The sequence below is a fragment of the Pseudomonadota bacterium genome (genome assembly GCA_023229365.1).
Lineage (GTDB): Bacteria > Myxococcota_A > Polyangia > JAAYKL01 > JAAYKL01 > JALNZK01.
On record JALNZK010000029.1, the window covers coordinates 1 to 48,240 of the forward strand.

General features: G+C 70.1%; 43 protein-coding genes and 1 pseudogene. 23 read left to right on the forward strand and 21 right to left on the reverse strand.

Translation table 11 applies throughout. From position 1 onward, the window contains the following. The 5 genes from M0R80_14105 to M0R80_14125 all read left to right on the forward strand — a co-directional run. A partial coding sequence (locus M0R80_14105; GenBank protein ID MCK9460768.1) for a HAMP domain-containing histidine kinase occupies positions 1-1,102 on the forward strand: 1,102 nt, incomplete at its 5' end. After that, a complete protein-coding gene (locus M0R80_14110; GenBank protein ID MCK9460769.1) occupies positions 1,099-1,809 on the forward strand; it encodes a response regulator transcription factor in 711 nt (236 codons plus the stop codon). The genes M0R80_14105 and M0R80_14110, both read left to right, overlap by 4 nt. A 66-nt stretch (positions 1,810-1,875) precedes the next feature. Continuing rightward, the gene (locus M0R80_14115; protein MCK9460770.1) at positions 1,876-2,811 is read left to right on the forward strand and encodes a decaprenyl-phosphate phosphoribosyltransferase; all 936 of its coding nucleotides are present in this window, start codon (positions 1,876-1,878) and stop codon (positions 2,809-2,811) included. Positions 2,812-2,836: 25 nt separating this feature from the next. Then, complete coding sequence (locus M0R80_14120; GenBank protein ID MCK9460771.1) at positions 2,837-3,193, forward strand: EamA family transporter; 357 nt, start codon at positions 2,837-2,839, stop codon at positions 3,191-3,193. Further along, the gene (locus M0R80_14125; protein ID MCK9460772.1) at positions 3,178-4,143 is read left to right on the forward strand and encodes a HEAT repeat domain-containing protein; all 966 of its coding nucleotides are present in this window, start codon (positions 3,178-3,180) and stop codon (positions 4,141-4,143) included. The genes M0R80_14120 and M0R80_14125 overlap by 16 nt, the downstream gene beginning before the upstream one ends. Here M0R80_14125 and M0R80_14130 read toward each other — a convergent pair. Genes M0R80_14130 through pyrB form a run of 3 tightly spaced genes read right to left on the reverse strand, consistent with a single transcriptional unit; the run spans position 4,140 to position 8,130 of the window. Further along, positions 4,140-5,489 (reverse strand): hypothetical protein, encoded by a 1,350-nt coding sequence (locus M0R80_14130; GenBank protein MCK9460773.1) that lies wholly within the window; start codon positions 5,487-5,489, stop codon positions 4,140-4,142. The two genes, M0R80_14125 and M0R80_14130, sit on opposite strands and share 4 nt — an antisense overlap. Beyond that, complete coding sequence (locus M0R80_14135) at positions 5,486-6,634, reverse strand: DUF362 domain-containing protein (protein MCK9460774.1); 1,149 nt, start codon at positions 6,632-6,634, stop codon at positions 5,486-5,488. Before M0R80_14135 ends, M0R80_14130 begins: the two co-directional genes overlap by 4 nt. Then, positions 6,634-8,130 carry an aspartate carbamoyltransferase gene (pyrB, locus tag M0R80_14140; protein MCK9460775.1) on the reverse strand — a complete coding sequence of 499 codons (1,497 nt, stop codon included), beginning with the start codon at positions 8,128-8,130 and terminating at the stop codon, positions 6,634-6,636. The genes M0R80_14135 and pyrB overlap by 1 nt, the downstream gene beginning before the upstream one ends. Positions 8,131-8,287: 157 nt before the next feature. Between pyrB and M0R80_14145 the strand changes: the two genes are divergently transcribed. The 4 genes from M0R80_14145 (at position 8,288) to M0R80_14160 (ending at position 11,470) form a co-directional block, all read left to right on the forward strand. Then, positions 8,288-9,376 carry a hypothetical protein gene (locus M0R80_14145; protein ID MCK9460776.1) on the forward strand — a complete coding sequence of 363 codons (1,089 nt, stop codon included), beginning with the start codon at positions 8,288-8,290 and terminating at the stop codon, positions 9,374-9,376. An 88-nt stretch (positions 9,377-9,464) separates the two neighbouring features. Further along, positions 9,465-10,703, forward strand: coding sequence for an AAA family ATPase (locus tag M0R80_14150; GenBank protein MCK9460777.1), 1,239 nt, complete (start codon positions 9,465-9,467; stop codon positions 10,701-10,703). Positions 10,704-10,805: 102 nt separating this feature from the next. After that, positions 10,806-11,048, forward strand: a complete 243-nt coding sequence (locus M0R80_14155) for a hypothetical protein (GenBank protein MCK9460778.1) — start codon at positions 10,806-10,808, stop codon at positions 11,046-11,048. Next, complete coding sequence (locus tag M0R80_14160; protein MCK9460779.1) at positions 11,045-11,470, forward strand: PIN domain-containing protein; 426 nt, start codon at positions 11,045-11,047, stop codon at positions 11,468-11,470. Before M0R80_14155 ends, M0R80_14160 begins: the two co-directional genes overlap by 4 nt. Positions 11,471-11,489: 19 nt before the next feature. Here the strand turns inward: M0R80_14160 and M0R80_14165 are convergent, their stop codons facing one another. From M0R80_14165 to M0R80_14175, 3 genes are all read right to left on the reverse strand, one after another. Continuing rightward, a complete protein-coding gene (locus M0R80_14165) occupies positions 11,490-13,397 on the reverse strand; it encodes a hypothetical protein (GenBank protein MCK9460780.1) in 1,908 nt (635 codons plus the stop codon). Between the two features lie 91 nt (positions 13,398-13,488). Next, positions 13,489-14,010, reverse strand: coding sequence for a hypothetical protein (locus tag M0R80_14170; GenBank protein ID MCK9460781.1), 522 nt, complete (start codon positions 14,008-14,010; stop codon positions 13,489-13,491). Between the two features lie 95 nt (positions 14,011-14,105). Further along, positions 14,106-15,701 carry a L,D-transpeptidase gene (locus M0R80_14175; protein ID MCK9460782.1) on the reverse strand — a complete coding sequence of 532 codons (1,596 nt, stop codon included), beginning with the start codon at positions 15,699-15,701 and terminating at the stop codon, positions 14,106-14,108. Positions 15,702-15,826: 125 nt separating this feature from the next. Between M0R80_14175 and buk the strand changes: the two genes are divergently transcribed. The 3 genes from buk to M0R80_14190 all read left to right on the forward strand — a co-directional run bounded on the left by buk (position 15,827) and on the right by M0R80_14190 (position 19,516). Beyond that, complete coding sequence (buk, locus tag M0R80_14180) at positions 15,827-16,933, forward strand: butyrate kinase (GenBank protein ID MCK9460783.1); 1,107 nt, start codon at positions 15,827-15,829, stop codon at positions 16,931-16,933. Between the two features lie 49 nt (positions 16,934-16,982). Continuing rightward, on the forward strand, positions 16,983-17,516 hold the full coding sequence (locus M0R80_14185) for a TlpA family protein disulfide reductase (protein MCK9460784.1): 534 nt from the start codon (positions 16,983-16,985) through the stop codon (positions 17,514-17,516). Positions 17,517-17,605: 89 nt separating this feature from the next. Next, entirely contained in the window at positions 17,606-19,516 is a 1,911-nt protein-coding gene (locus M0R80_14190; protein ID MCK9460785.1) for a hypothetical protein, read from the forward strand. A 7-nt stretch (positions 19,517-19,523) separates the two neighbouring features. Here the strand turns inward: M0R80_14190 and M0R80_14195 are convergent, their stop codons facing one another. The 4 genes from M0R80_14195 to M0R80_14210 all read right to left on the reverse strand — a co-directional run bounded on the left by M0R80_14195 (position 19,524) and on the right by M0R80_14210 (position 24,375). Beyond that, positions 19,524-21,788: a CRTAC1 family protein gene (locus M0R80_14195; protein MCK9460786.1), complete on the reverse strand. Its 2,265-nt coding sequence runs from the start codon at positions 21,786-21,788 to the stop codon at positions 19,524-19,526. Positions 21,789-21,838: 50 nt separating this feature from the next. Continuing rightward, positions 21,839-22,516 (reverse strand): sigma-70 family RNA polymerase sigma factor, encoded by a 678-nt coding sequence (locus tag M0R80_14200; protein MCK9460787.1) that lies wholly within the window; start codon positions 22,514-22,516, stop codon positions 21,839-21,841. 69 nt (positions 22,517-22,585) lie between these two features. Then, a complete protein-coding gene (locus M0R80_14205; GenBank protein MCK9460788.1) occupies positions 22,586-23,647 on the reverse strand; it encodes a VWA domain-containing protein in 1,062 nt (353 codons plus the stop codon). A gap of 137 nt (positions 23,648-23,784) precedes the next feature. Further along, positions 23,785-24,375, reverse strand: coding sequence for a hypothetical protein (locus tag M0R80_14210; protein ID MCK9460789.1), 591 nt, complete (start codon positions 24,373-24,375; stop codon positions 23,785-23,787). 114 nt (positions 24,376-24,489) lie between these two features. Here M0R80_14210 and selA point away from each other — a divergent pair, with 114 nt between their 5' ends. Further along, complete coding sequence (selA, locus tag M0R80_14215; protein MCK9460790.1) at positions 24,490-25,887, forward strand: L-seryl-tRNA(Sec) selenium transferase; 1,398 nt, start codon at positions 24,490-24,492, stop codon at positions 25,885-25,887. Here selA and M0R80_14220 read toward each other — a convergent pair. The 3 genes from M0R80_14220 to M0R80_14230 all read right to left on the reverse strand — a co-directional run bounded on the left by M0R80_14220 (position 25,868) and on the right by M0R80_14230 (position 29,124). Then, positions 25,868-26,191 carry a hypothetical protein gene (locus M0R80_14220; protein MCK9460791.1) on the reverse strand — a complete coding sequence of 108 codons (324 nt, stop codon included), beginning with the start codon at positions 26,189-26,191 and terminating at the stop codon, positions 25,868-25,870. The genes selA and M0R80_14220 overlap by 20 nt on opposite strands. Before the next feature lie 33 nt (positions 26,192-26,224). Further along, a complete protein-coding gene (locus M0R80_14225) occupies positions 26,225-28,390 on the reverse strand; it encodes a VWA domain-containing protein (protein MCK9460792.1) in 2,166 nt (721 codons plus the stop codon). An 89-nt stretch (positions 28,391-28,479) separates the two neighbouring features. Next, positions 28,480-29,124 (reverse strand): L-threonylcarbamoyladenylate synthase, encoded by a 645-nt coding sequence (locus M0R80_14230; protein MCK9460793.1) that lies wholly within the window; start codon positions 29,122-29,124, stop codon positions 28,480-28,482. Between the two features lie 156 nt (positions 29,125-29,280). Between M0R80_14230 and M0R80_14235 the strand changes: the two genes are divergently transcribed. Beyond that, on the forward strand, positions 29,281-29,826 hold the full coding sequence (locus tag M0R80_14235) for a DUF3782 domain-containing protein (protein ID MCK9460794.1): 546 nt from the start codon (positions 29,281-29,283) through the stop codon (positions 29,824-29,826). Positions 29,827-29,857: 31 nt separating this feature from the next. On the opposite strand, the pseudogene M0R80_14240 reads toward M0R80_14235, so the two are convergent. From M0R80_14240 to rpsO, 6 genes and pseudogenes are all read right to left on the reverse strand, one after another. Next, positions 29,858-29,983: pseudogene (locus M0R80_14240) on the reverse strand (GIY-YIG nuclease family protein). Further along, positions 29,980-31,200, reverse strand: a complete 1,221-nt coding sequence (locus tag M0R80_14245; protein ID MCK9460795.1) for a hypothetical protein — start codon at positions 31,198-31,200, stop codon at positions 29,980-29,982. The pseudogene M0R80_14240 and the gene M0R80_14245 overlap by 4 nt, the downstream one beginning before the upstream one ends. A gap of 134 nt (positions 31,201-31,334) precedes the next feature. Beyond that, positions 31,335-31,562: a type II toxin-antitoxin system HicA family toxin gene (locus M0R80_14250; protein ID MCK9460796.1), complete on the reverse strand. Its 228-nt coding sequence runs from the start codon at positions 31,560-31,562 to the stop codon at positions 31,335-31,337. Beyond that, positions 31,559-31,777 carry a type II toxin-antitoxin system HicB family antitoxin gene (locus M0R80_14255; GenBank protein MCK9460797.1) on the reverse strand — a complete coding sequence of 73 codons (219 nt, stop codon included), beginning with the start codon at positions 31,775-31,777 and terminating at the stop codon, positions 31,559-31,561. Before M0R80_14255 ends, M0R80_14250 begins: the two co-directional genes overlap by 4 nt. 118 nt (positions 31,778-31,895) lie before the next feature. Continuing rightward, entirely contained in the window at positions 31,896-34,112 is a 2,217-nt protein-coding gene (gene pnp / locus M0R80_14260; protein ID MCK9460798.1) for a polyribonucleotide nucleotidyltransferase, read from the reverse strand. A gap of 171 nt (positions 34,113-34,283) precedes the next feature. Next, on the reverse strand, positions 34,284-34,556 hold the full coding sequence (gene rpsO / locus M0R80_14265; protein MCK9460799.1) for a 30S ribosomal protein S15: 273 nt from the start codon (positions 34,554-34,556) through the stop codon (positions 34,284-34,286). 166 nt (positions 34,557-34,722) lie between these two features. Here rpsO and M0R80_14270 point away from each other — a divergent pair, with 166 nt between their 5' ends. Genes M0R80_14270 through xseB form a run of 4 tightly spaced genes read left to right on the forward strand, consistent with a single transcriptional unit; the run spans position 34,723 to position 39,402 of the window. Continuing rightward, positions 34,723-35,118 (forward strand): hypothetical protein, encoded by a 396-nt coding sequence (locus M0R80_14270; GenBank protein MCK9460800.1) that lies wholly within the window; start codon positions 34,723-34,725, stop codon positions 35,116-35,118. Continuing rightward, positions 35,105-37,633, forward strand: coding sequence for a hypothetical protein (locus M0R80_14275; protein ID MCK9460801.1), 2,529 nt, complete (start codon positions 35,105-35,107; stop codon positions 37,631-37,633). The genes M0R80_14270 and M0R80_14275 overlap by 14 nt, the downstream gene beginning before the upstream one ends. Next, positions 37,630-39,111, forward strand: a complete 1,482-nt coding sequence (locus M0R80_14280; protein MCK9460802.1) for a hypothetical protein — start codon at positions 37,630-37,632, stop codon at positions 39,109-39,111. The genes M0R80_14275 and M0R80_14280 overlap by 4 nt, the downstream gene beginning before the upstream one ends. Positions 39,112-39,156: 45 nt before the next feature. Continuing rightward, a complete protein-coding gene (gene xseB, locus M0R80_14285) occupies positions 39,157-39,402 on the forward strand; it encodes an exodeoxyribonuclease VII small subunit (GenBank protein ID MCK9460803.1) in 246 nt (81 codons plus the stop codon). 32 nt (positions 39,403-39,434) lie between these two features. Here xseB and M0R80_14290 read toward each other — a convergent pair whose 3' ends face one another. Together M0R80_14290 and M0R80_14295 are read right to left on the reverse strand one after the other, a co-directional pair. Further along, the gene (locus M0R80_14290; protein MCK9460804.1) at positions 39,435-40,355 is read right to left on the reverse strand and encodes a hypothetical protein; all 921 of its coding nucleotides are present in this window, start codon (positions 40,353-40,355) and stop codon (positions 39,435-39,437) included. 17 nt (positions 40,356-40,372) lie between these two features. Beyond that, complete coding sequence (locus M0R80_14295) at positions 40,373-42,733, reverse strand: sulfatase-like hydrolase/transferase (GenBank protein ID MCK9460805.1); 2,361 nt, start codon at positions 42,731-42,733, stop codon at positions 40,373-40,375. A gap of 153 nt (positions 42,734-42,886) precedes the next feature. Here M0R80_14295 and M0R80_14300 point away from each other — a divergent pair, with 153 nt between their 5' ends. The 5 genes from M0R80_14300 (at position 42,887) to M0R80_14320 (ending at position 48,124) form a co-directional block, all read left to right on the forward strand. Next, positions 42,887-44,371 carry a hypothetical protein gene (locus M0R80_14300; GenBank protein MCK9460806.1) on the forward strand — a complete coding sequence of 495 codons (1,485 nt, stop codon included), beginning with the start codon at positions 42,887-42,889 and terminating at the stop codon, positions 44,369-44,371. A gap of 64 nt (positions 44,372-44,435) precedes the next feature. Further along, complete coding sequence (locus tag M0R80_14305) at positions 44,436-45,074, forward strand: hypothetical protein (GenBank protein MCK9460807.1); 639 nt, start codon at positions 44,436-44,438, stop codon at positions 45,072-45,074. Further along, positions 45,071-46,645, forward strand: a complete 1,575-nt coding sequence (locus tag M0R80_14310) for a hypothetical protein (protein MCK9460808.1) — start codon at positions 45,071-45,073, stop codon at positions 46,643-46,645. The genes M0R80_14305 and M0R80_14310 overlap by 4 nt, the downstream gene beginning before the upstream one ends. Beyond that, complete coding sequence (locus M0R80_14315; protein ID MCK9460809.1) at positions 46,642-47,694, forward strand: hypothetical protein; 1,053 nt, start codon at positions 46,642-46,644, stop codon at positions 47,692-47,694. Before M0R80_14310 ends, M0R80_14315 begins: the two co-directional genes overlap by 4 nt. 25 nt (positions 47,695-47,719) lie before the next feature. Further along, entirely contained in the window at positions 47,720-48,124 is a 405-nt protein-coding gene (locus M0R80_14320) for a hypothetical protein (GenBank protein ID MCK9460810.1), read from the forward strand. Positions 48,125-48,240: the final 116 nt, after the last annotated feature.

Genomic DNA, 48,240 nt, shown 5'->3' on the forward strand with positions numbered 1-48,240 from the left:
CCACGGACAGGAGCAGCGCCGCTGCGAGCGCGAGGAGGACGGCCACGGTGCGGGCGGCGCGGTTCATGCGGAAAACCTGCACACCGTTCCCCGTCTTGTCAAGGCGAGGTCATTTGACGACGCCGCGCGCGTCGGGGATACTCGCGCCGTGGCGGGACGCTTTCGCACCAGGATCAAGAAGCTCCAGCAGAACCTGAGCCTCAAAGGCGCGATCGTAGCGCTCGCCGTGGGGGTCATCTTCCCGGTCCTCTCGTCGACGTCGATCGGCATCGTCCTCCTCGCGATCGGCGAGAGCTCGCAGGAGACGGTGTTCGGCGCGCTCGTGCTCTCCTTCGCCGCGGCCGCGTTCGGCAGCGCCATCGTCGTGACCGTCCTCCTCGGCCGCCGCGCGCGCCTCGCGCGCCTCCAGACCGACTTCACGGCGAACATCACCCACGAGCTGCGGACGCCGCTCGCCGCGATCCGGATGTACGCGCAGACCCTGCAGCTGGGGCGCCTCGACGGCGATCCGAAGAAGACGGCGGAGAGCCTCGAGACGATCCTGCGCGAGACTACGTGGCTCGAGACGATGATCGATCGCGTGCTGTCCTGGCGGCGGGCCGCCGAGGATCGCGACGTCCTCGAGATGCGGCGGGCCCCGCTCGTCGAGACGGTCCGCGGGGCGATCGCGCGGTTCGAGCGGATGGTCGCCCCGGGCGAGGTCGCGCTCGACGTCGATCTGACGAGCGCGTCGCCCGTCGACCACGACGAGAACGGCATCGCGTCGGTCACGCTCAACCTGCTCATCAACGCCTACAAGTACACCGGGACGGAGAAGCGGATCCGCGTGTCGGTCCAGGACGTCGGCGAGTTCGTCGAGCTCGCCGTCGGCGACAACGGGATCGGCATCCCGAAGAAGGAGGTCGCCCGGATCTTCGAGCCGTTCTACAGGGCCGACGCGGGCCAGCGCGGCACGTCGTCCGGCGCCGGCCTCGGGCTCGCGATCGTCCGCCACCTGGCGCTCGCGCACAAGGGCGAGGTCTACGTCGAGAGCGAGGAGGGCGTCGGCAGCCGCTTCTCGGTGAGGCTGCCGGTCGCTCCCCGGGAGAAGGAAGAGGAATGAGCGACACGGAGAAGGGGGTCAGGGAGCACGGGGACTTGACCATCCTCATCGTGGAGGACGACCGCGCGCTCCGCGAGGGGCTCGCGATGAACTTCCAGCTCCAGGGCTACCGCGTCGTCACGGCCGCCAACGGCGACGACGGGATGCGCATGGCGTTCGACGCGCGGCCGGACCTGATCGTCCTCGACGTCATGCTGCCGGGCTGGAGCGGCCTCGAGATCCTCGCCGAGATCCGCGCGAAGTCCGGGGACGTCCCCGTGATCATCCTCTCCGCCCGCGGCAAGACCGAGCACAAGCTCGAGGGGTTCGAGCTCGGCGCCGACGACTACGTTTCGAAGCCGTTCGAGCTCCCGGAGCTGCTGGCCCGCGCGGAGGCGCTCCTGCGCCGCTGGCGCCGCACCGACGAGCCGCCGATCCGGTTCGGCGAGGTCGAGATCGATCCGGTCGGCCGCACCGTCAAGGTGCGCGACGCCGCGGTGAGCCTCTCGGCGCGCGAGCTCGACCTGCTCCTCCTTCTCGCCCGCTCGCCGGGACGCCCGTTCTCGCGCGAGGCGATCCTCGACCGGATCTGGGGCTGGGGCTTCGACGGCACGGTGCGCACCGTGGACAACTTCATCATGGCGCTGCGCCAGAAGATCGAGGCGGATCCGTCGCGGCCGCGGCACCTCGTGACCGTCCGCCAGGTCGGCTACAAGCTCGAGCCCTGACCGGGGCGCCCGGCCGGCGCGCAAGAATCTCCCCCGCGCCGCCCCTTCATGGTATCAAGTGTGGTCATGAGAGGCCTCGTCGCGCTCGTCGCTCTCGCTCGCCCGAAGCAGTGGGTGAAGAACATCTTCGTCTTCACGGCGCTCATCTTCGCGCGGCACACGGAGGCCGGGGGCGAGCAGGTCAGCGCGATCACCGACGCGAGCGCGGTCGCCGACTCGCTGGTCGCCTTCGCGTGCTTCTGCCTGGCGTCGAGCGCCGTCTACTTCTTCAACGACTTCCGCGATCTCGAGGAGGATCGCTGCCACCCGGTGAAGCGGAACCGGCCGCTCGCGAAGGGCGACCTCCCGGCGTGGGTGGGGATCGCCGGGTTCGTCGTCTGCGCGGGAGGCGCGCTCGGCGCGGCGCTCGCGGCGCTCGGGGTCGTCGCCGCGGCGGTCGTCGGGACCTACGTCGCCCTCAACCTCTTGTACTCCGCCGGCCTGAAGCACGTGGTCATCATCGACGTGCTCATCATCGCCGCCGGCTTCGTCCTGCGGATCCTCGCCGGCGCCGCCGCGATCCCCGCGATGCCGTCCACGTGGCTCATCCTCTGCGCGATCACGATCTCGCTCTTCCTCGGGTTCACGAAGCGTCGCGCCGAGGTGGTGCTCCTCGGCGACAAGGCGCACGAGCACCGCCGCGTGCTCGCGCACTACTCGACCGCGTTCCTCGACCAGATGATCTCCATCGCGACCGCGGCGACGGTCGTCTGCTACATCCTGTACACGGTCGACGAGAGGACCCTCGATCTGGTGGGCTCGAGGCTCCTCATCCTCACGGTCCCGTTCGTGCTGTACGGGATCTTCAGGTACCTTTACCTCGTTTACCACGCCGAGGCCGGCGGCGATCCGACGCGCACGGTGTTCACCGACGTCCCGATGCTCCTCACGGGCGCCGGGTGGGCGGCCACGTGCATCACCGTGATCCTCTTCGGTCGCGGCATCATGGACGCGCTCGCCTGACGCGGCGCGCACGGAGAGGGTTCGCATGATTCGCGGGTTCGTTCTCTTGGGCGTCGCGGTGCTGTTCAACGGCGCCGCGAACGTGCTCATGAAGAAGGGCATGATCGGCGCGGATGCCGGCGGCGGCGCGGCCGCCATGATCAAGCACTACCTGACCTCGTGGCCGCTGATCGTCGGCCTCGTGCTCTTCGCCGTGAACGTCATCGCCTACACCCAGGCGCTGAGCCGCCTCCCGCTGTCGGTGGCCTACCCGATCATGGTCGCGCTCACCGGGGTCATCGTCATCACCGGATCGCACCTCCTCTTCAAGGAGTCGATCGGCTGGATCCAGTGGGCGGGCTACGTGCTGATCGTCGCCGGCGTCGTGTGCGTGGCGCGGTGATCCGCGCGGCGCACCAGGGCATCGCCCTCGCCGCCTGCGCCCTCTCGGCGCTCGCCGCGGCCTGCTCCGACGATCTGCGCCCGCTCCCGCCGGCGGATTTGGAGGCGCGCGCGGCCGTCCTCACGGAGGTGCAGGCTCGTCTCGCCGAGCTCCAGGGCGCGGACGTCTTGAAGGCCGTCTCCCTCCTGCGCCACGCGGATCACCGCGTGCGGCGCGCCGCCGCGCTCCGCCTCATGGAGATGGGGCCTGCCGCGGCCCCCGCCGTCGAAGATCTCGCGTCGGCGCTCGGGGACGAGGAGCCGCGAGTCCGCACCGCCGCCGCCCGCGCGCTCTCGAAGACCGGCTCTGCCGCGGCCGTCGAGCCGCTCGCCGCCTGCCTGGGCGACGGCGAGAGGCAGGTGCGGCTGTGGTGCTGGAAGGCGCTGCGCGGGCTCGGCGACGGGACGATCCCCGCGCTCGCGGACATGCTCGTGACCGGGAGCGAGATGCGGAAGCTCTCCTACAAGGACGAGGCCGGGCGCAAGCGCCACTGGCAGGACGAGCTGACGGAGCGGCTCGCGGCCGTGGGCGCGCCCGCGGTGGAGCCGCTCGCGGCCAAGATGGGGATCGAGGACCCGCAGCTCCGCGGCGCCCTGCTCCGGACCTTCGGCCTCATGGGCCCGGAGGGCAAGGGCGCCCTCCCCGTGGTGATCTCCCTCCTCGAGAACGCCGCCGACGCCGACACGCGCGTCCGCGCCATGCAGGCGATCGAGAAGATCGGGGATCTCCACCCGGACGTGATGCCGTCTTTGAGGCGCGCCGCCGAGTCGAAGGACAAGAAGATCTCGGCGCAGGCGACCAAGACGCTCCGCGCGCTCGAGAAGGCGGCGAAGGCGAAGCCGAAGACCAAGCCGAAGAAGAAGAGCGCGGCCAAGCCGAAGCCCGAGCCGAAAGAGAAGCCGCCGATCTAGTACCCGAGGAAGCTCCAGTCCGAGTACACGGCCGCGGTGGTGTTGCCGAACCCCATGACCGACTCCGCGCCCGCCGGATCGTAGAACCCGAAGCCGCTCGAGCGCAGGGGCGGCTCGTCCGCGAGCTCGAGCAGGGTCCACGCCTCGAAACCGGGGCGCAGGTCGAGCGCGTACAGCCCGGGCGCCGTGATCGCCGCGTCCGGCGTCCCGCCGAAGACGAACATCCGCTGGGCACCGCTGTCGTGGACGGTGCACCCGTTCCGCCTGCCGTCCGGAGCGCCCTCCTCGTCGCCGCTCGAGAGGAGCGTCCACTCCATGGGATCCGTCCTCGTGTCGAGCGCCCACGTGTCCTGCGCCGGGTTCACCGCCGAGGTGCCCTGCGCGCCGCTGTACACGACGAGCCGCCCGGACGTCTGATCGAACGCGGAGAAGAACCCGTACCTCGGCGTTGGCGGTTCCGTCGTCTCCGCCTCGGCCCAGATCGCCGTGTCGCCGTCGAGGGTCATCACCCACGTGTCGTGGTAGATCGCCGATCCGATGCCGCCGAACAGGACGAACCTGTCCAGCTCCGGGTCATAGGCGAACGCGTGCAGCGCCCGCTCTCCGGGTGGGTTGGTCTGGTCGAGCAGGGCGAAGTCGATGCCCTCGCCCGAGAAGTCGACGCGGTAGAGATCCGCGAGCGTTTCGCCGTCCACGCCGTAACCCCCGAAGAGGTAGCCGGTTGGCTCGCCCGGGATCTGCGCGGCCCGCTTCGATCCGCCGCCGACCGGTGCGTCGCCCGCAGGCGCGACGGAGGTCCATACGCCGGACGCGAGATCGTAACTCCACACGTCCTCGAGAGGCTCCATGTAAGGGCTGTAGCCGCTCCCGGTGATCAGGATCACGCGGCCGGCGTCTTCGTCGACGAGCAGCGAGCCGTGCTCTCGTGCCTCTGGCCCCTCGGCGGCGGTCCAGGTCTGCCGCGAGAGCCAGGATATGGGGAGCACCTCGACCTGGAAGACGTAATCCTCCGCCGCGCCGAGATCGTCGGCCATGGACACGGTCACGTCGATCGACCCCTGCACGTCGTAGCTCGCGTGCAGCTCCATGGTCGCCGCGGCCGCATCGAGGGCGATGGTGAGCCCAGGATCCGCGGACGCGACCGTCGCCTCGAACTGATCCCCTTCCGGATCGGACAGCGTGAACCCCTCGAGCACGAGGGTCGTGCCCTGGCCGAGCGTCGGGGTCTCGGTCCAGCCGGCCGAGAACACGGGCGGGGAATTCGCCTCCCCGCCGCCGTCCCCGTCGCATCCGACCGCGCAGCACAGGAGCGCGATCACCGCGAAGAGCAGCGACGCGTATCTCATCCCTTCTTCTCCTTTTCCGGGAACGGCTTGAGGACGTACTCGAGAGAGCCCAATCCGAGCTCCGCCGCGTGGCGGACGTGTCCCCACGAGCTCTTCAGGTGCACGGCGCCGAACGGATCGTTCCCCCCGTACCCCGCGGCGATCAGCCGATCCGCGCGCGATCCCGGCAGGAGCGGCGCCTTCGCGACGAGGTCGAGCGCCGCCGCGTCGATCGCCACCGGATCGCTCGCGATGAGCACGCCGACGTTCTGCACCATCGGCACGTCGCACATGTCCATGCAGTCGCACTCGGGCTGCATCTCGAGCAGGAAGCTCACGTAGACGACCTTCCCGGGCGCGAACGTCCCGGCCACCGCCCCGGCCTGCGCCGCGAGCGCCCGCTGGAACATGCCCTCGTCCTTGGGCGTGGAGAGCGCCTCCTCGGGGCAGGCCGAGATGCACCGCCCGCAGCGCCAGCACTCCTGCGTCGCGGCGACGACCCCGTCGCGGATCTTCATCGCGCCCATCGGGCAGTGCCGCTCGCAGGTGCCGCACAGCGTGCACGGCGGCGCGCCGGCCCACTCCGGCAGGCCGCCGACGAGGAAGTGCGCCTTGCCGCGGCACTTCTCCCACGATCCGCTCCGCGGGTGCGCGCTCACCCCGCCCATGGCGAGGTTCTTGAGGGCGCCCCCGAAGCCGGCCTGGATGTGCCCCTTCACGTGGCTCATGACGACCATGCTCGTCGCGTCGTGGATCGCCGAGGCGATCGACTGCACGCCGATAGGCGGCCCGCAGTCGACCTCCACCGAGTCGTTCCCGAAGATGCCGTCCGCGAGCAGCACCGGGCAGCGCAGCGACGACTCGTTGTAGCCGTTGCGGTTCGCCACCGCGAGGTACTCGTGGCCGAGCATGCGCACCGTGTCGGTCACGAACGGGTGCGCGCCGCGCCGGGCGACCGCGTCGACCACGGCCGCGACGTAGGCGGGCCGGATCGTCTGCACCGCGCCGCGGCTCCCGAAGTGGATCTTGATCGGCACGACCTCGCCTTCGGCCGCCGCCGCGCCGAACGGGAAGCGGGCGAGCGCGCGCTCGAGCCGGCCGAGGAGCGAGTCCTCGTAGTCGAAACGGCTCGCGCGGGCGGTGAGGAACCAGACCTCGGGAGCCATCAGAACATCTGCGACGACGCCATGACGTTGTCGCAGTAGTGGCAGCGGACGGTCTTCTCGTCGAAGCGCACCATGATCGGCTTGACGTTCTCCTGGTGCTCGGGCCGCGTGATGCACCCCTTGTTCGCGCAGACCATCCCCGCGATCCCCTCGACGCGCGACGGCAGCCGCAGCTCGAGCTTGCGCACCACCTTGCCCGCGACGACCCGGTTCACGGTGCAGCCGGGGGAGACGGCGGCGATCATGCGCAGCTCCTGCTCGTCGAGATCGCGATCCTCGATCATGAGCATCCCCTTGATCGAGCCCGGCCGCCGGAGCGCCTTCACGGTCGCGGCGCGGTAGATGTCCCGCCGCTCGCGCACGCGCAGGATGCGAACCATGAGATCCTCGGTGTACGGCAGCATGTGATCGATCACGACGCCGCGATCGCGGATCGGGAGGATCGACACGTCGGTGCGCGGCGGCTTCTCGGCGATGGCGCGCTCCTCGAAGAACCCCGCGTCGTCGGCGGGCGCCCTCCACTCCTTGCCCGAAAACTCGCCGCCGAACAGGCCGAGCGCGAGGGCGAGCTCGGTGAGCCGCGTCGGGACGCCGTTCCCGGCCTGTACCTTGTAGATCGCCTTCGGGTGCCCGTCGATCGCGGGCGATATCGACGGCGCCGTCTTGTCGATGGGCAGCGGGTGCATCAGCCCGAACGACGGCCGCGTCTTCTCGAGCATCTCGAGGGTGAACTCGGTCATCTCCTTGGCCTTCTCGAACTCGCTCAGATCGGGCATGCGCTCCTTCTGGATCCGCGTCTGGTACAGGATGTCGGTCGCCTCCGTCGCCTCGGTGATGGTGCCGTGCCGCACGACCTCGACGCCGCGCGCCTCGATCACCTGGAGGATCTGCTCGGGCAGCGCGAGCGCCGGGTGCGAGAAGAGGTGGAGCCGGACGCCCGGGAACTTCGTGAGCGCGAGCGCGAGCGAGTGCGCCGTCCGGCCGTACTTCAGGTCCCCCGCCAGGGTGAGATCGAAGCCCTCGAGGCGCCCCAAGTGCTCGCGGATCGTGAACAGGTCGAGCAGCGTCTGCGTCGGGTGCTCGTGCTTGCCGTCGCCCGCGTTGAACACCGGGAACCCGAGGTGATCCGCGGCGAACCGCGCCGAGCCGTCGAGCGGGTGGCGCATGATGAGCGCGTCGCACTCGTACGCCTCGTACATGTCGAGCGTGTGGCGCAGCGACTCGCCCTTCTTCACGCTCGTCCCCTCGGTGCCGGCGAACCCGGTGACCCGCATGCCGAGCCGCAGCGCCGCGATCTCGAAGCTCGTGCGCGTGCGCGTCGAGTTCTCGTAGAACAGGAGCGCCGCGAGGAGGTCGCGCCCCTCGGCCAGGCGGTACTTCGGGATGTCCTTGGCGCGCAGCGCCTTCTTGATCTCGACCGCCTTGTCGAGAATGAAGACGAGCTCGTCCTTCGTGAAGGTGTGGACGTCCGTGAGATCCCTGCCGAGAAATGCCATGCGCCACCTCGCGAGGAAAGAGCGGCCGGCCGCCTCGACCGCCGCCGCCGTCATTTCTACCCGAACCCACGGCCTGAGCGCCAACGGTTTGTGGAGATCTTGTGCCGCGGCTCCGAAATCGTGGCCGCGGATTTCACATCCGCGGTAGGATCGCCAGATGGGAACCAGGCCAGGCTCTTTCGTCTATTTCGTCCCTTCCGTCCCTTCTGTCCCTTCCATCCCTTTCTGCGCTTTTCTACTGCTGCTCGTCCTTTTTCCGAGCATCTCTCACGCAAACATCGTCGTCGCCGAGCCCACGGGCGATGCGGATGCTGTCTTCGTCGCCGAGCTGAAGGCATCTCTTGAAATAGTTGCCGCCGAGGCGCCCGCAGAGATGGACGCCGAGCTGCGGACGAGCGCTTCGAACAATGAAGCCGGGTGGGAGCTCGTCGTGGAGCTCGCGCCCAAAGACGGCCAAGAGCCGATCCGTGAAACGCGCATCGTCTCCAAGGCGAGCGCGCTGTCCCAGGCGAGAGCCATGGAGAGGGCGGTGATTGCGGCGTTCAGGTCAGCTGCTTCTGCAGCGCCAGAAACGACACCGGAGGTCGTCGTCGCAACGCCGGTAACCGCACCGTCGCCTCAGGAGGTGACACCTCCGGCTGAGCCTCCGAAAGCGCCGCCTCCTCCGCCGCTGCCTGAGAAGCACAGCCGGCGCAGCGCGCTGTTGATGACTCTTCTTCCTACCGCCCTGCTCCCGCCCATCGGAGCAGGGATTCTGAACCTTGGATTCCTAGCGTCGAGCTACAAGGGTGCGATGTCGTGCATTATCTCCGGCGCTTCGGTCGCGGGCCTCGGCCTCGTGTTCGGCCCTTCGACCGGCTACTTCTGGGTGGGCCGATGGAGGCACGCCCTGATGATGTCCGGCATCCGACTCCTGACCCTCGCGACGGGGGTGGGCACGATGTTCTGGTACGTCGCCGGCAGCATGCACGATTCGGATGAGGAGAATCCGTGCGAGGACGACATGGGGCAGCGGATCGAGGGGTGCAACCAGGACGAACCGAGCCCGGTGCTCCTCGCGTTCTCCATCATGTCGCTCACCGCCATTGTTTTCCTCTCATACATCGACGCAGGGCTCGTCGGTCGCGCCGCGGATCGCGCGAACGAGCAGTACCGGAAGAGCCTGCAGATAACGGCCGCGCCGGTGGCGTGGTCGAGCGGGAACGGCGACAGGACGTTCGGGCTGGCGCTGCGAGGGTCGTTCTGAATCCTTCGGAAGCGCGCCGCAGCGGCTTCCACGCGCTAGAATCACAATTCCCTTGCCTTGAAAGACGTACTCGAATAATTATTCGAGTATGTCGAACGACCTCTTCCGGCTGAGCTACCACGAGTGCCGCGAAGCGTTGCTGCGGCGCCTCGCAGAGTCTGCGCCCGGGAGAATCCAGCTCATCGCGGGTCCGCGCCAGGTCGGCAAGACGACGCTGCTGCTGGAGATCGCCGCGCAGGCTGACCGGCACGCGATCTACGCCGCGGCCGACGCCCCGGAGGCGGCGCTGCCCGGCTTCTGGGAGCGGCTCACAGCGCGCGTGGAGGAGACCGCTGCCGCCCAGGGGCGGGCCGTCCTGCTGCTCGACGAGGCCCACCTGCTCCATGATTGGGCCTCACGGCTCAAGGCCCTGTGGGATCGTTGGCGGCGCAAGAAGACGCCGATCCACGTTGTCGCTACCGGCTCGTCCGCGCTCCGGCTCGCCGCGGGTTCGCGCGAGAGCCTCGCCGGCCGCTTCGAGCGGTTGACGCTCTCCCACTGGTCCGCGCGCTCATTGGCCGAGAGCTTCGGTATCGCACCCGAGGCCGCGGCCGACCTCGTCGTGCGCATCGGCTCCTACCCGGGCGCCTTCCAGTTTCGGGAGGATCCGCCGCGATGGTCGGCGTACGTACGCGACGCCATCCTCGAGCCGGCCATCGGCCGCGACATCGTGGCGCTCGCGACCGTTCGCCGTCCGGCGCTGCTTCGCCAGGTGTTCGGCGTCGCCGCCTCATCGCCGGCGCGGATCGTGTCGCTGCAGAAGATCCAGGGCGCGCTGCAGGACGCCGGCGCTCTGGAGACCATCGCCCACTACCTCGCGCTGCTCGAGGAGGCGTTCCTCGTGGCGCAGGTGCCGAAACACGCTTCGACGTCGTCGCGACGCAGAGCGGCGCCGCCGAAGCTCGTGCCGCTCAACAACGCGCTCGTCGCCGTCATGGATCCGGAGGGCCTCGCCGCGGGCCCGATCGAGCCGTCGCGCTGGGGCGCGCTCATCGAGAACGCCTGCCTCGCGTACGCCTGGTGCTCGGGCCAGCACGTGTCGTATTGGCGGGAAGAGCCGCTCGAGGTCGACGGAGTGATCGACGGGAGCTGGGGCAGGTGGGCGCTCGAGGTGAAGACCGGGGGCTTCCAACCGCGGGACCTTTCCGGTCTGCTCGAGTTCGTGCGCCGAGAGCGAAGCTACCGGCCGCTCGTCGTCACCACGGCCGCGGGGATCGCGACCGCAGAGCGCGCGTCGGTCCCAGCGATCTCGTGGCAGGAGTTCCTTCTCGAAGGCCCGCCGCAGTGAGCCGCCGAAGCCAATCTCTACGCAACAGAACGTAACTAAAAGATAATTTGTTCTTTGGCAGCCAGCCTTGCACACTTGTGTTACTTGTGCTACAAGTAATTCATGGACACGACGATTAGAAATCTCGACCCGCAGGTCTACCGGTCGCTCAAGGCGCGCGCCGCTCTCACCGGGCGGAACGTCGGCGACCTCGTCAACGAGGCACTACGCGGCTACCTGGGCCGGCCGGCGCCGGCGGAGAAGCGCGGGAGCCTCCGACAACTCGAACCGGTGGTGTTCGCCGAGGGCAACGAGCACCTGAGCGAAGAGATCGACGCGATCGTCTACGGGACGCGCGCGCCGTGATCGTCCTCGACACCAGCTTCCTCGTAGCGTTCTACAACGCCCGCGACACCCACCACGCGGCCGCCGTCGAACCGATGGCGGCGATCATAGACGGCAATTACGGACCTGCCATCCTGCCCGAGTACGTCTTCCTCGAGCTCGCGACCGTCCTCGCCGCGCGCCGCGATCTCGCGACCGCGATCCACGTCGGAGACGTTCTGCTCTCGGCAAAGGAGATCGAGCTCGTCGCGTGCTCCGATCTTTTTTCGGCAGCATTCGAGGTGTTCCGCACCCAGCCGCCGAGCGCGGGCTTGAGCTTCGCCGATGCGGCGATCGTGGCGGTGGCCCGAGCGCGGGGCGCACGACACATCGCCTCCTTCGACATGGGCTTTGCGCGCGTCGACGGAATCGAGCTCGTGCCCTCTCCTGGATTTGCCAAATAGAGCGAGTCGGTACGCCCGCTCACTCCGCCGGGGTGATGCTCACCGCGATCCGGCCGCCGGGGAGGATCTCGTACGGGAGCTCGAGCGGCGTCGCTGGGCCGGTCCATGCGCCGTCGACGAGCGGCTCGACCGTCACGCTCAGCGTGCCGAAGACGGCGGTGCTGATCTGCGCCGCGTTCGAGAGGACCAGGTACGAGACGCCGTCGAGCGGGATCTCGACGTCCGCGTCCGAGGCCGTGCCCTCCCACCCCGCCTCGAACGGCTCGCCCGCTTCGAGCAGCGCGAGGTTCGCCTCGTCGACGAGCCACGCCTGGATCTCCGGCGCCGGCGCCTCGACCGTGTAGGTCGTCCCGAACCGCTGCCCGACAGGCGTGAAGCGCGCGCCGAGATCCGCGAACCTCAGGTGCATCGCCGCCGCGGCCTCGCCCTCGAAGCCGACGGCCTCCCCCCCGAGCGGCCAGGGCAGCTGGACCTCGAGGCTGTACTCCTTCACGTCGGTCTCGCCGACCGCGATCCCGTCGGACGCGTAGGTGATGCTGTTCGCCTCCGCGGGGATCGATCCGATCGGCGTCTCGATCCGGACCGCGTAGCTCCCCATCGCGACGAGCGGGAACGTCGCGACGCCGTCCGCGTCGGTCGGCGCCTCGCCGGCGTACGACCAGTAGCCGGACGAGTCCGGGATCGGCGCCCAGACGGAGACCGACGCGCCCGGGATCAGCGTCCCGAGGCTGTCGTGCACGACGATCTCCATCGTGAAGACGTCGTCCCTGTAGTCCGGCGTCTGGAGCAGCACGAGCCCGTCGCCGCGCGTGATGTAGAAGGAGTGCGATCCCTCGAAGGAGGCGCCCCAGCCGGAGTAGTCGGCGTCGATCGCGTAGTTCACCGGCTCCCACTCGATCCACTTGATCCCGTCGAAGAACGCGTTCCACGTGTGATCCCAGGACGTGGGGGTCGCGTTCGCGTTCGGGATGAGCGCGGTGCGCGCGAGGGCGGTGGTCATGTCGGCCCACTCGCCGCAGTTGCCGCGTCCGAGCCCGTAGATGCGGTTGGGCTGGATCGACCGCTCCCCGTACGCGCCGAAGTCGAGCCAGTTGTCCCCCTCGACCGGCTGGAAGCGCATGAGCTCGACGATCTCCTTGATCGCGCCCTCGGCGTCGCCGCCGGCCCTCCCGTTCCACGCCATCTCGAGCCCCGGCAGCCACTCGTCGAGCGTCGGGCACAGCCCCTCCTCCGGGCAGGTGTCGGCGGCGGCCTCCCAGAGGAACTCCCGCCAGAACCAGCCCTCGTCGGGCGTCGCGGCGCACTCGAGCATCCCCGAGCTGCAGACCGACCACGCGTCGATGAACCACGGGTTCTCGTCCTCCATCTTCGGGTGCACGACGAACCAATAATAGATGTCCCGGTCGACGGTCCGCTGGACGAGATCGCCGCCCTTCTGGAAATACGTGTAGGTCGCCGTGGTCCAGAAGTCGTCGTCCGTGCCCGGGACGCCCGTGTCGACGAGCTCCACGTAGTCGGGCGCGGCGTCGTGCGCGTAGATCAGCTCCGCGTTCAGCGCCAGCAGCTCGGGGTAGAAGCTCGTGACCTCGAGCACCTCGGGGCTCGTGTGGGCGATCGAGAACGCGATCTCGTCGACGGTACGCGGGTCCGCGGCGTCCGTGACGAGCGCGGCGAGCTCGTCGGCCCGCTCCGGGGTCTGCTTGCGCAGGGCGATCGCGAGATCGCGCCGCAGCCACGCGGGCGCGGCGGCGACCGCTGCGACCCCGAGCTCGGTGAGCGGCGCCGTGTCGTCGTACGGCGCGAGCGCGGGCGGATCGAGGAGATCGTCCGTCCCGGAGTCCGGGGTCCCGCCCGAGCCGCCCCCGTCCGAGCACGCGCCGAGCGCGAGCGCGCCCGCGAACCCCAGCCAGATGATGATCCTCGCCATGGCTCCTTCTCCTTCCGCTCGCCAGCGGGAAACCCCGCGTTCTCTTCTTGGCAACGGGATTGTACCACTCGAACGAAAGGAGGGGATCACCCTAGAACTCGACGTTCAAGGCGGCGCCGGAGGCGCCGAGGTACAGCCGCACGTCGACCGCGGCGCCCGCCCCGAGCGAGCCGTTGTACTTCTCGATGGCGCTCCGGTACCGGCGGCCCGACTTGACGAGCAGCACCAGCGCGGTGACGTCGAGCGCGATCGACACGGTCAGCAGCGCGATCGAGACGCCGTACACGGCCATCGTCCCGGTGACGCTGCCGACCGTGCCGCTGGTCGCGACGATCGCCGTGGCCACGCCGCCTACCAGCAGCGGTATGCCGATGCCCAGGCACACCCGCCCGCCCGTCCGCAGCCTCAGGGCGCTCTTCATGTCGTCCTGCGCGGGCGTCAGCTCGACGCTCAGCACGTCCTCGATGCTGTCGTCGTCGATCTCCTCCCCGTTCTGGGTGTAGCTCCCGCCGCGTCCCTCGAGCGGCAGCCCGTTCGTGAACGGCTTCCCTCCGAACGCGAAGGCCGAGGACGGGATCGAGAGGAGAACCAGGATCAGAGCCGCTTTGTACATCGCACACTCCCTGTTCGAATCACCTATCCATTTTCCCCTGACTATCACGAATCCGGCGGGGCCGGAATCAAAACGGGCGCCGTTCGACTGGCCGACTACTTCGGAGTCTTGCCCTCGATGATGACGAGCGTGGTGGGCCCGCCCTCGACCGCGCCGACGCCGTGCCACCCCTTTGGCAGCGGCGGGTCGGTCCAGTCGAAGAGGTAGCGCGCGTCCGCGGGCGAGAGGTTGATGCACCCGTGGCTCTTCGGCTGGCCGAACCTCGAGTGCCAGAACGCGCCGTGCAGCGCGACGTTCTGGAAGATGTACTGCACCCACGGGACGTCGGAGACGGAGTAAACCTCCGCGTCGTCGCCCACGCTGCCGGTCATGTCGTCGGTGACGTGCTTGAAGGAGATGCGAAAGCGCCCGTGGGGCGTCTCCGTCACGATCTCCGTCTCCCCCTCCTTGGTGTTCGGCAGCCCGGAGGAGACGACCGTGACGTAGATCGGCGTCAACCCGTCGTACGCCTCGAGCGTCTGGTGCGTCAGGTCGATGCGGATCCACTTCTCGTCCGCCTTCACCCCCTCGGGCAGCTCGGTGCGCAGCGCGAAGTGCGCGACGTGATCCGCCTTGAGCCAGCGGTTCTCCTCTATCCTGTAGTACGTCCCGCCGGGGCCCGCCAGCTCCTCGCGGACCCGGTAGGTCGAGAGCCGATCCACGGGCCCGACGCCGCGGAACTTCCCGTTCTGCAGCTCGTACACCGCCGCGTACCGCGACGTGACGATCGCGGCCGGCAGCGGCTGATCGCCGCCCACCGCGTACCCCTGGAACTCGGGCGGCCGCACGAGGTGCACCGCGCCCCCGGGCACGAAGTCGCCCTTCACGGTCCTGTAGTAGGTCTCGCCCGTCTCGTCGTGGCGCAGCCGCTCGGTCACCGAGGTCCAGAACCCGCGCGACATGAGCTCGCGGACGTTACGGTACTTGCGGCGCGTGTACACCGCGTAGTCGGAGCAGGGGATCTCGGGCTCCCCGGTCTCCGCCGCGGGCTCGGCGGGCGCGGCCGCGATCGAAGCCGCCAACCTCGCCGCCTCGGCCTCGGTCGGACACGGCGGCCGGATCTCCCCGGCTCCGGGACCGACCCCGCCGTCGGCAGCCTGCGCGGCGTCGAACGTCGGCGGCTGCCACATCTCCTCGCGCAGCGGGAGCCGCTTGTACGCGGGCGTCCAGTCGCGCCGGATGAACCCGTGCTTGTACGGATCGAGCTCGTGGACGCGCGGCGGGTGCGGGGGGTTCGGGACCGCCCGCGGCTTCTCGCCGACGAGCATGCCGCGCCCCTGGCAGACGAAGCCGCCCTCGGCGAGCTGGAACCATCCCTCCGGGCAGGTCTCGCTCGAGTACCGCGGATCGCCGACCCGGGCGTGCGCGCCGCGGCGGAAGTAGCCGAGCCGCGGGCTGCCCATGTCGGGTCTTTCCCAGATGTTGACCTTGTCGAAGCCGGCGCGGGCGTACAGCCCGAACGACTCGACCTTGTGCGGCTTGCCGCCTATCGCCGCGCCCTTGACGCCGGCGTCGGTCTCCGCGAGCCCCGCGTCGGCGCCGCCGTCGGCCTTCGCGCCGGAGGCCTTCGCCTCGCCGCACGGCGGGCACTCCTTGCAGCCCGCGAGGATCAGGAACAGCGCCACTCCCCCGAGAATGAACGGATTTCGCATGGGCGCGTGATAGCAAACGCCGGCCGCGGGTTCAAGCGGTCACATCCGCTGTTTTACGTCGAACTCCCCTGTACCCACCCGCTGTTTTCGACTAATCGGAAGGGTGCAGTCCGCGAGGTGACGCCATGAGCCAGACCGACCGCAAAGAGAAGATCCTCGTCGTCAACCCGGGCGGGACGTCCACGAAGATCGCCGTGTACCGCGGAGAGGAGATCGCGTTCAGCGAGAACGTCCGCCACGACCCGGCCGAGTTCGCGAAGTTCGAGCGGGTGTACGACGAGCTCGACGCGCGGATCGCCGGGATCCGGGCGATCCTCGATCGCGCCGGGATCGCCGTCGCCGACTGCGCCGCGATCGTTGGCCGCGGGGCGGCGCTCGCGCCGGTGCCGAGCGGCGTCTTCGCGGTGGACGCGGCGATGCTCGACGCGATCCGGGACGGCCGCGTGCTCGTGCACCACCCGTCCGAGCTCGGCGCGCCGATCGCGCACGCCTTCGCCGCCGAGGCCTCCTGCCCCGCGTACGTCGTCGATCCGGTGTGCGTCGACGAGCTGCTGCCCGAGGCGAAGCTGACCGGCCTGCCGGGTGTGCCGCGGCGGCCGCTCGCGCACACCCTGAGCGTGAAGGCGGCGTCCCGCCACGCGGCGGCGCAGCTCGGCCGCGCGGTCGCGGAGCTGGACCTGGTCGGGTTCCACCTCGGCTCCGGGATTACGGTCGCGGCGCAACGGCGCGGACGCCAGATCGACCATAACGACCCGACCGGCTCCGGCCCGATGGCGCCCACGCGCGCCGGCGCCGTCCCGACGCTGGATCTCGCGCGGCTGATCCTGGACGGGCCCAAGGCGTACGACGCGGTCGAGCACCTGCTGGTCGCGAACGGCGGCTGGAAGGCGCACCTCGGCACCGACGACGTCCGGGAGATCTACAAGCGGATCGACGCGGGCGACGCGCGCGCGCGGCTCGTGCTCGACGCGACGCTGCACCAGCTCGTCAAGGAGCTGGGCGGCCTGCTCGCGATCCTGCGCGGCCGCGTCGACGCGATCGTGATCACCGGCGGCGTCGCGCGCTCGGAGCGCTTCGTGAAGGAGCTCGAGGGAAGGCTCGACTGGATCGGCGCGCCGTTCGTCGTCATCCCGGGCGAGGACGAGATGCTCGCGCTCGCGAGCGGCGCCCTGCGCGTCCTGCGCGGCGAGGCCGAGGCGATGTCGGTGGCGCCGTACCTGGACGCGATCTAGAAAGTCCCGGCCATTGAGGCGCCGCCGCCGGTTTGATATACACCGCGTCATGTCGAGACGAAGCCGCGGCGCTCCCCTTCGGTCGCTCCTCTGCGCGGTCGCGTTGCTCTCGTCGTGCGGGCCGTCGCTGCCTCCGTCGGAGCACGCGATGCTGGGCCAGACGCCGGCTCCGGCGCGCGGCTGGCGCGTCGAGGCCGATCGCGTCGGCGAGTGGATCCCGGTCCCCGCGCCCGGCAAGGTCACGGTCGTCGACTTCTGGAGCACCTTCTGCGAGCCGTGCACGAAGGCGATGCCGGAGCTCGAGCGGCTCTGGCGCGCGGCCGATCCCGCCGAGGTGCAGTTCGTCGGCGTCGCCGTGGACGACGAGCCGGGCGCCGTGCGGCAGATGCTCCCCTCGCTCGGCGTCACTTTCCCGATGGTCATCGACAGCGCGGAGATCCTCTCCGGGCTCTACAAGGTCGGCGGGTCGGTCCCGGCGACGTTCGTGCTCGACCGCCAGGGCCGGCTGCGGTTCTTCTCGGGCGGCGGAGACGGCAGCGTCGATCGCGTCGGCGAAGCGGTCCGGTCGCTCGCGGCGGAGTGAAGCGCCGCGGGGATCGAGGTCCTTGGGGGTTTCTCCATCGCCGCGGCTTCGATATCTATGAGATGATGAGGGAGGCAAGGAGGGGGACCATGCGGATCGGAATTCAGGGCATCTGGGTCGCGGCGGCGCTGGGCGCGTTGCTCCTGTCCGCGTGCGGAGACGGCTCGAGCCCGGTGGGCACGGCCGACGTCGACTCTGACGGGGACACCGACACCGACGGGGACACGGACACCGACACCGACGGGGACACGGACACGGACACGGACGCGGACGGGGACGGCGGCCCGGACGACGGCGGCCCGGACAACTCCATGGGGCCGGGCACCGAGCACGAGTACGACCCCGACGAGGAGAACTCGGACGGCGTCGACACGAACGAGGACGGCTGGCTCGTCCTCTCGACGGAGCAGGCCGCGCTCAAGTACCTGTGGGTCTCGAACTCCGCGGACGGCACGGTGTCGAAGATCGACACCCAGCTCGTCGAGGAGGTGGGCCGCTACGCCGTCGGGCTCTCCGCCGATCGCGCGGACCCCTCCCGGACGAGCGTGGATCTCATCGGCGACGTCTTTGTGGGGAACCGCACGAACAACTACGGGACGTTCGGCGCGGCGAGCGCGACGAAGATCGCGGCCGAGCCGGAGCGCTGCGTCGATCGCAACGGAAACGACGTCATCGACACGTCGACTGGCGCGGCGGACGTGTACGCGCGCTCCACGGGCGGCGACGTCCCGGCGGGCCAGTCGACGGACGAGTGCGTCCTGTGGACCCGCGGGTTCGGCGAGCCGGATCCGAGCCCGCTCGCGGGCGAGTTCGGCTGCACGGGCCTGCGCGCCGTGGCGGCGACCGCGGAGACCGGCGACGACTACGAGTACAACGGCCACGTCTGGGTCGGCTGCTACGGCTACCACCCGTCCACGGGCTTAGGCGAGCGCGCGATGTACAAGCTCAACGGCGCGACGGGCGATCTCATGGCGGGCTACCAGCTCCCCGGGTGCCACCCGTACGGGTACGTGCTCGACGCGGACGGCCACATGTGGACCTCCTGCCGCGACGCGTGGGGCTGGGCGCTGGACTCCGGGCTCGCGTGGGTGGACCTCGCGACCGGCGAGGAGCACATGATGGACGACGCGGCGGGGATGAACCCCTACGGCATCACCCTCGACGGCGACGGCCGGATCTGGCTCACGTCCATGGGCACGAACAGCGGCTGGGTCTACCGTTACACGCCGGGCGCGGAGCCGGATCTGACGGGCGGGACCTGGGAGTCGCTCGACCTCATGCCGGATCCCGACGCCGACAACCTGCGCGGGCTCGCGGCCGACTCCGATGGGTTCGTCTGGGTGATCGACACGTCGAACGACGCCTGGATCTACCTCCTCGACCCGGTGCTGTTCCCGGATCCTTCCGCCGTGCTCGGCAGCTGGTACCTCGGCGACGACGACGACGGCGGGACGGCGCACGCCACGGACGGCGTCGGCGTGGCCGTGGACTTCGACGGCCACGTGTGGGGCGTCTCCCAGTGCTCGTCCCAGGCGAACGGGTACGCCACGCGGCTCGAGGTGGATCGCAGCGGCGACGTCCCGGCGGTCGTGGGCAAGGAGGTCGTTCCCGTGGGCACGGCGCCTTACTCCTACTCGGACATGATCGGCTACAACCTCCGCACCTTCACGACCAAGGAGGGCTGGTACCGGCAGGTCTTCGAGGTGTGCCCCGGCCAGTCCACCCTGTGGGAGGAGATCCTCTGGGAGGCGGTCACGCCGGCGGGCACGTCGTTCGTGATCCGGGCGCGCGCGGCGGACGACCTCGTCGCGCTCGCCGAGGCCTCCTTCTACCTCCTCGCCGAGGTGCCGGACGACGTCTCCCCGAAGGGGATCACCTCCGCGCTGCCCGAGGGCCACTTCCTCGAGATCGAGGTGCGCCTCTACACCGAGACCGACGGCGTCACGCCCGAAGTCGGCGCGATCGGCTTCAACTTCGAGTGCACCACGCCGATAGACTGATCCGAGATTAGATCGGGTGGGCGAAGCCGTAGGTCACCGTGCCGTTCGCCTGGATCCAGACGCGCTGGTTCGCGGCGACCGGGCCCGCGACCGTGACCACCGCGCCGCCCGGGTAGAGCACCTCGATCGAGTCGGCGTGGTCCGCCGCGCCGAGGCCGAAGACGAGGAACGCCGTGTCCTGGCAGCCCGTGCCCGAACCGCCGCTCGTGTGCCCGAGGTGCGGCACGCCGCCGACCGTCACGGTGACCACGGCGCCGATTCCGGCCGCGTTCACGAGCCCCAGGGCGCTCGCCCCGCCGAGCGTCCGGACCTGGAGCCAGTTGTTCCCCGCGGCCGCGGTCTCGTTGTCGAACAGGGTGTACGCGACGAGATCGACGTCGCCGTCCCGATCGTAGTCGGACGCCGCGCTCCCCCAGCCGTTGTAGACGACCGCGCCGGACTCGTAGTTGACCTGATCGAACGTCGCGTCGCCGTCGTTGAAGTACATCTCCGAGAACCGGCCTTCGTAGACGCACGTGATGAAGATGTCCCAGTCGCCGTCGTTGTCGAAGTCCTGCACGGTCGGGTTCGAGTGCGTCTCGCGGTAGATGATCCCCGCCTCGGCGGCCGTGTCCGTGAAGACGCCCGTGCCGTCGTTGATCATGAGCTGCGTCCTGTCGCTGAACTCGTAGAAGCGCGGGTGGGCGAGGTTGCTCAGGAGCATGTCGAAGTCCGCGTCGTTGTCCGCGTCGATCCACGCGGCGCCGATCGTGTGGCCGTAGGCGTTCCAGCCGCCGTCGCCCGCGAGGTGGGATCCGGGCCCCGCGTACTCGACCGTGCCGTCGCCGAGGTTCCGGTAGAGGAAGTTCGGATCGAGCCGGTAGTTGCTCACGAAGATGTCGACGTCGCCGTCCTGGTCGTAGTCCGCGGGGCTCACGCCGCGCCCGGCGTGGTGGTTCGGCGAGAAGCCGTGATCCTCGCCCCACTCGACGAACGTCCCGTCGCCCTGGTTGCGGAAGAACCTGTCGAGGTAGTTCGTGTACGTCGCGCCGCACTCGTACTCGGCGAGGTACAGGTCGAGGAAGCCGTCCGCGTCGAGGTCCACCCAGCCGGCGCCCTCGGTGGGCGCGTACTCGGGGTTCACGTCGGTGACGCAGTCCGGATCGCCCGCGACCGAGAGGTCGCCAATCAGGCTCTCCGCGGTCACTTCGGTGAACGTGCCGTCGCCGTCGTTGTGCAGGAGGATGTCCGAGGTCGTCATGCCGGTGCCGAGGCCGAAGTAGTCGAGCCACCCGTCGTTGTCGTAGTCTCCCCACACGCCGCCGCCCGAGCCGGCGCTCACCGCGGAGAGGCCGGCCGCGGCGGTCACGTCCGCGAAGGTGCCGTCGCCTTCGTTGCGGTAGAGCACCGGGCCGTTCGTCATCAGGTCGTCCCAGCCGTCGTTGTCGTAGTCGCCCCAGGCGACGCGGCTCGACGCGGTGAGCCCGGCGTTCGGCTGGAACCACTTGTCCTCGGCCGGGATGTCGTCGTGCAGCGCGACGAGGAGCCGCACGCCGTAGTCGTAGGGGAACTGGAGCGTGAGGCCGTTGTAGTACGCCTCGTCCTCGGCCTCCGGCATGTTGAGCGCGGAGTGGCAGCCGTCGTAGGGCGTGCAGTCGTTCTCGGTCGGAACGTAATCGAAGAGCGGGTCGCCCGGATCGTCGTACCAGTGCGCGATGTAGAAGAGGCCCGGCTGATCGAGCTCGATGGGCTCGTCGAAGACGTAGTCCACCCACGCGCCCTCGTCCGCCGGGGCGAGGCACCGATCGCCCTCCCAGAGCGACTCCCACTGCCAGAAGTCGAAGCCGTTCGAGCCGAAGTCGGCGTAGGCCCCGAGCCGAACCGGCCGCACCCCGTCGCCGACGAGGTTGCCCCACTGCGCGCGGGCGCCGTAGATCGTCGCCGGCGCGAGGATGTCGAACCGGACCGCCTCCCACATCGGCTCCTCGCCGATGACGTACGAGCCGTAGTCCCCGGTGATCGGGCTCCACGTGCTGTCCGCGATGCACGCGCTCGAGCCGCCCTCCTCGTACGCGATCTCGACCGCGTCGCCCGGGAACGCCCCGGCCGCGGTCTCGACGCACTCGTCGCCGCCGTCCGGGCCGCCGTCCGCGTCCGCGTCGGTGTCCGTGTCGACGTCCGTGTCCGTGTCGGTGCCGCCGTCCGTCGGTCCCGACGAGCCTCCGTCGTCGCACGCGGCGAAGAGAACGGCGAACGCAGCGAGCACGCATCCGCACAGAAGATGGCGCAGCATCTTGGCTCCTCCTTGGTGGCAGGGATCCGTCCCGACGAATGTACCGCGTTTCACCGCCTCGGAGAAGGACGCGGTCCGCCGAAGCTCTTGCGCAGGTCGTCGAGCGCGGCGCGCATCGCCCGCGAGGCCCACGACTTCGTGTAGCCGAGCTCGCTCGCGATCGCGTTCAGCGGCCTGTCCTCGTAGAAGTACCCCCTCAAGAGCTTCTGCTGGGTGCCGGTCAGCGTGGACATGCACGCGTCGAGTGCCGTGCCGTACCGCCTCCTGTCGATCGCCGCCTCGACCTCCGGGGTCATGGAGAAGCGGGCGTCCTCGACGGGCGTCGCGCAGGTCGTGACGTACCCGGTCGCGAGCTCCTTGAGCCGGTCCGCGAGCCTGTGCGCCGTTTCCACCGTGTCCGCGGGGGGCGGGTCGTCGGCCGCGGCCGCGAGCAGCTCGTCCGCCTTCCGGAAGAAGGATATCTGCCGCAGGAGCCGCCGGGGAAACCAGCTCGCGTCGGCGAGGCCGTCGTAGACCGCGCCGCGGATCCGGATCGACGCGTAGTTGGCGAACGCGACGCCGCGCGAGGCGTCGTAGCTCTCGATCGCGGACGCGAGGCCGAGCATGGCGAAGGAGCGGAGCTCGTCCAGGTCCGCCACCTGCCCGAGCCGCCGGCGCGTGGCGAGGGCGATCCGCTCGACCATCTCGAGGTGCTCCTTGGCGAGCCGCTCCCGCTCCGTGCGCTCCATGGGCGCGCATCATAGCCGGGGCCGGTGGGCCCTGCAATCGCAGCCCCCGGATCTCGGGTCTCTGGGTCTCTACTCGGGCCCCTCGTACGCCTCGCAGGGGCACCAGACGTCGACCGTCACCAGGCCGTGCTGGATCTCCTCGCAGGCCTCGCCGAGGATCTCGATCTCGGACGGGGAGTTGAGCTGCCAGTCCTCCTCGTACACCAGTTCTTCCTCGTTGACCGTCACCACGCACTCGCCGACCATGCCGGTCTGGACCTCGCCGTTCAGCTCGAGCACGCAGTCGCGCACGCCGTAGATAATGTCCTCGAACGCCGCAATCAGCTGCTCCTGATCGAGCGCCTGGTAGGGCAGCGCGGCGGGATCGTCCTGGCCCGCCTGGGCCATGTCGTTCAGGTGGTCCATGCCGATGTCCGACCCGACGGAGATGATGTACGTCTTGAACCCCGAGTCGAACGCGCTCTCGGCCGCCGCGACCGACACCGCCTTCGCCTCCTCGGTCTGCGGGTTGGGCACCTCGCAGGTGTCGGGCTCGCCGTCGGTGGCCAGCACGATGATCTTGGTGTCCGGGTGCGGATCGGCGTCGAGCATCGCCGCGGCCGCGTCGATCGACTCGCCCGTGGGCGTGTCGCCGGCGGGCGCGTTGGCGAAGAACACGTCGTGGATGGCGTCGTAGGCGCCGAGCGCGGGATCGGTGCCGGTGAGCAGCGGGCAGTCGCCGCCCGCGAAGCCGCCGTCGCTCGTGTACAGCTGGAGCGAGAAACGCACGACCTCCTCGAGCTGGACGATCACCCCGGTCTCCGCGTCGAGCAGCGAGTCGCGCAAGGTCTCCCAGCGGTCGCTCGAGCCGAAGGCGGTGGTCATGCTCCCGGACTGGTCCACCAGCAGCATCACCGTCGGCGTCTCCATCTCGAACTCCACCTCGACCTCCCCGCAGGCGGATTCGGAGTCGGTATCGGAGTCGCCGTCCCCGTCGGAGTCGGAGTCGCCGTCCGCGTCGGTATCCGTGTCCGTGTCCGTGTCGGTGCCCGTGCCCTCCTCGCCGAACCCCGGAGACTGCCCGCTGCAGCCCGCTGCCGAGGCCAGCGCCGCGAGCGCGGCGATCAGCAGAGCGTTCTTCCTTGCTTCCATGCGCCCCTCCCTTGTTCGTCGTCCGTCGTTGGCGGTTCGTCGTCGCCCCTCGATATGTTAGTGGATCCGTCGCCGGCAGCCCTACGAAAACGAAAAGAAACGCGACGCCGCGACAAGGCGGCGGATCGCTTCGAAAGCTAGAACAGCGCCGCGAGCAGGAGCCCGATCGCCCCGCCGCTCGGGAGGCCCCGCCCGATCCGCGCCGCGGAGCAGCTCCCGTCGCCGCTGCCCGAGCCGTCGTCCGCGTCGGCGTCGGAATCCGAGTCCGAGTCCGAGTCGGCGTCCGGACCCGAGGTCCGCTCGAGCGTGAAGTCGAACGTCCACTCGCAGGTGGTCGCGTCCAATTCGTAGACGGATGTTCCCGAGCCGGCCGCGGCGTCCGCCGAGGTCGCGGTGAACTCGAGCGTCTGTTGGAGGTACCCCCCCTCGTCGTCCACCGTCCCGGCGTTGGCGGCCGAGTACGCGTCCCCATCCACGGTTCCGCCGTACGTGCACACCCACTCCGGAGCGCACACGAACCCGTCCCCGATCGTCAGCACGAACGAATCTCCCGTCTGTTCGATGGTCGCGGTCCCGACCGTGTCCTCTTCGCTCGGGCACGGCCCGACCTCCGCGTTGTTCGTGGTCGAGAGCTCCCACTCTCCTGTCAAATCGTAGGTCGCCGACAGCGCCGGAAGCGCGAACGACGCGACCAGGCACGCGCACGCGAACGTTCCGAGTATCCTCATGTCGTCCTCCTCGCTCGAGGTCCGCTCCGAGTTTACCCCATGAGGGGCTGCGCAAAGGGGACAATTCTTCTCGACGCCTTGACACGCGGCGAGCGGCGCGGTGACACTCGCGGCATGGAAAGACCGGACACGAATCAGCATCTGCGGGCGCTGCCGAAGATCGACGCGCTGCTCGCGACCGCGGTCGCGCAGGAGCACGTGCGGATCCTCGGCCGCGGCGAGGTCTTGGCGATCTGCCGCCGCGCGGTCGAGGAGGCGAAGCGCCGCGCGCTGCAGGACGGGGAGGCGCCCGACTTCGATCGCATCGCGGCCGACGTCGCCGTAGGGTGCCGCCGGGCCCGAGCCGAGCTGCTCGGCCCGGTGATCAACGGGACCGGCGTGCTCCTGCACACGAACCTCGGCCGGGCGCCGCTCGGCGCGGAGCTCTTCGCCGAGGCGGCCCGCCTCGTTGGCGGCTACTGCAACCTGGAGATCAACGTCCTGTCGCGGAGGCGCGGGGCCCGCGGCCCGCACGTCTCGAAGCTCCTCGCGGAGCTGTGCGGCGCCGAGGACGCGATCGTCGTGAACAACAACGCGGCCGCGCTCTTCCTGATCCTCAAGGAGTTCGCGGCGGGCCGCCGGGTCGCCGTGTCGCGGGGCGAGCTCGTGCAGATCGGCGGCGGGTTCCGGATCCCGGAGATCCTCGAGAGCTCGGGCGCCGCGCTCGCCGAGGTCGGCACGACGAACATCACCGCCCTCGAGGACTACGAGCGCGCGATCCGCGACGACCTCGCGATCCTCCTCAAGGTGCACCACGCGAACTTCAGGATGTCGGGCTTCGTCGAGGCGCCGGACGTCCGGGAGCTCGCGGCGCTCAAGCGCTCCGGCCTCCTGCTCGTCAGCGACCTCGGCTCCGGGAACCCGGTCTCCGGCTGGTCCGGCGGCCCCCACGGCGAGCCGACACCGCGGGAGATGCTCGCCGCGGGCGCGGATCTCGTGTGCTTCTCGTGCGACAAGATGCTCGGCGGCGTCCAGGCCGGGGCGATCGCGGGCGGCGCGGTTCTCGTGCGGCGGCTCGCGCAGAACCCGGCGATGCGCATCCTCCGCGTGAGCAAGGTGATCTACGCGATGCTCCAGATCGTCCTCGAGCACCACGTCCTCGGCGAGCACGAGCGCGTCGGCCTCTGGGCCCTCGCCCGCGCGTCGCAGGAGGCCGTCCGGGCCCGCGCCGCAGCGTTCCTCGAGGCGAACGGGCTGCGCGCGCCGCTGTTCGCCGTCGTGGACAGCGCGGCGACGTTCGGCGGCGGCTCCACCCCGGGCGAGGAGATCCCGTCCGCCGCGGTGCGGATCACGTCGAGGCTGTCGGCGGACGCCGTGGCGCGACGGCTCGCGGACGCCGAGCCGCCGATCGTCGGCACCGTGCGCGACGGCGCCTTCCAGATCGACTTCCGCACCGTCCTCGAGGCGGACGAGGCGCCACTCGCCGCGGCGCTGCGGACTCTGGCCGCGTCCGCTAGCGATCCCGCTCGGTGAGCCCGCCTCTTGCCGCGAGGCGGTCGTACGCCTCGATGGCGCGCAGGAGCGCGATGAACCCGTTCTGGTTGTTGTCGATCCGCAGGTGGTTGTCGACGAGCCCCATGCGGATCCCGCCGCGGACGTCCATCGCCGCGGGCACGAAGTAGCTGTTGCGCGCGACGAACTGCTGCTCCACGAGGTGGCGCGCGCCGTCGAGCAGGGCCCGCTCGAAGGGCTCGGGATCCGCCCCGACGAGATCCGCCGCCCGGACCGCGCCGCCGAGCGCCTCGCCGCGGGAGCCGGCCCGCGTCGTGCGCGGCATGTCGAAGACAATAGGGGTCGGGGGAAGGCCGGGCTACCGCGGGTCCTCGGTGGGCAGGGCGCCGGGCCAGGATGGCGGCGGCGGGGCGAACTGGCGCTTCACCGGGTTGCGCGGGCGCTCGTAGCGCGAGCAGAACTTGCCCCACAGCTCGAGCACGCGCTGCGACTCGGGATCGGACTCGAGCCCCTCGGCGAGCCGCGCGAGCTCCTCCCGCCCGTCCTCGCACGCCTGCCACCCGCCGGGATCCTGCCACGAGCCGGCGTAGGTGGCGTACATCGCCGGGATCGGCAGCATCGCCATCTGCGCGAGCAGATCGATCCAGGCCATGACGAGGCGCCCCTTGCGGACGTTGTAGGCGTCGCCCTCGATCTCCCCGAGGTTGAACGCGTACTCCTCGACGAGCTCGTCGCCGGTCTCCGGATCCTCGTACTCGACCGAGAGCATCAGGTCGTCCTGGCCGCGCAGCTTCCCGCCGCGCGCCATGAGGTCCGAGAGGAAGAGCTGCGAGGTGTTGGCGAAGTAGTGGATCGCCTGGACGTCCTCCTTCACGGTCGAGCTCTCCTCGCCGTAGAAGACGTTCATCCGGAGCGACCGCGGCTGGTGCAGGAGGAAGTGGACGTCGAGCGCCGTCGTCTCGATGAGCGAGATGAACCGCGGGCCGAACACCGCGTCCACCTCGGCCGGGGAGCCGAGGAACACGTACGCGCCCTTGCCGCGCTCGGTGAGGCGGTCGAGCAGCTCGTCGTTGAACTCGGAGCCCACGCCGACGCCGGACAGCCGGATGCGGCGCTGGTCGTAGTACTTCGACACCGTGGCGATGATCCGCTCGTCGGTGACGCCCGTGTTGGTCAGCGCGTCCGTGACGAGGACGACGCGGTTCGAGTGCTCGGGCAGGTAGGCGCGGTCCGCGATCGCGTAGCCCAGGGTCAGGCCCGAGTGGATGTCCGTCGCGCCGCGCGGTCCGAGCAGGTCGATCGCCCGCTCGAGCTTCTGCATGTCGTCGCGGCCGACGACGAAGTTCTCGACCGGCGCGCAGACGGTGTGATCGAACGCCACCATGTGGACGACGTCGCCCCGCTTGAGCTCGGCGAGGCTGCGCCGCAGGCCCTGCTTCAGGTACTCCATGCGCCCCTCGGCCTGCATCGAGCCGGATCGGTCCACGACCCAGGTCAGCGCGACGTTGCGGCGCGTCTCCTTGGTCACGGGGCGGCCGCGCACCGCGAGCGCGAGCGTGTAGATGCCGGCCTCGCGCGGGTCGGCGGCGACGTCGGCGAGCACCGAGAAGTCGTCGTCCGGGCCGACCTCCCGCGTCTCGAACGAGAAGTAGTTGAGCAGCTCGTGCGGCCGGATGTGCTCGAGCGGCAGCGGGAGGAAGTTGTCGACCGCGAACATCACGCGCTGCGCGGACGAGAGGCTCATCGAGTCGTCGTTGGAGAGGTAGATCTCGGCGCCCCAGTCCTCGTACTCGGAGAGCGGCTCCGCTTCCCGGTCGTCCTCGCCCGCGGCGATCCGCGCGTCGTGGTCGCCGGCGAGCTTCTGCTCCTCGTCGCGCGGCGCGGAGGAGACGGACGACGAGTCGGCGACCTCGGCCGGCGCGGCAGCCTCGGCGGCGGGTACGCTGTATCGCGCGGCAGCGTCGGGCGCCGGCGTCGCCGTCGGGGTCGTCGGCTGCTGGGAGTACGACGGCGGCGGTCCGGACGGCTGCGACGCCGAGGCCCCGCCGGTGCCGATCGATCCCCCGCCGACCAGGTCGTCGAGCCCGGTCGCGCCGCCCCCGGAGGCGGCCTTCGGCTTCGCGTCCTTCTTGGGCTCGGCGGGCTTCTTGTGGACGCCGCCGCCCTTCTTCACGCCGGACGAGTCCTTCGCCTTGCCGGGCTTCGCCCCCCCGTAGGGCGGGGTCGCGACCTGGGACTCCTCCTTCTCGTGCACGCCGAAGCAGCCCTCGAGGTTCATCCGAAGCTTCGGCAGGGCCGACAGATCGCCGGGCCCGGACCAGACGGCGCGGCCGTGGGCGCCGTGCTGCTTCGGGGTGAACTTCTGCGCCGGCGCGTCGTAGACCTCGTGCTGCGCGCCGCCGGCCCCCCCACCCGCGATCCGGGCCTCGTCGCCGCCGCCCTCCTGCACGTCGCCTTTGAGCGACGGCCCGCAGCCCGCGACGGCGAATACCGCCGTCCACATGAGAGCTCTCGTCCTGTGCATGTGTGAACCTCCCGTTCCCATAGGAAAACGTGCCCGGTATCGACGCCTCGAGGGGACGGAAGATCTATATCATTTAAAGGGCGCCTGCTCTACGCGCCGAGTGCGGCCGCGATGCGGTCCTCGCCGACGGCTCCGGCGCGCACGATCTTCGGCATGCCGTCGCTTACGTCGACGAGGGTCGATCTCGCGGAGGGCGCCACGTCGCCCTTGTCGACGAGCAGCTCGACGGTGCGGCCGAAGTTCTTCTTGATCTGGGCGACGGAGTGGGCGCCGCCCTTGTCGGCCAGGTTCGCCGACGAGACGATCACCGGCCGCCCGAGCGCCAGGAGCGCTCCCGCCGACACCTCGTCCTCCGGCATCCGGACGCCGAGCCAGCCCTTGGCCTTGGTGAGCGGCTTGCGCACCTTGGGATCGATGCGCTCCCCGGCCTTGAAGAGCAGCGTGAGCGGGCCGGGCCACAGCTCCCGCATCAGGCGCTTGGCCTCCTCCGAGACCGCGTCCACGACGCGCTCCACCCAGGTCGCGTCCGGGACGAAGACGAGCGACGGCGCGTTCTTGACGCGGCGCTTGGCCTGGAGCATCGCGGTGACCGCTTTCGGCGACGCGAGATCGGCGAACAGCTTGTAGCCGGACGGCGTCGGCACGCACACGAGCCCTCCCTGCTCGAGGACTGCGCCGACTTCTTCGTATTTCTTGGGGTCTTTCGAGATTTCCGGAAAGGGGATGGTTCTCAATGGTTTCTCCCTCCACTGCACATTGTGCAACAGATCGGGGCAAAGCGCTATTCCCGCGGGAGGCTGTCTCTTTTTCGGAAACCTTTGGCGAGAACGACCGATACAGACGGTGCGTGGCGCGGTGCCGCGCGATATACTTCCGGAGGAGGGCGAGAGATGGAGCGCGAAGTTTCGACCGCGGATCTGAGACGGGTGATGGACGAGCTCGCGGAGCAGACGAAGGAGACCGATCGCAGAATGCGCGAGACCGACAGGAGGCTCGCGGATCTCGGCAAGCAGATCGGCGGGCTCGGCAACCGGCTCGGCGAGTTCGTCGAGGGCGTCGTGCGGCCCGGTCTCGTCCGGCTCTTCCGCGAGCGCGGTATCGACGTCCGCGAGACCCACCGCGATCTCGAGGCCGAGCGCAACGGGAAGAAGGCGCAAGTCGATCTGCTCGTCGTGGACGACGCCGAGGTCGTGGTCGTCGAGGTCAAGTCGAAGCTGTCGCAGCGCGACGTCGAGGAGCACCTCGAGCGGCTGGCGCTGTTCAAGGAGCTGTTCCCCCGCTACGCCGACGCCCGCGTGCTCGGCGCCATGGCGGCGATGGTGATCCCGGAGAAGCAGGCCGCGTTCGCGGAGGGCGCTGGGTTGTTCGTCATCGGTCAGGCCGGCGACGACGCGGTGTGCCTCAACTCCGAGGGGTTCCGGCCCAAGGCCTGGTGAGGCCGGCCCGTTTCTCTGCAGCACAGCTCGACTCCCTGGTGAAGTCCGCGGCGATCAGGTCGCCGTTGGCGCTGCCGAAGTAGTTGATGCTGTCGGTGAGATCCTTGCCGACGTAGATCTTCCCGTTGGGGTAGGTGATCTTATAGATGACCTTCATCTCACCGCCGCCGCTTCGGTGCAGTCTCCGACCCCGCTCTCTCGGAGGCGAGAAAGAAGTTCCGCGGCCTTCGTGCAGTCGCCGAGGGAGGAGTACGCGGACGCGAGTTCGAGAGCAGCCGCACGAACACAGAAATATAAGTTACTCGTCGAGTCGTTGCCCCACTGTAAATCGTTCTTCGCAACGGATTCCCAGGCCGCAACGGCCTCGTCGTACCTACCCAGACCCCACAGTGCGTGAGCGCGGAAGTACGAGACGAACAGCCCTTCTCGGACTGCAGCAGAAACCTTGGGCTGTGAATCACAGGCCGCGAGAGCCGCGCCGAAGTCTCCACGAGTCAATGCCATCCCCGCGATCATCGCCACCGCCGAGGCCGCCAGCCGGCTTTCCGGGTACTTTTCCCGCTGCTCTTCGAACCGTCGGATCGAAGGGTCTAGTTCTCCCGCCGGGGAGCCAGGGAGTTCTTGTGTCGCGCCGAGCCAATCGAGAACCCCGAGAGTGAAAGGCATCTTTTCGCCCCTCGGGTCATCAGGATACGCGCGCAGAAACAGCTCGATTGCCGTCTTCGCGTTCTCTGCTGCCGCTGAGGAGACCTTGAGAAAAACGATTCTTTGAAGCCGCATCTTGTCGGGCGCGAGGCTCGCTTCATAGGGTTCCCGGCAGATGCGGTCTTCGAGACCGATGACCAACATTTGGAAAGACAGCGCATCGTGAAGGAAGTGATCGGCCAGATGATGGGCGTATTCGGGGTTGGTCTGCTCTCCGCGCCAAGTCTCGGAAAGAACCTTCTTCCAGTTGAGCAGACTGCTGTCGTCCCTGCAGAGATCCCTTCCAGGGAAACAAGAACGCCATTCCCTCCCTAGCTCGGACGAAGCAAAACCAAACAGGTCGGCATTTCGGTCGGCAAAGCCCAACGGTTTTTCAGAACTGGCGGTCGCCTGACACGCAGACGCGCTTTCCTGAAGTGCACGTGAGATACACGGTCGGTCGGAACTCGAACTCGGGACAGAGGATGGAACATGAATTCGACAGATAAGTTCGCGTTCGGCTACAGCGATACCGGTGCCCTCCTCGTCCACGCCCCCGTCGGTTTCGGTCGCCGGTTCAGGAGCAGCGGGCGTCTCGACTGGTGAAACGGCACGGCTCGAACCGCAGGCGACAAGCAGGACGGCGGAGAGAAGCGAAACGATCTTCAAGACATGGGCGAAGCAGCTCATCGGTATCCCCCTCCGACCCGAGCAGAGTACCAAGGAACCTCAGTCGGTGTCGATTCCGGCGAGCCGAGCTGGCTTGAATACCCCTGCCGAACGGGTAGTGACGCTGTACCGTACCGATGGCGCTTGGTCGGTCGTCACCCTTTTCGCTTCACGTACTCGCCGATGCTCAGGTTCGCCTCGCGCAGGATCGTGCGGATGAGACCACGTCCGAGGTTCTCTCCCTTGTGGACGGGTACCACGATGCTGCGTCCGTCCGGGTGCGCCAGGAACACGTGGCTCCCGCGCTGGCGGACTCTCGCGAAGCCCAACGTCGCGAGGAGCGCGCACATCGCCTGCCCGGTGATCAGGGGCAGACGGCTCATGCCACCTCGACCATGTGGGCGCCGACGAATCTATGCTGCTGGATCGGTGTGCGGCGCTTCTTGGCCACGTCGAGGTACAGGCGGATCGCCTCTTTGATGCGCCTCTCGACCTCGACGAGCGAGGCGCCCTGCGTGTGGCATCCCGGAAGGGAGGGCACGTGCGCGATGAAGACGCCGTCCTCGTCCTGTTCGACCAACACGGAAAAGCTGCGCATGGGCCACCTCCTCGAAGAAAAGTAGAGCACGGTCAGCCTCGCGGCAAGCTGTTCCTGGCGTTAGCGAAACGGCGATGGACGGAATGGACGGAGTGGACGGAGTGGACGGGGGAGGGAGCTAACGGCGACCGCCGCCGCCGCCGCCGGGTCGCCCGCGCCCGCGATCGCCGCCCCGGCCGCCGTCACGCCGCGGGCCGCGATCCCGATCGCCGCCCTCGCGCGGGGGCCTCGGGGGCCGCTCGACGTACCCCTCGGGCTTCTCGAGCAGCGCCTTGCGCGACAGCCGGATCTTGCCGGTGGAGTTGTCGATCTCGAGCACCTTGACGCGCATCGTGTCGCCCTCGTGGCAGATGTCCTCGGTCTTCTCGACGCGCTCCCAGGCGAGCTCCGAGATGTGCACGAGGCCGTCGACGTTGGGCAGGATGTTGACGAACGCGCCGAAGTCGGCGATCCGCGCCACCGTGCCCTCGAACTCCTCGCCCGGGGTCGGCTCGCGCAGGAGGCCCTGGATGATCGCGACCGCCTTGGCCGCGGCCTCGGCGTCCGGGGTGGCGATGAGCACCGTGCCGTCGTCCTCGACGTTGATGTCGACGCCGGTCTGCTCGACGATGCCGCGGATCATCTTGCCGCCGGGGCCGATGATGATGCGGATCTGATCCGGGCGCACCCGGAGCGTCGTGATGCGCGGCGCGTGCTTGGACAGCTCCGCGCGCGGCTTGTCGAGCGTCGCGAGCATGCGATCGAGGATGTGGAGCCGGCCGACGCGCGCCTGCTCGAGGGCCTTCTCCATGACCTCGCGCTTGAGCCCCTTGATCTTGATGTCCATCTGGACGGCGGTGATCCCCTTCGCCGTGCCGGTGACCTTGAAGTCCATGTCGCCGAGGTGGTCCTCATCGCCGAGGATGTCGGAGAGGATCGCGGTATTCTGACCGTCGGTCATGAGCCCCATCGCGATGCCGGCCACCGGGGCCGTGATCGGGACGCCGCAGTCCATGAGCGAGAGGCAGCCGCCGCACACGGTCGCCATGGACGACGAGCCGTTCGACTCCGTGACCTCGCTCACGATGCGGATCGTGTACGGGAACGATTCGCGCGAAGGCAAAATCTTCTCGAGCGCCCGCTCCGCGAGCGCGCCGTGGCCGATCTCCCTGCGGGACGTACCGCCGAGGCGCCGCACCTCGCCCACCGAGTAGGGCGGGAAGTTGTAGTGCAGCATGAACTTCTTGAAGCTCTCGGTGTACAGCCCGTCGAGGCGCTGCTCGTCGGTCGAGACGCCGAGGGTCGTCGTGACGATCGCCTGCGTCTCGCCGCGGGTGAAGAGCCCGGTCCCGTGCACGCGCGGCAGGACGCCCACCTCGCAGGTGATCGGCCGGATGTCGGTCAACCCGCGCCCGTCGATGCGCATGCTCGTGTCGAGGACGCGGCGGCGGACGATCTCCTTCTTCAGGGAGCTGACCGCGCCGGCGATCTCCTTGTTGCGCTCCGGGAACTCGGCCTCGAGCGCCTTGACCGCCTCGGCCCCGAGCTGGTCGATCCGACCGTACCGCTCGTGCTTGGCGCGGATCTGGGTCGCCTCGTCCAGCTTGGCCGCGTACAGCTCGCGGACGCGCGCGGCGAGGGAGGCGTCCTTCACGGGCGCCGCGAACTGCCACTTTGGCTTGCCGACCGACGCGCGCATCGCGTCCTGGAGCTCGAGCAGCGGCTGGATCGCCGCGTGGCCGAACTCGAGCGCCTCGACGACGTCGCGCTCGGAGATCTCCTTGCCGCCGCCCTCGACCATGAGGATCGCGTCGCGGTTCGCGGCGAGGATGATGTCCATGTCGCTCTTCTCGATCTCCTCGAGCGTCGGGTAGGCGACGAACGCGCCGTCGACGCGGCCGATGCGGATCCCGGCGAGCGGGCCGAAGAACGGGATCTCGGAGAGGTGCAGCGCCGCGGAGGCGCCGGTCAGCGCGAGCACGTCGCCCTTGTTCGCCCGGTCCGAGCTGAGCAGCGTCGCGATGATCTGCGTCTCGTTGACGAAGCCCTCCGCGAACATCGGCCGGATCGGCCGATCCATGATGCGGCACGTGAGGATCTCGTCCTCGCGGGGCCTGCCCTCGCGCTTGAAGAAGCCGCCGGGGATCTTTCCGCCCGCGTACTGCCGCTCCGTGTACTCGCAGGTGAGCGGGAAGAAGTCGATCCCCTCGCGCGGCGAGTTCGACGCCACGGACGTCACGAGCACGAGCGTGTCGCCGAGGCCGACGAGCACGGCGCCGTTCGCCTGCTTGGCGATGCGCCCGGTCTCGAGCGTGACCTCCTTGCCGTGGATGTTTACGCTTTCCCTGATGAACATGGGCACATGCCGACCTTCCCGCCGGCTTCCCGCCGGCAAAGGGCCATGTGCTCGCCGATCCGGAGGAGGTTAGCCCTGGTCTTTACCCGCGTTCAGCGAACGCGCGCACAGAACAAGACTAATGATTCCAACGAATCCCAACACATGGTTTGAATCGTTCGGGGAGCCGCCCTACTTCCGGATGCCGAGATCCCGGATCAGCTTGCGGTACCGTTCCAGGTCGGCGCGCTTCAGGTAGTCGAGCATGTGGCGCCGCTTGCTGACGAGCTTGAGCAGCCCACGCCTCGAGTGGTGATCCTTTGCGTGCGTCTTGAAATGATCCGTCAGGTACGTGATCCGTTCCGAGATGAGCGCGATCTGGACCTCCGGCGAACCGGTGTCGCTCCCGTGCTGCCTGTACCTGGAGATGATCTCCTGTTTCTTTTCCGTGTGAAGCGCCGACATATGGTGACCTTCGTCTCCTTCCGCCACTGGCGAAGCGGCATTATCTTCATCCGCCGAGGTCGCGTCAACCTCATTTCTGCCTCGCCAGGGGGTCTTCTACAACGCGCCCGGGTCCTAGGCAAGAACAACTGCGGCCCCGCGGATCAGTTGTGCTAAGGTGCCGTCCATGCGCGTCCTCGGCGTCGCGGGCTTCGTCGCCCGGTTCGTCTGGCGATACCTCGCGGCCGCGGCCCTGGTCGCGGGTCTCGCCGCGGCGATGATCGGGGTCGCCGTGGGCGGGACCGGGCCCGCCCCCCAGCAGCCGCTCGAGGGATGCACCGTGTCCGGGGGGCGCGTGTCGCTCGAGTGGAACAAGGGGACGCGGAAGGAGCCCGTGACCCTCGAGGTCTCGGTGGGCGATCCTTCCTTCTCCAAACCGATCCTGAAGCGCGTGGTCACCGGCACCACCCACAACCTCAACGACATCCGGCCCGGGAAGACCTACTACTGGCGGCTCCTGCAAGGCGGCGAGGCGGGGCCGACGGCGAGCTTCGAGGTGCCGGCGAACCATGTCCAGCTCTGAGAGACCCGAGCCGGTTCGCGGCGGCCGCCTCCGCGGGCTCGGGCGGCGGCTCCTCGGCCTGCTGGCCGCCCACGGGCACCACCTCCTCCCCGCGGCGGCCGCGGTGGCGTCGATGAGCACGATGTGGATCCTCGTCGGGCCGGTGCTCAACCGCGCCGGGGACGACCTCTACCACGTGATGAACGAGTACGCGATCGCGCACGGTGTCGCGGCGGGCGACAACCCGTTCGGGCCGCTGGGCGTGGAGTTCGGGCAGCCCGTGCTCCGCTTCTACCAGGCGCTCTTCTACCTGAACACCGTCGCGTGGAACCTCTTCGCCGGCCTCGACATCCGGTTCGTGCACAACACCGCGATCGTGGTGTGCTTCGCGCTCTCGCCGTTCGCCTACGCGTACTTCCTCCGCAAGCTCGGGCTGGGTCGCTGGACCGCCGGGGTCGGCGGCCTCCTGTCGATGATATCCGTCGCGGCGTTCGGGAACTCGTTCGAGGCGTACTTCGAGGCCGGGATCGTCACGCAGTCGATGGGCGGCCTGTTCCTGCCGTGGTTCATGGGGAGCTTCATCGGGATGCTGCGCGGCGAGAACCGCGCCTCGACGACCGCGTTCCTCTTCGCGCTGGCGTTCCTGTCCCACGCCATCATGTCCGTGTACGCCGTGTTCGCGGGCGCGCTCTACCTCGCCGTCACCGACATCGGCCTCCGGCGCAACCTCGCGCGCCTCGCGGTGTTCGCCGTGCTCGGCGCCGCGCTCGCCGCGTTCTGGGCGTTCCCGTTCATCGAGCACACGAGCTCGATGCGGCCGATCCCGGACTCCGTCATCCGGGGGCGGGGCGTGCACTGGTTCACGAGCGTCTCGCGGTCCGAGCTCGCCATGGTCGCGGGCACGGGGCGCCTGCTCGACGATCCGCCGCGCAAGGGCGACGCGCGCGACGCGAACGACAAGTTCATGGACCGGATCAGCATCATCGGGACGCTGAAGACGCGCCCCCCGGTGCTCACGATCCTGACGGCGTTCGGCGCCCTGGTCGCGCTGGCGGGCGTCCGGCGCACGTCGCGGCGCTTCCTGCTCGCCGGGCTCGCGTTCTCGCTCATGCTGTTCGCCGGGCCGGACGACTTCCGCTGGCTCGGGCACCTGCCGTTCATGGACGCGATCCAGGCGTTCCGCTGCACGTACCTCGTCGAGCTCTTCGCCTTCGGCCTCGCCGCGCTCGGGGTCGGCGCGATCGGCCGGGCCGCGTACGCCCTCGTCGTCACGCGCCGGCGGCTCTACGCGAGGATCCCCGCGACCGCGGTCTTCTGCCTCGCCCTCGCCGCGGGGATCGGCTGGACCTGCGCCGAGATCGTGCTGCTCGGGATCGCCCACGTGAACATCCGCCCGACCTCGGGCCTGGACGAGGTCGTGGACTCCGCCTCGAGCCTGTCTCGCGACGGCTACCCATTTCGGATCGGGGTGAAGTTCAAGGCCGGGATCCAATCGAAGATCCGCCAGGGGTGGCTGGCGGCGCACGGCTTCTCGCCGTACTGCACGCACTGGAAGGGCACCGGGCCCACGGCCGCGTACCACCTCTGCGTCGGGCTGTCGGGGCCGGCCCGCTCCGGGGCGCTGTTCTCGATGATCGGCGCGCGCTGGTTCACGGGGTCGGGCAAGGAGATCGAGCCGCTGCTCGACGCCACGGACCAGGACGGCGCGTCTTCGCTCGAGCGCCTGCCGAGCGGCAAGAGCCGCCGCTCGAAGAAGCCGTCGTCGGTCGCGCTGCTCGACACGGGGCACGACCACTTCCTCCGGCCGCTCGTCGGCCGGCCGTTGCCGGTCGTGTGCGCCGACGATCAATGGATCTGGCTCCAGAAGAGCTGGCTCTCCAAGTACCGATCGAGCCTCTGGGACGAGCGCACGCCGATCCCGATGCGCGTCCCGGCCGGGGCGCTCGAGGAGAGCGGCCTGCTCGGTGTCGCGGCGGCGGTGCTGTACCTCGACCACGAGCGGGCCCGGGAGGACGCGGGCGCTTTGCGGCGCGTCGCGAAGAGGGTGAGGGTCATCTCGCCGCTGCCGATCGCCGGCGTGGCGATCGTCCCCACGGGGGCGAAGCCCGTGTGGTCCCTGCTGCCCGCGGAGCGCGGCCCGGCTCCGCGCGCGGCCGCGAAGGCCGAGGAGCGCGAGGAGTTGGACCCGGGCCTCGAGGTCAGCCAGATCGAGATGGTCGATCTGCGCAGGCGCACGTATCAGGATTTCGTCTTCGACGTGGACAACCTGCGGCCGGTGGTCGCCGTGCTGCCGATGGAGAACGCCCCGGGCTGGAGCGCGCTCCTCGACGGCAGGCCGTACCCGTCCTTCTCCGTGGGGCCCGACCTCGTGGGCGTCCACCTCCCGGCGGGCGCGCACCGGCTGGAGCTCGAGTGGCGCATGCCCCTGCGACACCGCCTCGCGCTGTTCACCTCGCTCGCCGCCCTCGTCGCCGTGCTGGGCGTCTGGTTCGCCGGCGCCGCGCGCGCGGTTCGCGGCGGCAGGAGGCGGCGTTGAGCGGAGGACGGGCGGAGCTTTGGCGCCTTCTCCCGATCGCGCTCGGCGCGTGCCTGGCCGCCCTCGCGTTCGCGTGGAACGCCGCGGACGCCGTGTTCGATCGGCCGATCTCCGTCGGGGAGGGCGCGGATCTGCTGGCCGCCCGCGCCGCGATGGGCGGCCGCGTGCCGGGGCGCGACTTCGCCTGCGCGGCGGGGCCGCTGTTCCCCTTCGTGGCAGGGCCGCCGCTCGCCGCGGTCGGCTTCGGGACGGTGCAGATGCGCCTCCTGAACGCCCTGCTCGCCGCCGCGGGGCTCCTGGTCCTCGGGATCGCGCTCGCGCAGCGCACGCGCCGGGCCGAGCTCGGCGCCGTGGCGGCGTTCTGCGTCGCCGCGTCCCCGCACTGGACGGGCGCGGTCGTCGCGGGCGGATCCGCAGGCCCCTCGACGGCGTTCTTCTGTCTCGCCGCTGCAGCGGCGCTGTCGACGACCCGGTTCGCGCCGCGTGTGGCGGCCCTCGCGATCGCCGGCGCGCTGGCCGTCGGGTGCGCGCCGCTCGCCTTCGTCGCGGTCGCGCCGCTCGCGATCTGCCTCGGCGCGGGGGCGGGCTCGCGGTGGCGACGGGTCGCCGCGGCGTGCGCCGGCGTCGCTGTCCCCGCCGCCGCCCTGGCGCCGTTCGCCGCGATCTCGCCGGACGGCGCGCTCGCCGACGCGTGGGCCGCCCTCTCGGCCGGCTCCGCCGCGAAGGCGATGCACGGCGTCGCGGCGCCGATGTTCGCGATCTCGCCCGGCGCGGCGCTGGCGCTCGCCGCGGGGCTCGTGGCGTCGCCGTCGCTCGTCGCGGGCAGGAGGGTCGTGGAGCTCGGCGCCCTCGCCGCGGCCGCGGCCGGGGTGGCCGTCGCGATCGTCGTCCCCGGCGAGGATTCACCGACGGTCGCGACGGTCGCGCCGCTGGTCGCAGGAGCGGGGCTCGCGGCGGCGTGGACCCTGGCCCGCGGAGGCGGGAGCCCGTTGCGCCACGCCCTGTGGCTGACGCCGCTGATCGCGCTGTACCTGCCGATCCCGTCCGCCGGCCTCGGGGACGCCGGCGCGGAGACGGGGATGGTCGCCGCGTACGTCCGGGGCCGGGTCCCGGGAGGCCCGATCCTGACGCCGTTGCCCGCGATCGCCGTCGCCGCCGGGCGCGGGGTCCTCCCGGGGACGGAGCTCGGGGCGCACGCCGTGCTCGCCAAGGGGAGGGAGAAGGACGCGGCCCGGCTGCACCTGACGACGCTGCGCGCGCTCACCCGGGCCGTCGAGCGGCGGGCGCCGCGGGCGATCGTCCTGCACAGGTCCGACGACGCGCTCGACTTCGGCCGCGACCGCAGCACGGGAGCCCGGCACGCGAAGGGCGCCGTCCGGAGGTTCCAGCGCGCGGTCTTTGAGCGCTACGAGCGGGCGTTCACGACGCGATCGCTCGCGGTGTACGTGCCGCGGCGCGGGGTCGACGCCGGGCGCTGAGCTGTGGCATCTTCAGGTCGACTGGGGATGCGACGGAGGGACACGATGCCCAAGAAGGACGCCAAGGCCGAATCGCCGGAGCGCTCGTTCGACAAGATCCTCGAGGAGCTCGAGGGCGTGATCCGCGATCTCGAGGGCGACGTGCTCCCGCTCGAGGAGGCGCTCAAGAGGTTCGAGGCCGGCGTGGGGCTGGCGCGGGAGGGGGCGGCGCGGCTCGACGCCGCGGAGCGGCGCGTGGAGGAGATCCTGAAGGACGGGACGGTCGCGCCCCTGCCGCCGATCGACGAGTAGGGGCGAGGGCTCGCCTCGCCCTTGGGCCTGCATCATGCCCCGATCGCGAAGCCGAACATGATCACGGGCTCGATCTGCCAAGCCCAGACGTACGCTTCGTAGTCGTCTTCCCAGACCTCTTCGACGTCATCGTCGCTCGCCTTCCATTTGGAGAACGGGACGATCGCCGCGCCGACCGAGATCGGGATCGACATCTTGAAGCCGCTCAGGTTGAACAGGAAGATCTCGACGCAGAACCGCGGGAGAAGCTCGAACCCGTTGTACTTCTCCGGCTCATCGATGCCGACGATGCCCGGCTCTCCGTCCTCGATCCCCGTGCGGTGGTACCCGAGGTCGAGGCCGCCGCCGACCCACACCCGCGAGCCCACGAGGCCGCCGAACTTGAGCGAGGCGCCCACTCCGACGTGCAGGTGGCCGATGTCCTCGAGATCGTCGTCGTCATACTCGATAGCGTCGCTGTCCTCGATCCGCACGCCGATGTTCTCGCCCTTGCCGATGCGGAAGTACGGGCCGATGTGGAAGCTCGGCGACGCGGCCCACCTGGGCGCGACGTAGATGCCGCCGTATGGTCCCGTGCCGGCCGAGCGCGAGTCGACGCCCGCGTCTTCGAACCCGTCCTGATAATCGGAATCGTCGGACTTGATTCGCTTCTGCCCCCACGATCCGACGCCGATCATCGCGTCGAACTCGAGGTACCCCTTCTCGAACGCCGCGATCGGGCGGGGCTTCGGGCGGTTGAAGATCGGCTTCGGCGCCGGAGCCGGGCTCGCCGCGGCGGCGGGCGCCGGGGCGACCGGGGCGGGTGCGACCGGTGCCGCGGGCGTCACGCACTGCCCGTTTTCGCAGATCCGGTCCCCCTTGCAGTCGATGTCGGTCTTGCACTGGGCCGCGCCGGGCCGCGCGATGGCGGTGACGGCGAGCGCGATAGTGCACGAGATCACGAAGCGTTTCATGGTGGTTGCTCCTTGTTTCAGTGCCCCATGTAGCCGAGCGCCTCGAGCTGTGCCCGAGTCGCGGCGTCGATGCGGACGTCCTCGCTCGCGTGGTGTTTCTTCGGCGCCGCGCCCGTCTCACCCGCGCCGCCGGCCTCGATGAACCGGCCGAGGTGCGCGCCGAGCTGCTCGCGCATGAAGGCCAGGGCGATCGGCTGCGCGTCGCTGAGATCCCGCGTCTCGCCCGGATCCGCGGCGAGATCGAAGAGGGTCGTCGAGGAGCCCCGCACGATCAGCTTCAGCCGTCCCATGCGGGCGGCGCGCTGCCCGTCGAGGAACTCCGAGAAGACGGCGCGCGGGAAGTCGCCCGCCCCGCCGCGGAGGAGCGGCAGAAGGCTGCGGCCCTCGATCTCCTCCGGGCAGGGCACCGCGAGGATCTCGCACGCCGTGGGGAGCACGTCGACCAGCCCGACCTCGACGTCCGTGCGGCGGGCGGTCTGCGCCCCTGCGGAAGGCGGCCGGATGATCAGCGGCACGTGCAGGAGCTCCTCGTACATCGAGTGCCCGTGGCCGACGGAGCCGTGGTCGAAGAACTCCTCGCCGTGATCCGACGTGATGACCACGAGCGAGTCGTCGAGGAGCCCCGCGCCCTCGAACGCCTCGAACATGCGGGCCAGGTGATCGTCGTGGTAGCTGATCTCCCCGTCGTACAGCGCCTCGAGCCGCTGCTTGTCGCGGAGGGAGAGCCGGATCGCGCCGACCTTGATCTTCTCGAGGAGCTCCGCGGTGCGGGTCGGCTCCACCGGCCCGGTGTACGGATCGTCGTCGTACTTCGCACGGTACTCGCGCGGCGGCATGTACGGCACGTGGGGGTCGATCGTGTGCACGTACAGGAAGAAGCGCTTCTCCTTGGGGCGCTTGTCGAGCCACGCGATGACGTCGTCCGAGACGAACTGGGCGCGGTTCGGCTTGCCCTCGCGCACGTAGTTCGTCCAGGCGTCCCAGCCGCGCTCGAAGCCGAACTTGCCCGACACGTAGCCGTTCGCCACGAACGCCGCCGTCGCGAAGCCCTGGCCCCGGAAGTGCTGCGACGCGAGCGCGACCGACTCCGGCACCTTGTTCGTCTCGGTTTTCGTCCGGTGCGTGGTCGGGAAGAGGCCGGTCAGGAGCGTCGCGGTGGACGGCTTGGTCCAGTTCTCCTGGACCCACGCGCGCTCGAAAACCGTGGATTCCGCCGCGATCCGCCCGAGTTGCTCCGCCACGACGCGCGAGTCCGGGTCGTAGGGCCGCAGGTGATCGGCGCGCACGGTATCGATGAGGATGACGATCAGGTTCCTGGCCTGCTTGACCTCGGTTTCGGCTCTCGCGCGCGCCGGGACGTAGAGCCCGGCGCCGTCGAGCGCCACGTCGCCCACCTCGGCCGCCAGGGTGAGCGCGACCGCCTTTCCCGCCGACGCGCCGAGGCCGATCGAGAATCGTGCCCCGTCGCGCGGGGCGGGCCGCCGTTCGAGCTCCGCGCGCGCGCCGCCGTCCTCGCGGGCAGAGACGACGAGGGTGCCGCCGTTTTCGGAACGGAACGCGCCGCGCGCGATCGCGCCTTCGGGAATCGGGAGGTTGAAGGTCAGCGACTCCCCGGCCGACAGCACGAGCGTCCCCTCCTTGCCTCCGGCCTTCTCCCGGCACGCGTCGTACGCCGCTGCCGCCGCGCCGCCCTCGGATCCGGCGAAGGCCACGCGCACGTAGTCGACGGCGAGCGACGCGCCGCGGCCGTCGTGGGCGGGCTTGCGCGTGTTGAAGCGGAGCACGATCTCGTTGCGCCCGGCGCGCAGCCCTGCGCCGAAGCGCACGTCCGCGTGGCCGAACTCGGACGTCCCGAACTCGGCGTTCCCGATGTGCGCGCCGTTCAGGTACACCCGCCCGCCGCCGCCGCCCACGGCGCGCGCCCGGATCGCGATGGAGCCGCCGCCCGCTTCCGCTGGCGCGATGTCGAACACGATCTTCCCGGTCGCGCCGCTCAGGTACGTGAACGTCGTCCCGTCCTTTTCGTAGTCCCCGCGCCAGCCGGAGCGCCAGTCGCCGAACGTGTACTTGTGACGCGCCTCCGTCCCGAAGTCGATCAGCAGGCCGGACGAGCGGAGGTGCGCCGACGCGAGCCTCTCAACGAAGCCGAAGATCGGCTCGAACCGCGGCCCGCCGTCGCTCGTCGGGGTAGCGGGGGTCGCCGCTGCGCTCGTCGTCGGAGCGTTGCCCTCGGGCGCCGCACCGGAGTCGCCGGCTTCTCCCCCGGGGGGAGCGGGCCGGTCCGGCGCGAGATCCCGCCCGCCGTTGCCGCAGCCGGGCAGCGTGCAGGCCAGTGCCAAGAGGCCGAGGAAGGGACCCATGCGGCGCGCGGTGTTCATAGTCGAGCTCGCCTCCCGCTCCGCAGTGTAGCGGCATGGGAGGGCGACCGCCAATTCTGCGAGGAGGCGCAGCCGAAATCGCGCACCTCCCATCGGATACCGGCTATCATCGGGAGCGTCCGCGGGCGGCTGCCGCGGGATGAGGTGTCCTCGTTGCGCACATGGATCTCCCGGATCGCCTTCCTCGGGCTCGTCTTCCTCGCCCTGCCGCTCGTCCATTGGGCGACCCGGCCGCTCGCCGCGAGCGACGTGTTCTGGCAGGTGCGCACCGGCGAGATCGCGCTCGAGACCGGGACGTTCCCCGCGGCGGACCCGTTCTCGTACACCATGCACGGCGCGGCCTGGAACAACCACGAGTGGGGCTTCGAGCTCGTCGTCGCGCTGCTCCACGCCGGGTGGGGCTGGAACGCGCTGCGCCTCCTCGTGCTCGCGATCGTCCTCTCGACCGCGATAGGCCTCGTCGTCGTCGTGGGGCGGCGTGCGGGCGCGGCCGGCGCGCTCCTCGCGGTGGCGGCGTTCGCCCTGTTCGCGCGGTACAAGATGATGCCCGTCCCGCAGCTCGCCTCCATGGCGCTGTTCCTCGCGGCGTTCCACGCGTTTCGCGGCGGGCGCCTCGCCGCCTCCTGGAAGCGCACCGGGCTGCTCGCGCTCGTGATGCTCGCCTGGGGGAACCTCACGGCCGAGGCGCTCATGTTCCTGCCGTTCTTCGTCGCCGATCAGGCGCTCTATCGGCTCTCGCCGCGTCCGAACGAGCCCTTGCCGCCGCCGCCACGCCGCCACGCCCTGCAGGTCGCGATCGTCTGCGTCGCGCCGCTCGCCACGCCGCCGTGGTCGTCGACGCTCGAGTACGTCCTCTTCGGGCTGTCCACGCGGGGCGACGTGAACACGGAGTTCGCGCCGCTCTGGGCGCCCGCCACCGCGGTGACGCCGTGGGCCAAGCATGTCGCGGCCGTCCTCGTCGCCGCCTATGCGATCTGGGCGGTCCACCGCTTCCTCAGCGGCCGCGGTCGCCGGAGGGACGCCGCGCGGGAGATCGTGCCCGGGCTGCTCGCCTGCGCCCTCGCCGTCGCGTTCGAGCGCAACCTCTGGCTGCTCGTGCTGCCGCTCGGTCGTCTGCTCGTCGCCCTCGGGGGACGGGCGGTCTCCCCGGCGCGGCTGGCGATCGCCCAGGGCGCCGCGGTCGTCCTCGCCGCCGCGATCTTCCTGCGCTTCGCCTGGGTGCTCGGCTGGACGCCCGGCGCGGCGCTGGCCATCGTCGCCTCCGAAGAGTACCGTCGCGCGGAGTTGGATGCGGGGAGCCTCCCGGTCGCGTGCGTCGAGGCGCTCGCCTTGACGCCGTCCGTCACGCGCGTCTTCACGCTGCGCTCGTGGGCCGGCTACGTCATCTGGCGGCTCCCGCACGCGCGGGTCTTCATCGACGGCCGCAACCGCGAGTACCCGCCCGAGCTCCACCGCGCGGGCGCCCGGATCTGGGCCGGGAGCGAGGACGCCCTCCGCCTGCTGGACGCCACCGGGACCGAGGCGGTCGTCGCGCGGCCCGGATGGAATGAGCTGCCCCATGTCGCGAAGGGCGGCTGGGAGCTGCGCGCCCGCGGGCCCCGCTGCGCGCTTTTCGAGCGGTCGGATCGCGCCCGGTAGCCGCTTGCAGATTCGACTTCAACAGGTACAGTAGGGAAGACTTCCTTACAGGAGGGTCCCACCGATGACTCGACGGCCCCGTCTTTCGCGCCCCTTCTCCCTGGCGCTCGGCGCGCTGCTGGCGATCGCGCCAGCGGCCTGCATGGAGGTGCTCGACGACCGCGAGAACGACGGCGGCGCTTCGGACGGCGCGTGCGGGCAGTGCCACGGCGCCCAGGGAAACAGCGACGCCCACGCGGCGCACGTCTCGGGAAACGGCACGTACGGCAAGGCGTTCGCGTGCTCGGAGTGCCACCCGGTGCCGGCGAGCGGCGGGTACGACGGGACGCACCTGAACGCCGCGGTCGATGTCGTGTTCCCCGAGGGCGGGCTCGCGCGCGCCGACGGGGCGGAGCCAGTGTGGAGCAGTTCTTCCTACACCTGCGCGGGAGTGTACTGCCATGGCGCTACGCTCGGCGGCGGCACGCTCACGGAGCCGGATTGGTACGCGGGGAACTTGAACGAATCCCTCGGCGGCCCTTCGATTCCATGCGGCTCGTGCCACTCCATCCCGCCACCGTCGCCCCACCCGTCGGACGACGAGTGCAAGAGCTGCCACGAGGACGCGTACAACGACCACGCGTTGGATCCCGGTTTCCACATCAACGGCGAGGTCGATTTCGAGGACGAGGGAGAGGACGACGGCGTGGGGGCGCGGCCGTGAGGAGCGCCGCGCTCTCGGCGATCATCGTCGCGATCTACGCCGCGGCGGTGGTCGCACAGGAGCCGCTCGACGCGGGCGCCGAGGGGCCGGAGGCGCCGGAGCTCGAGGCCGACGCCGGGGCGCCCGAAGCGGACGCCGACGCCGAGCCGGTCGAGGAGCCCGTGGCCGCGGCAAAGGCGGGCGGGCCACCCGAGCCGTCTCTGAACACGCGCGTCTCCGGGAGGCTCCGATCCGAGCTGTTCCTCACGCAGCGGCCGCGCATGCGCAGCATCGGCGCCGGGCGGTACGCGATCCGCTCGGAGCGCGTGTTCCCGTTCTACGAGACGTTCGAGCTGCGCGCCGACGAGATCGGCGTGAAGGGGCTCTCGGTCCAGTTCCAGGGCTGGGCGGGTATCGATCTCGCGGACGTGTGGTTCGACAACCGCCTCGTCGCCGATCCGACGGTTCTATTCGTCCAGTATCGCGATCACGGCGCCGACATCCGGCTCGGGCGCCAGCTCGTCTACTCCGGCGCGACGCGCGGGCTGCACCTCGACGGCCTGGTCGCGGCGTACGAGACCCCGGCGCACGTCGGGATCGAGGTGCTCGGCGGCCTCGTCGTGTCGCCCGATCTCGGCCCGGACTGGTACCGCGATCCGCCGGCGTCCGCCGGGTACGACGACTACGGCGCCGGGTTCAGCGACTGGGATCGGGACGGCGACTACGCGGTCGGCGGGCGGATCTTCTACAGGCTCGCGGGCCGCGTCTCGGCCGGCGTGTCCGTGCTCGAGGTGACGGAGCTCGACGAGATCGATAGGCGGCTGTTCGGCGTCGACCTCGACTTCACGCCGCTCTCGTGGCTCGGCGCGACCGGCAACGCCGTGCTCGATCTCGCGGCGAGCCGCCTGCAGGAGGCGAACCTCGTCCTCGATATCCACCCGATCCGCGCGCTCTCGTTCGGCGCCGACTATAGGCACGCGGATCCGACGCTCTACCTCTCGCACATGTCGATCTTCTCGGTGTTCTCCACCGAGGAGTACGACGCGGTCGGCGGCGCGGTGAGGGTCCGGCCCGTCGAGTGGCTGGATCTCTACGCGGAGTACCACCATAGGTTCTACAGCTACCTCGATCGGCGCGGCGCGGCGGCCGATCCCGCGTACGCCGCGGTGGTGGACACTGGCTACGAGGTGGAGGGCGGCGCGGTCGCGCGGTTCGGCAGGACGCGCGCGGGCCGGATCGTCGCGGACTACACGCGCCAGGGCGAGTCCGACCTCGGCGTGCACCAGCTCCACGGCGGGCTAATCATCCCGATCGCGGTCGAGGGGCTGCGCGCGGTCGGCAACGGCTACGTCGACGTCTTCGACGACGCCTGGAACGCGCCGTACGGCTCGGTCGACGGCGTGTCGGGGGCGTCGAAGGTCCGGCGGCTCGGGTTCCTCGTCGACGGCGGGCTCTACTACGGAACCTCGAGGTTCGAGGTCGGCGGCTACGCCTCGCACTCGGCCACGCCGTACGTCCGGCAGGAGACGCGGGGGATGCTCAAGTTCCTCTACAACTTCGACGTGCGGTTCGTCGGGCGGGGGCGGCCATGACGCGCCTCTGCGGGAAACGCCTGCGCCTCCTCGCCGCCGCGGCGATCGTCGGCGCGTGCTCGGCCGCGACGAGGCAGGCGCCGGACACGATCGTCTTCTCGCACAACGTGCACGCCGAGCAGGGGATCGCGTGCGGCGACTGCCACCAGGGGCTCTTTGAGGACGCGGAGCGCGAGGTCGATCCGCTCATGAAGATGGCCGCGTGCGGCGACTGCCATGACGTCGGGAGCCCGGAGGGATGCGGCACCTGCCACACGAACGCGGGGGCGCCGGGCACGTACGTCGAGCGGCCCGAGACACACCTCCTCTTCTCGCACCAGCGCCACGAGGAGCGGGACGCGGACTGCGCGCGCTGCCACGGCGACGCGGCGAACGCGCCGACGATCACCGCGAAGAACCGGCTCCTGCCCGCGCACCCGGAGTGCAACGCGTGCCACCAGGACGACATGGACGCGGGCGACTGCAAGCTCTGCCACGATCGGCTCGCCCTGTACGAGCGCGCGCCCGAGACGCTCTACTCCCACGAGCCGGGGTTCTTCGATCGGCACGGGCTTGCGGCCGCGGGCGGCGCGGACGTGTGCGCCACGTGCCATGATCCGTCGTTCTGCTCGGACTGCCACGCGAAGACGATGACGGTCGTGCCGTCGTTCCGGATGCAGGAGCGCGTGGACCGCAGCTTCATGCACGAGGGCGAGTGGATCTCGCGGCACGTCTTGAAGGCGCGGTCGGGCGACACGAGCTGCCTGAAGTGCCACGGCACGACGTTCTGCGCCGCGTGCCACGAGCGGAGCGGGGCAGGGGCGGCGCTCGGGCGCGTGAGCCCGCATCCATCGACGTGGTTGCAGGCGGGCGGGGCGGACAGCCACAGCCGGGCCGCGCGGCGCAGGATCGCCGAGTGCGCGTCGTGCCACGACCAGGGGCCCGCGTCGGTGTGCGTCCGCTGCCACGCCTCGGGCGGCGTGAACCCGCACCCGCCGGGCTGGAAGCCGCCCGTATCGCGCGACGAGCGCCCGTCGCACAAGATGTGCGGGATCTGCCACGACGACTGATCGCACCTCACGCAAGGAGGCCCGGATGACGACCTGGAAGGCGCTCTACGGCATGGTCTGGCTCTGCTTCGCGACGCTGTTCGTCGCGGTGTTCGATCCGATCCCCCACAAGGGGCACGTGCACGCCGTGCTCGGGATCGCCGTCCTCGTCCTCGCGTTCCGCAACAGCGCCGTCCTCGCCCGCAGCGCCTGCCCGGCACGGCTGAAGCGGATCTCCGCGTCCACGGCGAAGATCTGCGTCTTCGCGCTCTTGACCGGCGCGGCGCTCGCGGTGCCACAGCTCGAGGCGCACAAGTGGATCGTCTACGTGATCAAGGCGTTCCACATCTTCGCGATCGGCGCGATCCTCGCCCAGACCGCGTCGGTCGCCACCGCGCACGACGTCTGGCACGAGCGCGAGTGCGAGCCCGGCCCGCCGCGGCAGGGGTGAGCGATCAGTCCGCCGTTGGAGGGGGCAGGGACGGTCGGCGCGCACCCGACGAGATGTCGAAGTCGCGCACCATCTTCTCGTAGAGCTCGATCTCGCGCCGCGGGCCTATCACGAGC

What these genes read in the sequence shown, in the direction of transcription:
- M0R80_14110 (MCK9460769.1), top strand. Translation starts at nt 1,099, where the DNA reads ATGAGCGACACGGAGAAGGGGGTCAGGGAGCACGGGGACTTGACCATC.
- M0R80_14115 (MCK9460770.1), top strand. Translation starts at nt 1,876, where the DNA reads ATGAGAGGCCTCGTCGCGCTCGTCGCTCTCGCTCGCCCGAAGCAGTGG.
- M0R80_14120 (MCK9460771.1), top strand. Translation starts at nt 2,837, where the DNA reads ATGATTCGCGGGTTCGTTCTCTTGGGCGTCGCGGTGCTGTTCAACGGC.
- M0R80_14130 (MCK9460773.1), bottom strand. Translation starts at nt 5,489, where the DNA reads ATGAGATACGCGTCGCTGCTCTTCGCGGTGATCGCGCTCCTGTGCTGC.
- M0R80_14135 (MCK9460774.1), bottom strand. Translation starts at nt 6,634, where the DNA reads ATGGCTCCCGAGGTCTGGTTCCTCACCGCCCGCGCGAGCCGTTTCGAC.
- pyrB (MCK9460775.1), bottom strand. Translation starts at nt 8,130, where the DNA reads ATGGCATTTCTCGGCAGGGATCTCACGGACGTCCACACCTTCACGAAG.
- M0R80_14145 (MCK9460776.1), top strand. Translation starts at nt 8,288, where the DNA reads ATGGGAACCAGGCCAGGCTCTTTCGTCTATTTCGTCCCTTCCGTCCCT.
- M0R80_14150 (MCK9460777.1), top strand. Translation starts at nt 9,465, where the DNA reads ATGTCGAACGACCTCTTCCGGCTGAGCTACCACGAGTGCCGCGAAGCG.
- M0R80_14155 (MCK9460778.1), top strand. Translation starts at nt 10,806, where the DNA reads ATGGACACGACGATTAGAAATCTCGACCCGCAGGTCTACCGGTCGCTC.
- M0R80_14165 (MCK9460780.1), bottom strand. Translation starts at nt 13,397, where the DNA reads ATGGCGAGGATCATCATCTGGCTGGGGTTCGCGGGCGCGCTCGCGCTC.
- M0R80_14170 (MCK9460781.1), bottom strand. Translation starts at nt 14,010, where the DNA reads ATGTACAAAGCGGCTCTGATCCTGGTTCTCCTCTCGATCCCGTCCTCG.
- M0R80_14175 (MCK9460782.1), bottom strand. Translation starts at nt 15,701, where the DNA reads ATGCGAAATCCGTTCATTCTCGGGGGAGTGGCGCTGTTCCTGATCCTC.
- buk (MCK9460783.1), top strand. Translation starts at nt 15,827, where the DNA reads ATGAGCCAGACCGACCGCAAAGAGAAGATCCTCGTCGTCAACCCGGGC.
- M0R80_14185 (MCK9460784.1), top strand. Translation starts at nt 16,983, where the DNA reads ATGTCGAGACGAAGCCGCGGCGCTCCCCTTCGGTCGCTCCTCTGCGCG.
- M0R80_14190 (MCK9460785.1), top strand. Translation starts at nt 17,606, where the DNA reads ATGCGGATCGGAATTCAGGGCATCTGGGTCGCGGCGGCGCTGGGCGCG.
- M0R80_14195 (MCK9460786.1), bottom strand. Translation starts at nt 21,788, where the DNA reads ATGCTGCGCCATCTTCTGTGCGGATGCGTGCTCGCTGCGTTCGCCGTT.
- M0R80_14200 (MCK9460787.1), bottom strand. Translation starts at nt 22,516, where the DNA reads ATGGAGCGCACGGAGCGGGAGCGGCTCGCCAAGGAGCACCTCGAGATG.
- M0R80_14205 (MCK9460788.1), bottom strand. Translation starts at nt 23,647, where the DNA reads ATGGAAGCAAGGAAGAACGCTCTGCTGATCGCCGCGCTCGCGGCGCTG.
- M0R80_14210 (MCK9460789.1), bottom strand. Translation starts at nt 24,375, where the DNA reads ATGAGGATACTCGGAACGTTCGCGTGCGCGTGCCTGGTCGCGTCGTTC.
- selA (MCK9460790.1), top strand. Translation starts at nt 24,490, where the DNA reads ATGGAAAGACCGGACACGAATCAGCATCTGCGGGCGCTGCCGAAGATC.
- M0R80_14220 (MCK9460791.1), bottom strand. Translation starts at nt 26,191, where the DNA reads ATGCCGCGCACGACGCGGGCCGGCTCCCGCGGCGAGGCGCTCGGCGGC.
- M0R80_14225 (MCK9460792.1), bottom strand. Translation starts at nt 28,390, where the DNA reads ATGCACAGGACGAGAGCTCTCATGTGGACGGCGGTATTCGCCGTCGCG.
- M0R80_14235 (MCK9460794.1), top strand. Translation starts at nt 29,281, where the DNA reads ATGGAGCGCGAAGTTTCGACCGCGGATCTGAGACGGGTGATGGACGAG.
- M0R80_14245 (MCK9460795.1), bottom strand. Translation starts at nt 31,200, where the DNA reads ATGAGCTGCTTCGCCCATGTCTTGAAGATCGTTTCGCTTCTCTCCGCC.
- M0R80_14250 (MCK9460796.1), bottom strand. Translation starts at nt 31,562, where the DNA reads ATGAGCCGTCTGCCCCTGATCACCGGGCAGGCGATGTGCGCGCTCCTC.
- M0R80_14255 (MCK9460797.1), bottom strand. Translation starts at nt 31,777, where the DNA reads ATGCGCAGCTTTTCCGTGTTGGTCGAACAGGACGAGGACGGCGTCTTC.
- pnp (MCK9460798.1), bottom strand. Translation starts at nt 34,112, where the DNA reads ATGTTCATCAGGGAAAGCGTAAACATCCACGGCAAGGAGGTCACGCTC.
- rpsO (MCK9460799.1), bottom strand. Translation starts at nt 34,556, where the DNA reads ATGTCGGCGCTTCACACGGAAAAGAAACAGGAGATCATCTCCAGGTAC.
- M0R80_14270 (MCK9460800.1), top strand. Translation starts at nt 34,723, where the DNA reads ATGCGCGTCCTCGGCGTCGCGGGCTTCGTCGCCCGGTTCGTCTGGCGA.
- M0R80_14275 (MCK9460801.1), top strand. Translation starts at nt 35,105, where the DNA reads ATGTCCAGCTCTGAGAGACCCGAGCCGGTTCGCGGCGGCCGCCTCCGC.
- xseB (MCK9460803.1), top strand. Translation starts at nt 39,157, where the DNA reads ATGCCCAAGAAGGACGCCAAGGCCGAATCGCCGGAGCGCTCGTTCGAC.
- M0R80_14290 (MCK9460804.1), bottom strand. Translation starts at nt 40,355, where the DNA reads ATGAAACGCTTCGTGATCTCGTGCACTATCGCGCTCGCCGTCACCGCC.
- M0R80_14295 (MCK9460805.1), bottom strand. Translation starts at nt 42,733, where the DNA reads ATGAACACCGCGCGCCGCATGGGTCCCTTCCTCGGCCTCTTGGCACTG.
- M0R80_14305 (MCK9460807.1), top strand. Translation starts at nt 44,436, where the DNA reads ATGACTCGACGGCCCCGTCTTTCGCGCCCCTTCTCCCTGGCGCTCGGC.
- M0R80_14315 (MCK9460809.1), top strand. Translation starts at nt 46,642, where the DNA reads ATGACGCGCCTCTGCGGGAAACGCCTGCGCCTCCTCGCCGCCGCGGCG.
- M0R80_14320 (MCK9460810.1), top strand. Translation starts at nt 47,720, where the DNA reads ATGACGACCTGGAAGGCGCTCTACGGCATGGTCTGGCTCTGCTTCGCG.